This is a genomic window from Dyella sp. AtDHG13 (genome assembly GCF_003201105.1).
GTDB lineage: Bacteria > Pseudomonadota > Gammaproteobacteria > Xanthomonadales > Rhodanobacteraceae > Dyella > Dyella jiangningensis_B.
The window spans coordinates 35,307-92,977 of record NZ_QICJ01000016.1; the positions used below are offsets into that span (position 1 = coordinate 35,307).

Below are 57,671 nucleotides of genomic sequence, written 5' to 3' on the forward strand. Positions count from 1 at the left end.
CAACATCGCCAACAACACCTCGTCCATCAACAGCCTGGATTCCCGCGTCACCAACAACGAAAACAGTATCTCCACGATCAACACCAACGTCAGCAATCTCGACAACCGCGTGACCAACGTCGAAGGCAGCGTCAGCAACATCAGCAATCAGATCAACAACGGCAGCATCGGCCTGGTGCAGCAGGATGCGGCATCCGGCGTCGTCACCGTCGCCAAGTCTTCGGGCGGCACGGTGGTCGATATGACCGGCACGGCCGGCGCCCGCAAGCTGACAGGCGTGGCCGAGGGTGATGTAAGCGCCGCCAGCAAGGATGCCGTCAACGGTAGCCAGCTGTTCGCGACCAATCAGCAGGTGGCGCAGAACTCGGCCGACATCGCCAGCAACACCTCGTCCATCAACAGTCTGGATTCCCGCGTCACCAACAACGAGAACAACATTTCCAATCTCGACAACCGCGTGACCAACGTCGAAGGCAGCGTCAGCAACATCAGCAACCAGATCAACAACGGCAGCATCGGCCTGGTGCAGCAGGATGCGGCGTCCGGCGTCGTCACCGTGGCCAAGTCCTCGGGCGGCACGGTGGTCGATATGACCGGCACGGCCGGCGCCCGCAAGCTGACAGGCTTGGCCGAGGGTGATGTGAGCGTGTCCAGCAAGGACGCCGTCAACGGCAGCCAGCTGTTCGCGACCAACCAGCGGGTAGCGCAGAACTCGGCCGACATCGCCAACAACACCTCGTCCATCAACAGCCTGGATTCCCGCGTCACCAACAACGAAAACAGTATCTCCACGATCAACACCAACGTCAGCAATCTCGACAACCGCGTGACCAACGTCGAAGGCAGCGTCAGCAACATCAGCAATCAGATCAACAACGGCAGCATCGGTTTGGTGCAGCAGGATGCGGCTTCCGGCGTCGTCACCGTCGCCAAGTCCTCAGGCGGCACGGTGGTCGATGTCACGGGCACGGCTGGCGCCCGCAAGGTGACGGGCGTGGCCGAGGGTGAGGTGAGCGCCGCCAGCAAGGACGCCGTCAACGGCAGCCAGCTGTTCGCGACCAATCAGCAGGTGGCGCAGAACACCAGCGACATCAGCACGCTGAACACGCAGGTGGCCGGCAATACGGCGGCGATCGCCAACATCAACCAGTCGATCAGCAACGTGGTGAGCGTGGCCAACCGTCATGTGAAGGTGAACTCTTCGCTGGCCGATGCCTCGGCCACCGGTGCGAATGCCGTGGCGATTGGCGGCAACGCGGTAGCCTCGGCGGACAACGCGGTGGCGCTGGGCAGCAATGCCGTGGCCGACCGCGCCAACGCGGTGTCGGTGGGTTCGGCGGGCAACGAGCGCCAGATCACCCACGTGGCGGCCGGTACGGCCGATACGGATGCGGTGAACGTCGCCCAGCTCAAGGCCGCGGGCGTCGTCAATCAGGACGGCAGCGCCAATGCCGCGGTGACTTATGACCACAACGCCGACGGTTCGACCAACAACGGCAGCGTGACCCTGGGCAACGGCAACGCAGCGGGTGGCACGTCGATCCACAACGTGGCCGCCGGCGTGGCCGACACCGATGCAGTGAACGTGGCGCAGATGAATGCGGCGGTGAAGTCGGCGTCGGGCGCGTCATCGTCCATCGCGTCCAACAGCAGCGACCTGCCGGCGGCGCAGGCCCGCGGCAAGCATGCCACCGCCATCGGCGGCGGCTCCTCCGCCAGCGCGGACAACAGCGTGGCGCTGGGTGCGGGTTCGGTGGCCGACCGCGCCGACTCGGTGTCGGTGGGCAGCGCGGGCAGCGAGCGCCAGATCACCAACGTGAAGGCCGGCTCGACCGACACGGATGCCGTGAACGTTGCCCAGATGCGCGACGCGGCAAGCTCCGCCACCAGCGCCGCCAACAGCTACACCGACAGCCAGGTGGCTGGCGTGCAGGGCCAGGTCAATGGCTTGCAGCAGCAGATGAGCGACCAGTTCCGCAACGTGAACAAGCGCATCAGCGGCGGCAATGCCATGGGTACGGCCATGGGCACGATGGCCGCCAGCCTCAGCAACATCGATGCGGACAACCGTTTCGGCGCCGGCACGGGCTACTCCAATGGCGCCAAGGCCATCTCGGTGGGCTATCAGCGTGCGCTGAGCAAGCGCGCCAACGTCACCTTCGGCGCCTCGGCCTCGGGTCGGGACAGCTCGGTGGGCGTGGGTATGGGCATGGGTTGGTAACGTCCGGGCCACATGGCATGGAAACGGGCACTGCGCTGCGCAGTGCCCGTTTTTTTTGCGCGGCCGTCGCGCAAGTTTTGAGCAGGCGCTAAGCCAGGCCGGAAGAATGGTAGCGGCCGAAAGCATCCGTCCAACCCATGCGATCCATCCGTTGATGGGCTGCATGGCCTGGGCGTGGCGGCAGCTGCCGCCATGCGCGCGTCACGTCACCGAGCGCGATGTGGTCCACGCGCGGCACGTCCGGCAAACCGCCAATGGCGTGCACTGCGCTGCCGGCGGCGCTGCGCGGCATCCACATCGAAGGCCAGCGGTTGCCGAACAGCACGACCAGCGGGCAACCGACGGCGGCCGCCAGGTGCGCCGGCCCGGTGTCGACGGACACCATGCTGTGCGCGATATGCAGCAGGGCGCGCAGATGGCCCAGCGGCAATCCCTCGCGCGGAACCACCACATGCGCATGCGCCGCCGCGTGACCAATGGTGGCGAGATAGCCGGCCTCCGCCGCCGAGCCGCACAGCAGCACGCGCGCATCGGGCATCTCGGCAAGAATGGCCACGCACAGCGCGGCCCAGCGATCCACCGGCCACGACTTGTCGTCGTCCTCGCGTTTGCGCACGCCGTTCCAGCGCATGGTGCGCTTATTCGCCGGCTGCAGCAGCACGAGCGGATGCCCCAGCATGTCGCGATGGGCGAGCCAGCGATGCGCTTCGTCCAGTTCGGCCGTGGTGGGCTGGAGCCTTGGCGCGCATGGCATCGCACGATCCAGGCGCAATGCATCCCGGAACGCGCACGGTGTTTCGTCGGCAAAGCGCATCAGCCAGTCCACCCAGTGCTCGCCTTCGTGCATCGGCGTGTCTTCGATGAACACGCATTGTTCGGATGGAATGCCGGCCAACGCCAGCATGGGACGCACCTTGGTGCGCGTGCGCACGTCAGGCTCGCAGATGTAGAACGGCGACTGGCGCAACTCGCGCAGCGACAGCGCGGTGCGCAGGCGCTGGGGGTTGAACCATAGCGAGCCGTACTGGCTGTCGAAGTGGCGCACTTCGGCAACGTCTTCGTTGCCCTCGTACAGCACGCGCGAACACGCGCCCAGCGACACCAGACGGCAAGCGCCGCCGTAGCGGTGCCTGAGCTTGTGCAACAGCGGTTGCAACAAGATGGTGTCGCCCAAACGCCCAAAGCGGATGACGACGGGATGGTGCCGCGCGCGCTGGTTCATGGAAAACCGGATGAACGTCGGGCAGACCCGATCCATCAGGCGGCCCGCCCCCCGGCGGCACGACCTTCTGGCGGGGCCATCTTTCCTTATCCGCGGCGAAATGAGTTGCGGACGCGGCGCAAGTTGCCACGCCGCATGTTCGCTACCGGTGCACGGAACGTAGCGTCTCCGTGACCATGACACGGTTCAGCGTGTCACGTCCTCGTCATCTGGCGTGGCGTCCGTGGGCTCCTCGCGTTCACGCTTCGCCTCGGGCGAGGCATCGGCCTGGAACAGTTGTTCCAGGTCAGCCAGCGCTTCGCGCGTGGTCTGCACGATGCGCGCATCATCGTCGTAGACGAGGTACTGGCGCTTGAGCAGCTCGGCGTCCTGGCGGCGGAAACGCTCGACCTGATCGGCCGCCGTTTCCGGCGACACGCCCAGTGCCTCCAGCGTCTGCCGCGTCATCTTGAGGCTGGAATACAGCGTCTCGCGCACCGGCATCTCCACGCCCAGATCCATCAGGCGCCACACGTGCTGGCGATTGCGCGCGCGGGCGATGATGCGCAGGCCGGGATACAGGCGGCGCACCACGCGCGCCGTGCGCAGGCTCGCTTCCGGATCGTCCACCGCCAGCACGAACACTTCGGCCTTGTCCGCCTGCGCGGCGCGCAGCAGTTCCGGGCGCGCCGGGTCGCCGTAGAACAGTTCGCTCCACTTGCCGAAACGCTGCACCAGGTCGATCTGCTCCACCGAGTGATCGAGCGCCACGAACGGAATGCCCTGCGCGCGCAGCATGCGCGCCACGATCTGGCCCATGCGTCCATAGCCGGCGATGATCACGCGCGGCGAATCGGTGACGATGGTGTCGAACTCGCGCTTTTCCTTCTTGGTCTCGGAGCGCTTAAGCACGCGCCCGAGGGCCGCCACCATCAGCGGCGTCAACGCCATCGACAGCGTGATGGCCAGCACGTGCAGGCCATGCTGGCGGTCGGTGATCAGGTTCTGCTCGCCCGCGAGCTTGAGCACCACGAAGGCGAATTCGCCGCCGCAGGCGAGCAAGGCGGCGAGCCGCAGCGAATCGCGGCTATTCAGCCCGCCCGCGATGCGTCCCAGCGGCCACAGCAGCAAGCCCTTCACCAACAGCAGGCCCAGCACCAGCAAGAGGATCTTGCCGGGCTCGTGCACCAGCAACAGGATGTCCATCGACATGCCGACGCTGATGAAGAACAGCCCGAGCAACAGGCCCTTGAACGGCTCCAGGTGCGATTCCAGCTCGTGCCGGTATTCCGAATCGGCCAGCAGCACGCCGGCAAGGAAGGCGCCCAGCGTGGACGACACGCCCACCTTCTCCATCAGCCACGCCGTGCCCATCACCACCAGCAGGGCGGTGGCGGTGGACACCTCCACGTTGTCCGCCTTGGCCACGAAACGGAACACCGGGCGCAGCAGATAGCGGCCGCCCACCATCACCGCGACGATGGCGGCGATGGTGCGCAACACCGCATACGGATCAAAACCGTGCTTGGTCGACGCGCTCGCCAAGAGCGGCACCGCGGCGATCAATGGAATGGCGGCAAGATCCTGGAACAGCAGGATGGCGAAGGCCTGGCGGCCATACGCCGTGCCGGCTTCCTTGCGCTCGGCGAGAATCTGCAGGCCGAAGGCCGTGGACGAAAGCGCCAGGCTGCCGCCGACGATGGCCGCCGCGTTCACCGTGAAGCCAAACAGGAAGTAGGCCGCCGCGCCCATCACCAGGCTGGTCGCCAGCACCTGCAGCAAGCCGGTGCCGAACACCTGGCGACGCATCACCCACAACCGCTGCGGCGACAGTTCCAGGCCGATCACGAACAGCATCAGCACCACGCCGAACTCGGAGATAGTCGCCACGCCCGAGGTATCCGATACCAGGCCCAGCTCCTGCGGACCGATCACGATGCCCGCCAGCAGATAGCCCAGCACGGAACCCAGCCGGAAACGCTTGGTCAGCGGTACCGCGATGACCGTCGCCACCAGGAAAACCAGCGCCGTCTCCAGGAAATGGTGGCTATCCACTCGCACGCTCCATTCGGGGGATTCGCATTATTCCACGGCATCGCCACGTAAGCCGACCCCGATCGGGTGAGTCAGCGATGTACGTCGCGAATCATGCGGCCAACGGCAGTTGCTGCCACTGCTGGGTGAGGATGGTGGCCAGCCGCTCCACCGCGGGCGTCGCTTCGGCCTCGGCGCGGTGCAGTCGCAAGCCCAGCTCGCCCAGGGCGGGCAGCGCGGTTTCGTGGGGCAGCAGCGCGCGCACGCTGGTTGGCAGGCCATAGGGCGTGCGCAACGACACGCCCAGTCCCGCCGCCACCGCCGCCCACGTTCCCGCCAGGCTCGCGCTGGTGAAGGCAATGCGCCAAGGAATGTTCGCCCGGTCCAGCGCTGTGGTAGCGGCGCTTCGCATGATGCAGGGTGCCTCCAGCATCACCAGCGGCAGGGGTTCGTCGTCAGGGCGCGGCCACGCGTGCGCGGCGTCCGCGCCGCCGATCCAGCGCAGCGGCACGCTGCCCAGGTGCTGCTCATGCGGCGTGGACACGCCCGCATCCCAGGCCAGCGCCAGGTCGAGGCGGCCGGTGCCGATGCGATCGAGCAATTCGGCATGGCGCGCAATGCGCACCTCCACCTTCACGCGCGGATGCGAGCGCGCGAAGCGGCCCAGCACCTCGGTAAGCAGGCTTTCGCCGAAATCCTCCGGCAGGCCCAGTCGCACCCAGCCTTCCAGATCCGCCCCATGCAGTGCGGCGGCAGCCTCGTCGTTGAGTTCCAGCAAGCGGCGCGCGTAGGCGAGCATGGTCTCGCCCGCCTCGGTGAGCGCCATGCCGCGGCCGGACTTGCGCAGCACCGGCATGCCGGCCTGCTCTTCCAGCTTCTTCAGCTGCGCGCTGACCGCCGAGGTGGAACGGCTCAGCCGCTCCGCCGCCTTGGCGAAGCTGCCCAGCTCCACGCCGGTGACGAAGGTGCGCAGCACATCGAGGTCGAAGTGGACTCGCCGCATGGCCATCATCCCGTTTTAGTGAACCATCAATCCTGCATTTTCCGATTTTCAGGACGATACTCTCCGCCCTAGGCTGTGCCTCGTCAAGCACGAGGAGGCTTCCATGGATAACCCGCAGCATCACGCCTTCGGCGATGTCGCGCTCAGGGCGCGCGCATGATCGCCATGCAATACAGCTTCACCCTGCCGGCGGACTACGACATGGCGATCATCCGCCAGCGCATCGCGGACAAGGGTCACCTGCTCGACCACTTCGACGGCCTGCTGCTGAAGAGCTACCTGCACGCGCAACGCGGCGCGTCCTCGAACGAAAACCTCTACGCGCCGTTTTACGTATGGAAGGACAGCGCCGCGATGCAGCGTTTCCTGGGCAGCGACGGCTTCGCCCGCCTCACCGAAGCATTCGGATGGCCGTCCATTCGGGTGTGGCCCGTATGGGATGCCTACCTGTCGCCCGAGGCACGGCACGCGCGCTTCGCATCGCGCGAGATACAGCCCATCGCGCCGTACAGCGCTCTCGGAGCGTTGCGGGAACAACAGCGCGAGCAACTGCAACGCGACGTCGAGCGCGGCGCCCTCGCCGCGGTCGAGGCCTTTGAACCCACCACGTGGTCGCGCGTGAGCTTCCGCCTGTGGGACGAAGCGCGCCCCGCCACTTCCGCCGGCCAGTGGTACGAAGTCGGCCACGTCTCCCAACCCTGACACATCGCTGGAGATTCCCCATGCCCCTCGTTCGCATCTCGCTTCGCCGCGGCAAGAGCGCGCAGCACATCGCCGCCATCCGCAACAGCATCTACCGCGCCATGATCGAAGCGTTCAACGTGCCGCAGAACGACCGCTTCATCCTCGTGCACCAGCACGACGCGGACGAGTTCGACTACGACCCGAACTACCTGGACATTCCGCGCACCGACGACCTGGTGATCATCCAGATCGCCTGCAACAACACGCGCACCCTCGAACAGAAGAAGGCCTTCTACCAGCGCGCCGCGGAACTGCTGGCCAAGGAACCGGGCCTTCGTCCGCAGGACGTGTTCATCAACCTGCTGGAAACCGGCAAGGAGAACTGGTCGTTCGGCAACGGCGTCGCGCAGTACGCGTAAGCGCGCTACCGTCCCTTCTTCCTCACCAGCAGCCGCTGCGGGCCCGCACCTTCGCCGCCCAGCTTGTCGCCCGGGTTGCGCAGGCGGCAACGGTCGATCGACAGACAGCCGCAACCGATGCAATCGTCCAGGGTGTCGCGCAGCTTCTTCAGCTGCGCGATGCGCTCGTCCAGCTCCTCGCGCCAGGCCGCGGACAGCCGCGCCCAATCCTCCCGCCCCGGCGACGCCGTGGCCGGCAACGCGGCCAGCGCCGCGGCGATATCCGCCAGCGAAATCCCGACGCGCTGCGCCACCCGAACGAACGACACGCGGCGCAGCACCGCACGCGCGTAGCGGCGCTGGTTACCCACCGTGCGCTCGCTGCGGATCAGCCCTTTCGCCTCGTAGAAATGCAGCGTCGACACCGCCACGCCGCTACGCCGCGCCACCTCGCCCACGCTCAGCGTCATCGGCAGGCCATGTTGCGGACCCTGGTTCATCCGACACCTCTTGACCTCAAGTTAAGTTGAGGTCTTAGAGTGCCACGACCTTCACACGGAATGAGCCCCATGAGCCACGCCATCGCCTTCGACCGCCGCCCGGTCTACCGCATCGACCGCTTCAACGTCCCCGCCTCCGCCTGGAACGCCTTCCTCGAACGCGTGCGCCTGACCCAGCGCGCACTCGACCAGCTGCCGGGCTGCCGCCAGAACCTCGTGCTCACCCAGCCGGATCTGGGCGGCGAGTTCAACGTGATGACGGTGGTGGAATGGATCGACGAGTCGCACATGTCCGCGGCCAAGGCGGTGATGCAGGCGCGCTACGCGAAGGAGGGGTTTGATCCGGCGGCGTTCATGCACTCGCTGGGGGTGCAGGCGGATCTTGGGGTTTATCGGAGTGCGTGAGGGGGGTTGTGGTGTGCGTTGGTTTGCGACTGCTTTTTTGGGAGATGAGGGATGGACTCTCCACACGCCGCATCCTTTGGTCGTCGTTCCTGCGCAGGTCAGAGGCGCTTTTCAATAGTCGAAGGGCTGGTCATCCAGTGACTTGCTTTTTGGTTGTCGCGTTGCGGTGATGGCGCCTTCGTGCCTTCCCGCGACCTGGCCGCCTACGCGGCGGGCGTTTCGATCGTCTGCCGACGCTCGAGTCACTTTTCTTTTGCTGGCCCAAAAGAAAAGTAACCCAAAGAAAATGGCCTTCAGAGCCAACGCCCGTAGCATTCCGTAGGGATAAGCCCGAACGGTTGAGGTGCGTTGTGGCTTGGCAACCTTCGCCGCTACACAGCGGGTAGTTCGGGGCGCTTCGCAACGCGCCGTGGCGCAGAGGGCTTAAAGCAGCTCGCGCTACGCTTCCCGACCGCTATGGCTAGGTAAAGGCGACGCTACGCTTCCCGACCCGTGAGGAGAACTCGCCATCTCGCGGCAAGCCATTCCTGTAGCAGAGCACTCCATTTCCGGAAAACGACATTCCGACATAACGCCTCGCTCCGGCTCTTAGCAGCCTGTTCAAATCTCGCGTGAGTCCACATTTCGCCTCACCGTCATCCCCGCGAAAGCGGGGATCCAGTGTCTTTGAGCCTTCTCGCAACGCGTAAAGTCGCTGGATCCCCGCTTTCGCGGGGATGACGGTGAGGGAATGGAGCCGCTTCGGAGATTTTGAACAGCCTCCAAGTCAGGCGCTCCGCGCCTGCCACGACGCGAGGTGCCGCGCAGCGGCACGAGCCGTCGGCTCTCGCTCTTGATCTGCCGGGTCCCCGTATGAGGCGGCGGGCGGGTGGAGATCAGGCCCCGTAGGGGTGCCTGGCATGGATGCCAGGCACTTTTCGTCGGGGCAGGAGCCCCGTCGAAAAGCCCGGAACCCGCCCGCGTACCTATCGGGCTTTGCCCGATAGGCGCCTCATCCGGGGGGCCCTTCTCTTTGGTTACTTTCTCTTGGGCAAGCAAGAGAAAGTGACCCGCCCTCCGGCAGGAGGGCGGAACGCCCGCCGCGTAGGCAGCCGGGTTGCGAAAGCGCCAAAAAAGAACCGATCACCCTTTGCGCGACAACCCAGCGCAAAGTCACTGGATTCCTGCCTTCGCAGGAATGACGGCTAAAGAATGAAACGGTGAGGCGAGCACCCGCCCCTCACCCCAACCCTCTCCCCAAAGGGGAGAGGGAGAAAAAACCGGGCGTCACTCGCCCCTCAACCACCGCGCCGCATCCACCGCAAAATACGTCAGGATCGCATCCGCCCCCGCCCGCTTGAACGCGGTGAGCGATTCAAGCACGACAGCCTTCTCATCCAGCCAGCCATTCTGCGCAGCGGCCTTCAACATCGCGTACTCACCACTCACCTGATAGACGAAGGTGGGCATGCCGAAGGCATCCTTCACGCGGCGCAGCACGTCGAGATACGGCATGCCGGGTTTCACCATCACCGCGTCGGCGCCTTCGTGAATGTCCAGCTCGATCTCGCGTAGTGCTTCGTCGCTGTTGCCCACGTCCATCTGATAGGTGTGCTTGTTGCCCTTGCCCAGGTTGCCGGCGGAACCGACCGCATCGCGGAAGGGGCCGTAGAACGCGGAGGCGTACTTGGCGGAGTAGGCAAGGATGCGCGTGTGGATGTGGCCGGCGGCTTCCAGCGCGTCGCGGATGGCGCCGATGCGGCCGTCCATCATGTCCGAGGGGGCCACGAAATCCATGCCGGCGTCGGCCTGGGCCAGCGACATCTTGATCAGCGCTTCGATGGTCGGCTCGTTCATCACGTAGCCGTGTTCGTCGATCAGGCCGTCCTGGCCGTGCGTGGTGTACGGGTCCAGCGCCACGTCGCCGATCAGGCCCAGCTCCGGATACTTCGCCTTGAGCGCGCGCGTCGCGCGCTGCATCAGGCCATCGGGGTTCCACGCCTCGCGCGCATCCTCGCTCTTCACCGCCGAGCCCGGCGAAGGGAACAGCGCCAGCGCGGGAATGCCCAGGCGCACGCATTCGCCGGCGAGCTTGAGCAATTGATCGATGGACACGCGATCCACGCCGGGCATGGACGGCACCGGCTCGCGCTGCCCTTCGCCTTCGATCACGAAGGCCACCATGATCAGGTCGCTGCAAAGCAAGGTGTTCTCGCGCATCAGGGCGCGGGAGAAGGCATCGCGGCGCATGCGGCGCATGCGGACGGCGGGATAGCTCATGGGTGAACTCTCGGGCGGGACATCGGCGCATTTTAACGCGTTCGCGCCATTGGCCCGCGAAGGCAGGTTGACGCGGACGATGAGACGCCGAAACCGCACCATGCATGAACGCCACGCGCGACAAAACACCCCGCTGCAACATTCGAAAGTGCAGTCTCAGCCCGCCTGTCACCAAGGAGCCCGACCATGAGCACGTCTGCCGCCCGCCGTCATCACTGGCCGCTCGCCAACGAAGCAAAATACGTGGGACCGCATGAAGGTACGGCGCCCCTGGATGTCACCGTCGTCATGCGTCATCGCGGCGGCAAGCATCCCTCGCCCGCGGCGTGGCCGCACCAGCCGCCCTTGCAGCCGGAGGAGTTCGCCACGCAATGGGGCGCGGATCCCGCGGACGCGGACATCATCCGCAAGTTCGCCAGCGAGCATGGCCTCACCGAAACCGCCTGCGCGCTCAATCGCCGCGTGATGCATCTGCGCGGCACGCCGCAGCAGTTGCAGCAGGCGTTCGGCGTGCAGTTCGGTCGCTACCAGATGCCCGATGGCGGCGCGGAGATGATCGGCTGCCATCTTCCGCCGTCCTTGCCGGGAACGATCTCCTCGTCCGTCATCGCCGTGCTCGGCCTCGACCAGCGCCCGATCGCACGGCCGCATTTTCGCCGGCCCGCCGCCAAACCCGCCACGACATACACGCCGCTGCAGCTGGGCTCGCTGTACCAGTTTCCCGCGAGCGTGGACGGCAGCGGACAGACCGTGGCGGTGATCGAACTCGGCGGCGGTTTCACGCAGAGCGATTTCACGAAGTACATGCAATCGCTGGGCGTGAAGGCGCCCACGGTGAGCGTGGTGTCCGTGCAGGGCGGCACCAGCCAGCCCGGCGGCGATGCCGATGGCGAAGTGATGCTGGACGTGGAAGTGATCGGCGCGCTCGCGCCCGGCGCGAACATCGTGGTGTACTTCGCTCCCAATACCGACCAGGGTTTCTACGAAGCAATTTCGCAGGCTGCGCACGACACCACGCATCGTCCCTCGGTGATCTCGATCAGCTGGGGCGGTCCCGAGGATGCCTGGTCGGCCTCGACGCTCAGCGCGATGCAGAGCGCGATGCAGGATGCCGCGGCGCTTGGCGTCACCATCACCGTGGCGTGCGGCGACAGCGGTTTCACCGATGGGGAAAGCGACAACCAGCCGCATGTGGACTTCCCTGCATCCAGCCCCTACGTGCTGGCCTGCGGCGGCACATCGCTGGCCGCCAGCGGCACCAGCATCACCAGCGAGACGGTGTGGAACGACCTGTCCAGCAACGAAGGCGCCACCGGCGGCGGCGTCAGCGCCAGCTTCGCCCTGCCCGCCTGGCAGCAAGCGTCCAACGTGCCCGCGGGCGCCAACGGCTATGCGGGCCGCGGCGTGCCGGATGTGGCGGGCAACGCCGATCCGAACACGGGTTATCAGGTGCTGGTCGATGGACAGAATCAGGTGATCGGTGGCACCAGCGCCGTCGCGCCACTGTGGGCCGCGTTGATCGCGCGCTTCAACCAGCAGCTGGGGCAGAACGTGGGCGATCCGCACCAGGCCTTCTACAGCATCGGCACGTCGGCGTTCCGCGACATCACGCAAGGCAACAACGGCAAGTTCGCCGCCGCGAAAGGCTGGGACGCCTGCACGGGCCTCGGCACGCCGAAAGGCCAGACTTTGCTCGATGCGCTGTCGCAGCTGAAGACCACCGGCGGCGGCACCACGCCTACCGCACCCGCACCGAAGCCGGGCAAGCCGACCAAGAAGCCCAGCAAGCCCACGAAGAAGAAGTGACGACCGTCGGCGGGCGTCCATGCGCCCGCCGTCCCCACGGTTCCTGCGCCACATGCTGCGCAAGGTGGCGACGGGCGCTGCATCACTTCACCGTTGAGGTGCGTTTCCAGCATCACACCCGATGATGCCAAGGCACCGCTATACGGACCAGTGACATCCTTCCTGCTGTCTCATCGCGCGCAAGCCATGCAACATGGCGGCTACTCAACCGCGACAGTCGATGCCGTGGAGCCGGTAGTGCCGATCCACGCCTTAGCTAAGGGAACCTGACAACGGGGAGCACATCGCCCAAGTGCTGGCCGACGCAGGTTTCCGTGCATTGCGGCGCACCTACGCGGCCAAAGGACGCCTGCCCATGCGGGCTGAAAAGTTCCGCCTGCCACCAGCCGCGCTCGTGAAAGGCCCCCGACATGCACATTTGGCGCGAAAAACGGGGCTATGATCCGAAGCCCAGCGGCTGCCGGGCCGCGGCGGGGGTGGCTGCCGTGGGGAGCCTGGCGATCCGCGGAAGCGTTCGTGTCGACCGCATGGCCTTTGGCCGCGCAAGCCTCGCTGCGGGGAGAGACACCACCAAGCGGTCACCGTACTATCACCACCGGGGGGAAAGACGCATGTCGAACATCATCGGGTTTCTGGAAAAACTGGGCGCCTCGCGCATCTGCGCGAGGCGGGCCGGGATGAACTGAGCCTTGCCCTGGCGGACGCCCAGGTGGAGGCCAGGGCCAGCGAGGCGATCCTGGCCAGGAATGTCGAGGAGCTGTACGCGCTGCTGGGCATCGCGCCGCAGTTCTGCGTGCAGACCGTGCCACGCAAGGAGGGCGAGGAAGAGGAAGAGGAAGAACCGGAAGAGGAAGGCGACGGCGCGGAACCGCAGGCGCCGGGCAAGCCAGCCAAGCCTTCCTCCGTCGCGCCCCGCGTCCTCGCACCGGCCTGACCATGTTCCGCCCCGGCGCCCGTGGCCGGCTCATGCTCCTGGCAGCCTGTCTGCTGCTGGGATCGCATACGGGCGCCGCGCGCGCGGATGCGCCAGCGCCCACGGAAGACCCGGCCGTGACGCTGGACCACGCCGACCGCATCAAGACGTCCGACCACGATTTGTTCCTCAAGCTGCTCGGCCAGCTCGACGAGCGCAAGGGCGGGCTGTCGTCGGCCGAGCAATGGCGGCTCCGCTACCTGGATGCCTGGCAGGTGGCCTTTGAAGGCCGCTACGACCAGGCACGGACGCAGCTCACCGAGATCGTCAATCTCTCCGGCGACCCGACGCTGCAGACGCGCGCCACGGCCACGCTGGTCAATATTCTCGGCATCGGCCGGCATTACGAGGACGCCTTCACTCGCCTCAGCATGCTGATCGACCAACTGCCGGCCGTGAAGGATCCGGAGGCCCGCTACCAGGCCCTGGGCGAGGCGGCGCAGTTCCTGGCGCAGGCCGGCCAGTTCGAGCTGGCCTCGGGCTATGCGCAGCAGATCCTGGACGACGCCGCGCTGGCGGGACACGCCTGCCAGGGCCAGTACTTCAAGGTGAACGCGCTTTACCGCAGCGGCAGGATCAAGGGCACCGATCCGGAGCTCGACCGCGCCATCGATGCCTGCCACGACCAGCACCAGGAACTGTTCGCCAATGCGCTGCGCGGCGAGCGCGCGGACTACGCCATCAAGCAAGGCCACGCCGACGACGCCGTCACGCTGCTGCTGGCGCACTACGACGAGGTGAAGTCGTACCGCTATCCCGCGCTGCTGGCGGATTTCGACACCCTGCTCGCCCAGGCGTACTGGGAACAGGGCGACGTGTCGCAGGCGCGCAAGTACGCCAACGCCACGCTCGCCGACGCGGTGCCCAACACCTACGCCGAAACGCTCAGCAAGGCGTACCAGGTGCTCTACAACGTGGAAAGCCGGCTGGGCAACCTGCCGGCCGCGCTGGAATACCACGAGAAGTACATGGAAGCGGACAAGGGCTACCTCAACGACGTGTCGGCCCGCGCCATTGCCTATCAGACGGTCAAGCAGCAATTGCTGGCCAACAAGATGCAGGTCGACGCGCTCAACAAGCAGAACCAGATCCTGCAGCTGCAGCGCAAGCTGGACCGCAAGGACATGGAGACGAGCCGGCTGTACATCGCCCTGCTGCTCACCATCGTCGCCTCCATTGCGTTCTGGCTATGGCGCACCAAGCGCTCGCAGCTGCGCTTCAAGCGGCTGGCCACGCGCGACAGCCTGACCGGCGTGCACAGCCGGCAGCATTTCGTCGACGAGGCCGACCTTGCCCTACACGTGGCCGCCAAGTCCAACCGCGATGCATGCCTGGTGCTGCTGGACCTGGACCGCTTCAAGGAAGTGAACGACGCGCACGGTCACGTCATCGGCGATCTGGTGCTCACGCGCGCCGTCGCGGCCTGCCAGCACCACCTGCGCCGCCACGACCTCTTCGGTCGCCTGGGCGGCGAGGAGTTCGCCATCTACATGCCTGGCTGCAGCGCATCGCAGGCCTGCGAACGCGCCGAACGCGTGCGCCAGGCCATCTCCGCCACGCCGCTGTGGGGCGAAACGCGGCACGTGATCATCACCGCCAGTTTCGGCGTCGCCTCCACCGACCGCAGCGGCCATGAACTGCGCCAGCTGATGATCGACGCGGAGAGCGCGCTGTTCGAGGCCAAGCGCAGCGGCCGCAATCGGGTGGTCTACGGGCAGCTCAGCGATTTCGCTGCGGCGAAGCAACCGGCCGATGCGGCCGATGCATCCACCGAGGCCGGCGACGCGGCGGGCCGCGCCTACGGCGGCCACCGCTCTTAATCGCTGGACGGATCGCCCCAGCGATCGATCGCCTTGGGCCGCTTGATCACTGCCTGCGCCGGCACCAGCGCCGTCCAGCCGTTGGCCAGCTTCGCGCTGGAAATCGCTTCTTCCGGCGCCCTGCCGTGGCCGGAATAAGCCAGCACCACGCCGTCCGGATGCTGTGCGCACCAGGCCACCGGATCGGCATTCTCGGGCAGCGGCGCGGGCAGGTGCGCGAGGAAAGTGAGCAGGCCCGGCTCATTGGTCGTGCGAACGATAGGCACGCCCTTGCCGCGCAACTCGACCACATGCGCCGCCAGCGGACGGACGTCCAGCGCGGAGAGCACCTGCAGGCGCACCAAAGGCAAGATCGCCAACGCGAGGAACAGGCTCACCTGCGCGGCAAGCACAGCGGTGTCGGTGCCGCGACTTCGCCACAACCGCAGCATGGCCATGACCAGCAGCGCCGCCGACAGGACGTACATTCCGATCGCCTCGCCACGCGTCAGCGACTCGCCGCCCAGCGGCGCCGGCCGCAGCACCGCCCACACGAACACCGCGACCACCACGGCAACCAGCAGCCACAACCGCTTCAACGCCAGCAGCGTGGCGTCGTGGCGCAGCCATGCGGCCAGCAGGATCACCGCGCCGGGCATCACCGGCAGCAGGTAGTGCAATTGCTTGCCGCTGACCACGCAGAACGCCACCAGCGCGGGCAAGCTCGCGCTGATGCCGAAGCGCACCGCCTGCGACTCGCGCCATGCGCGCGCCACCGCGCGCACGCGCCGCCACCGCAGCAGCAGCGGCCACGGCAGCAGCAGCACGGGAACCCACGGCAGATACCACCAGAACGGCCGGTTGTGCGCGAAGCTCTGCACCACGCGCCCGGCGGTCTGATGCAGCAGCAACTCCTGCGCATCGGCGGGATTGAGGTGATGCACGGCCGCCCACGCCCAGGCCAGCGCGGGCAGACCGCCCAGCACGGCCACCAACACCATCGCCAGCACGCTGCGCCAGGACACGCGCGGCCGGCGTTCCGACCACCACGGCGACAGCAGGATGGGGCCGGCCAGATGCAGCAGCATCACCGGCCCTTTCGCCAGCACGCCGAGCGCGCTGGCCGCGAACAGCAGCAGCAATGCCTTGCGGTCGCCGTCCCGCACATGCCGGACGATCGCGACGAAACCCAGCAGCACGCACAGGCACAGCAGCACGTCGAACATCACCACGCCGGTGTACAGCACGAAGAACATCAGCCCCAGCATCAACCAGCCGGCAAGGCCAGCACCGCCGGGCGCAAGCTGCCGCTCCACGCGACCGCACAGCGCCACGCAGCCCACGCCGCAAAGCACCAGCAGCGCGCGCGCGGACCACAGCGTGGTCCCCAACGCGCTCCATACCAGGTTCACCAGCCAGAACAGCAGCGGCGGCTTGTCGAAGTACGGCACGCCGTTGAGATGCAGCGTGACCCATTGCCCCGTCTGCCGCATTTCCCACGCAATGCTCAGGTAGCGCGTCTCGTCGATGGGTACGGGCGGCAACACCGCCAGCAACGGCAGCAGACACAGCAACCAGAGCGCGGGAGGAAGCCGCCGCAAGCCATGAGCAAGGGAATCCATGACGGCATCTTGCGCATCGTCGCTTACAGTTTTCTTAGGGACTGTTGACGGTTTTGCTCTCGCCCGTCATTCCGGCGCAGGCCGGAATGACGGGCGAGAGCGAGGCATCACGTCCCTACAAGCGCACCGCCACCACGCTGCCGCCCATGCCCCGTCGCCAAACCGATCAGCGTAGGCATCACCAGCAGCACCAGCGGATACTGCAAGGCCAGTCCGGCGATGATGGCGATGGCCAGCGGTTGCTGGATGCCCGAACCCGCGCCCCAGGCCAGCGCCAGCGGCAGCAAGGTGAGAATGGCCGCCATCGTGGTCATGGTGATCGGGCGCAGGCGGTCGCGGCTGGCCATGCGCAGGGCCTGCAGCGGCGGCATGCCCTGCGCCAGGGTGACGTACTCGGACACGTAGAAGATGGCCATTTCCGTGCCCATGCCGATGATCATGGTCATGCCCATCATGGCGGTGATGTTGAGATCCACGCCGCACAGCCATAGCGCGATGAACACCGCGGTGGCGGAGAACAGCGAGCAGCCCATCACCACCAGCGCCAGGCTGGGTCGGCCGTACAGGAACAGCAGCAGCACGAACTCCGCCACCAGGGCCATCAGGAACACCTTGCCCAGGCCGAGGAAAGCGATCTGCTGCTGCTGATAGAGGCCGCCGAGTTCGTAGCGCGTATCGGCATCGAGCATGCCCGGCCGCGCCAGCAGCTTCTTCACGTCGGCCACCGCCGCGCCCATGCCGCGGCCCTCGATGCGCGCGGTCACCGCCACCATCTGCTGCAGGTTCTCGCGCGAGATCTGCGGCTGGCCGTTCTCGGTGACGATGCTCGCCACGCGGCTCAGCGGAAACACGTGCCCGTCCGGCGCGCGCACCGGCAGCGCCAGCAACTGCGGCAGGCGCCACTGCATGGCATCGGGCATGCGGATGCGCACGCCCACGCTCTTGGTCTCCTGCGGCAGCTGCGTCGCCACCACGCCGGTCAGCGCGTTGTCGATCGCCTGCGTCACCGTGGCCACGGTCATGCCTTCCAGCGTGGCCTTGTCCGGGTCCACCCGCACGTTCAGCGCATCGCCGGCAAGCTGCACGCCGTCCTTGATCTCCACCACGCCGGGAATGTCGGCGATGGCCTTGGCCACGCGCTGCGCCTGCGGCACCAGCGTCTTCGGGTCGGCGGAATACAGCTTGATCTCGATCGGTTGCGGCACGGCGGTGAGGTCGCCGATCAGGTCTTCCATCAGCTGGGCCAGTTCCACTTCCACGCCAGGCACCTCGTGCTCGATGTGCTCGCGCACGTCGCTCATCACGTCCTCGGTGGAACGCTCATGTCCCGGTTTCAGGTGCACGAAAATATCGCCGTGATAGGACTGGCCCAGCTCGCCGCCCAGCCCCGTGCCCAAGCGGCGGGAGAACGTATCCACCTCCGGTGTGGCATGCAGGATGGCCTCCACCTGCGCCACCTGGCGCGCCGTTTCCGGCAGCGACGTGCCGGGCTTGGTGTAGTAGTCCATCACGAAGCCACTTTCGTCCACTGACGGCATGAAACCCGTGGCCACGTGCGTGTACGCCACGCCGCCCAGCGCCAGCAGCGGAATCACCACGGCCAGCAGCCACGCGGGACGGCGTGCGAACGCGTCGTACAGATGCGCGTGCGAGCGGGCCAGCAAGCCCTCGTGCGCCAGGCCCGGATCGTGCCAGCGGCGGAAATCCACCCAGCGCCGCAGCAGCGGCGGCACCACGAAGGCGCTCACCAGCCACGACACCGCCAGCGCGCACGCCATGGTGACCGACAAGGCCTTGGAGAACGCACCGGTGACGCCGCTGAGCAGGCCCAGCGGCACGAACACGATCAGCGTGGCCAGGCTCGAACCCGTCAGCGGCTGCATGAATTCGCGCGCCGCGGGCAACACCGCGGCGTCGCCGTCGTCGGCCGCGCCCGCACGTCGCGCGACGTGCTCGACCATCACGATCACGTCGTCGATCACCAGCCCTACCGCCGCCGCGATGCCGCCCAGCGTCATGATGTTCAGGCTCATGCCGAACACCTGCAGCAGCAACACGGTGACGGCCAGCGTCACCGGCACCACCAGCATGGCGATCAGCGTCACGCGCAGGTTGCGCAGGAACAGCAGCAGCACCGCCGCCGCCAGCAGCAGGCCGATCAGCACGGCGTCGCGCACGCTGTGCGCGGATTCCACCACCAGCTCGCTCTGGTCGTACCACGGCTTGAGCGTCACGCCCTTGGGCAGGCGGAAGCCGGCGAGCTTGTCGCGCACCTGCGCGGCGATCTGCACGGCGTTGCCGTCCGGCTGTTCGTAGACGTTGAACAGCACGGCGGGCTTGCCGTCCTCGCTCACCTTCACCCATTGCGGCACGTAACCGTCGTGCACGGTGGCGACGTCGGACAGGCGCACCCAGCCGTGCGCGTCGTTCTTCACGACGATGTTGCGGATGGCCTCCAGCCGCTGCAGCGAGTGGTCCGCCACCACGAGATAGAGCTGGTTGCGATCCTGCAGGCGCCCCACCGCTTCGAGCTGGTTCGCGCCGCTCACCGCCGTGGCGAGATCGTCCAGGCCCAGGCCGTACTGCGCGAGCTTGCGCGGATCGGCCTCCACCTCCACCTCGGCGGTTTCGCCGCCCTGCACGTCCACGCGAGCGAGCCCCGGCACCGACGCCAGCAGCGGCACGATCTGGTACTGCGCCAGGTCGCGCAGCGCCACCGGCGACAGCGTGTCCGACTGCAACGCATACGAGATGATCGGAAAGACCGTCGGGTCCATGCGGCGCACGTTGTACGTCGCGCCGGCGGGCAGGCTCGGCAGCACGCGCGCGATGGCCGAATCCACCTGCAAGGTGGACGCGATCATGTCGCGGCCCCAGCCGAAGTCCACGGAGATCTGCGCCGAGCCGCGCGTGGTCTCCGAACGCAGGCCGGCGACGCCCGGCACGGTGCGGATGGCTTCCTCCACCGGGCGCGTCAGCAGCAACGCGGTCTGGTCGGCGGGACGATCGCCCGCGTCGAGATCGACCACCACGCGCGGAAACGACACCTGCGGAAACAGCCCCACCGGCAGCGTGAACGAACTGGCCAGCCCCGCAATCGCCAATGCGAAGGCCACGATGACGATGGCACGCGCGTGCCGCGCCAGCAATGTCGGCAAACTCATGGCTTGGCCTGCTCCAAAGGCGCGCGCACGGCCATGCCGTCATCGAGCTGCGTGGCGCCTTCGGTCACCAGCGGCAGCTTCGCATCCAGCGCGCCGCTGGCCACCGTGACATCGCCCGCTTCGCCGAGCACCTTCACCGGCACGCTCTTCGCCTTGCCGTTCTCCACCTGGAAGACGTGGCGATCCTCTTCGTCGCCCTGCACCGCGTCGCGCGGCAACAGCCAGCCTTGCCACTGGCCGACCACGATGTCAGCGCGGAAACCTTCGCCGCCCACCAGCGCGCCCTCGGGCACGATCTCCACGTCGAGCTGATGCGTGTGCGGATTGAGCGCGCGCGCCACGCGGCGCACGGTGCCGTGCATGGCCTCGCCGCCATCGATGGGCACCAGCTCGGCCTTGGCGCCGACCTGCACGCGGCCCATCGCGTCGCGCTCCACGCCCGCCGTGACCACCAGGCCATCGCCACGCTGAAGCGTGAGCAGCGGCGCACCCGGCTGCAGGTTGTCGCCCTGCTGCGCGTCGACGGTGGCCGCGGTGCCGTCGAACGGCGCGGTCACCTCCACCGTCGGGTTGCGGCCCTGCTGCTGCACGAGAGCATCGAGGTTGGATTGCGCGTCGTGCAGCGCCTTCTCCGCCTGATCGAGCTGGTCGCGCGTGGCGAGCTGTTGCGCGAAGAGCTGCGCGGCATGCGCGCGTTGCGCCTCGGCCAGCCGTTGTGCCGTCACCGCCTGCTGGTAGGCCGCCACCGAGGCCGGCGCCAGCGCGAACGTGGCCAGTGACTGGCCGCGCTTGACCGACGCGCCGGCGGTCACGTTCCAGCGCAGCACGCGTCCCGCCGCCTGCACGCTCATCACCTGCGCAGCGTCGGCGGCGGGACCGGCGGTGCCGTAGGCCGGCACGGTGGCGGGCACGCTGCCCTGCCGCACCGGCACGGTGGTCACCGCGGCGCTCACGGCTGTGTTGTCGGGCGCTTCGCCGCCCGAGCAGGCGATCAGCGAACACGTCATCAAAAGGCACGCGGCAATAGCCGCTGCGTTCCATGGCTGTCGGGTGGTCATGGCGCCATCACATCCTGTTCAAGAGCGGTCGGCATGCCGCGGCCCACCAGCAGTTCCAGCGCGGCTTGCTGTTCGAGCATGGCCTGCTCGGTCGCCAATTGCGCCAGCTGCCGGTTGAGCGCGGCAACACGAAGATCGGTCACGTTGCGCACGTCCAGCAGGCCATCGCTCGCAGCCTGCGCGGCGTGCGCCGAGGCCTGCGCGGCATCTTGCGCGGCGGGCATGAGCGCCTGACGTTGCGCGTCCAGTTGTGCGTATTGCGCAAGCAGCGCGTCCACCTCGTCGCGCGAGGTGGCGAGGCGCGTGGTGTATTCCACGTGCAGTTGCTCGCGGGTGGCGCGGGCGATGGCCACGTTGTGCTGGTTGTGCTCGAACAGCGGCAGCGTGAAGGTCACCGCCGGCCCGCCGTTGCGCACCTTGCTGTTGTCCTGCGAGGCGTCATAGCCGATGGCCAGCGGCGGAAACTGCGCGAGCACGGCGGCGCGCAAAGTCGCTTCCTGCGCGCGATAACCCAGTTGCAGCGCCACCAGGTCGGGCCGGCGACGGCTCACGTCGTCGAATTGCCGGCGAATGGACGCGGCATCGACGCTGGCCGGCGGCAGATCCGGCGCCAGCGGCACCACCACGTCGGGCCTGAGGCCGAGCAGCGCGTCGAGCTGCTGGCGAAGATCCAGTTGGCGGCGTTGCAGATCGTGCAGCGCGGTGCGCGCATCGGCGGCAGCGGCGAGATCCGGCGCCACCGCGACACGCTCCATGTTTCCCGCGCTGACCGCACTCACGATGCGCGACTCGCGCTGCGCCAGCGCGTCCAGCGCCTGCTGCTGCAGGGCGATCTGGCGGTCGCCTTCGATCAGGTCGATCACCAGCAGGCGCGCCTTGCCCAGCACCTGCCACTGTTCCCACAGCAGGGTGGCGTCCACCTCGTCGGCCGTGGCCTGCGCCGCCTCGCGGCGCGGGCGCAGGGTAATCAGCGAGGTGATGTCCTGGCTGATCGACGCCGTCCACGCCGTGGCATCGCCCACCCCGGAAAGCAGGTAGCCCACGTTGCCGCCCACCACGGGATTGGGCAGCACGCCGTCCTGCCGGCGCTGCGCCTGCGCCGCCTGGCGACGCGCATGCTGGCTGCGCAGGTCCGGGTTATTCAACAGCACCAGGCGCTCGACCGCGGCCATATCCAGCGGCACCGCGGCCTGGTCATAGCCCTGCAGTTGCGACAGCGACGCGGCGGACGCGGCCTGCTCCGGCAGCGGCTTGGCGTGATAGGTGGCGCAGCCGGCAAGGCACGCGGCCAGCAGCGCGGCCACGACCTTGCCCGGGCGCGGGAACGGTTGCACAGGAGGCTTGGCAAGCGAAGGAAACACCGACGGTCCGTGCAGGGTTGGGGAAGCCCTACCCTACCGAAAGTCTCTTAGCGTTCACTTTGTAAAGGCGGGGGCCCTCGAAAGCTCGGTGGCGCCTGGCCTCCCTCGCGTCATTCCGGCGCAGGCCGGACTAGCGCGTAGCGCGAAGAACGCCCGAAGGGCGGCCCTGGAAGGGCGAGCAAAGCGAGTAATCCAGCGGCGGCAAGGTCAGGTCTTCGCGACTGCGCAGAATGCCTTTCCGTCATGCGCCGCGTCGCGAAAGCCGAATGTCACCGCTACTGGATTCCGGCCTGCGCCGGAATGACGGTGAGGGTGGGCGAAGGCTTCGGGTATCGGGCACGCCTGTCTTCGATCCCTAGTCCGCCCCCTAGCCCATGAGGGAAAAATATCACCCCCTCACGACACCCCCCCCCTGCTCAACGGAATCCGCACCGACACCCGCAGACCCCGCCCATACGGTGAATCCAGCAAGGCGATGGAAGCGTCATGCATCTGCGTGGCGCGCTGGACGATGGAAAGGCCCAGCCCGTAACCGTCGCCCCGGCTGCCGGCTTCGCGATGGAAACGCGCGAACACCGCCGCGCGCCGCTCGGGCGGAATGCCCTCGCCGTTGTCGATCACGTCGATCACGGCCTCGCCCTGCTCGCGCTGCACGATCAGCTTGACCTGGCCGCCGGCGGGCACGTGGCGCAAGGCGTTTTCCAGCAGGTTGCGCAGCAGGGCGGCCAGTGCCACTTCGTGGCCGCGCACGATCAGCGTGCCGTCGGCCAACGCCACGTCCAGTTCCACGTCCGAGTCGCCGATCAGCGGCGCCAGCTCCTCGATCACGGTGCGCGCTATCGCCAGCAGGTCCACGTCCACCAGCTGATCCGAGCGCGAGCTGGCTTCCAGGCGCGCCAGCGACAGCAGTTGCTCGACGCGGCGCGCCAGCGCGGCGAGGCTTTCGCGCGCGCCGGACAGAGCCACGTCGGCCTCGTGCGTATCGCGGCTGGCTTCGGCGTTCTCCAGGTTGATCATGGTGGAGGCGAGCGGCGTGCGCAGTTCGTGCGCCACGTCCGCGCTGAAGCGGCGCTCGCGCTCCAGCGCTTCCTCCAGCAGGGTGAACTGGCCGTTGAGCGCATCGAGCACCGGTTCCAGTTCGCGCGGTGCCTCGGCCACGTCCAGCGTGTCGCGGCTGCCGGGTTTGCGCGCGGAGAGTTTCTCCGCCAGCGCGTCGAGCGGCCGCAAGCCGCGACGCACGGCCCAGCCCACCAGCAGCGCCAGCACCGGCAAGGCAATCAGCGGCGCCAGGGCGTGCTCCACCCACAGCGCCACGGTGATGTCGCGGCGGCTGTCGTAGCGCTCGGCGGCGCGCACCACCATGCCGTCGTGCGTGGGCGGCAGGGTGAACAGCCGCCAGCGATAGCGGCCGAGCCGCACGTTCTGGAAGCCCGGATGCGCGGCGTCCGGCGGCGGCAGCATGGTCAGGTTGCCGGTGGCCATCAGGGCGCGTCCGCTGCGGTCGAACACCTGGAAGCCCACCTCGGACTCGTAGGTGTGGCCGCGCAGCACCACCTCCTGCGTGGACTTGGCGGCGATCGGCACCACCACGCCGTTCTCCGCCGTATGCCGTTGCAGGGCGGGCAGGCCGATCTCGTCGACCAGGGTCTGCAAGGTGCGCGCCGATTGGGCGAGGCGTCCATCGGAGAGCTCGTTCACCTCGTTGATGGTGCGCCGCATGCTGTAGATGCCCAGCGGCACCAGCACCAGCGCGATCACGCCGAGGATCAGCCAGCGCAGCCGCGCGCGCAGACTCGATCGGCTCACTTCGGATCCTGCGGGATCATGTAGCCGAAGCCGCGTACGTTGCGGATGGTCTCGAAGCTCAGCTTGCGGCGCAGCGCGTGCACCAGTACTTCCAGCGCGTTGTTGCCCACCACGTGGTCCAGCCCGTACAGCGAGTTTTCCAGGCTTTCGCGGCGCACCAGCTTGCCGGCGTTCTCCATCAGCGCCTGCAGCAGCGCGAACTCGCGGCGCGTGAGGTCCACCGGCTCGCCGCGAAAGCTCACTTCCGAAGTTCCCACGTCCAGGCTCAGCGCGCCGACCTCGATGCGGTTGACCGACAGCCCGCGCATGCGCCGCGTGAGCGAGCGGATGCGCGCGGCGAGTTCCTCGACGTGGAACGGCTTGGTCAGGTAATCGTCCGCGCCTGCGTCGAGCCCGTCCACGCGGGCGGACAGGTCATCGCGCGCCGTCATCACCAGCACCGGCGTTTCCACGTGCGCGCGGCGCGCCTCGGTCAGCACCTCGATGCCGTCGCGCCCGGGCAGGCCCAGGTCCAGCAACACCAGGTCGGCGGTGCGGTCGCGCATAGCGTTGAGCGCCGAACGGCCGTCGCGCAACCACGACACCGTGTAGCTCAGCCGCTCCAGTGCGCGCTGGATGGCCGATCCCAGCTGCGCGTCGTCTTCGACCAGAAGAATGTGCACCTGACGCTCCCTCGCCCATGCGGCGATGTTCGCCGGGATTATCCGACAGGACACTTAGGAAACACTTAAACGCCTGTCCGGCAAGGGCAAGGGCCGCCCGTCTCAGAAATTGAGACGGCCCGCGGGTGCAATGCCGTCCCCGGATGGAGCGCACGCATGAACGCCTTGCCCAACCCCTTGGCCCAACGCGCGGTGCGCGGCGATGGCGCGCTGGCCGCGCCCGCTTCCGGCGGCGATCAGCTGGCCCGGCGGCTGGCGAAGCGCTATGGCGACCGTATCACTGGCTCGTTCGTGCTGCCGGGGCGCGAGGGACAGTTCGCCGCCCTGCCCGGCGACATGCCGTCCGCGCTGGCGCAGGCGCTGCGTTCGCGCGGCATCGGCCAGCTCTATGCGCACCAGGCGCAGGCGTGGAACGCCACCGCCGCCGGCGAGCACGTGGTGATCGCCACGCCCACGGCCTCGGGCAAGTCGCTGTGCTACACGCTGCCGGTGATCAGCGCGGCGATTCGCCAGCGCGCCAAGGCGCTGTTCCTGTTTCCCACCAAGGCGCTGGCGCAGGACCAGGTGGCGGAGTTGCTGGAGCTCAACCAGGCGGGCGACCTGGGCGTGAAGGCCTTCACTTTCGACGGCGATACGCCGGGCGATGCGCGGCAGGCGATCCGCCTGCACGGTGACATCGTGGTGAGCAACCCGGACATGCTGCACCAGGCCATCCTGCCGCATCACACCAAGTGGGCGCAGTTCTTCGAGAACCTGCGCTACGTGGTGATCGACGAGGTGCATACCTATCGCGGCGTGTTCGGCTCGCACGTCGCCAACGTGCTGCGCCGGCTGCAGCGCGTGTGCGCGTTCTATGGCGTGTCGCCGCAGTTCATCCTGTGCTCGGCCACCATCGGCAACCCGGCGGAACATGCCAGCGCGCTGATCGAGCAGCCCGTCACCGCGATCACCGAGAGCGGCGCGCCGGTGGGCGAGAAGCACGTGCTGCTGTGGAATCCGCCGGTGGTGAACCCGGATCTGGGCCTGCGCGCTTCGGCGCGTTCGCAATCCAACCGCATCGCGCGCACGGCGATCCGCGCGGGCCTGAAGACGCTGGTGTTCGCGCAGTCACGCCTGATGGTGGAAGTGCTCACCAAGTACCTCAAGGACGTGTTCGACAACGACCCGCGCAAGCCGCCGCGCATCCGCGCGTATCGCGGCGGCTACCTGCCGACGGAACGCCGCGCGGCGGAACGCGAGATGCGCGCGGGGCAAGTCGATGGCATCGTCAGCACCTCCGCGCTGGAACTGGGCGTGGATATCGGCGCGCTCGACGTGGTGGTGCTCAACGGCTATCCCGGCAGCGTGGCCGCCACGTGGCAGCGCTTCGGGCGCGCGGGCCGCCGCCAGCAGGCGTCGCTGGGCGTGCTGGTGGCCAGCAGCGATCCGCTGGACCAGTATCTGGTGCGCCATCCGGAGTTCTTCCAGGGCGCGCCGCCGGAGCATGCGCGCATCGCGGCGGACCAGCCGCTGATCCTGCTCGATCACATCCGCTGCGCCGCGTTCGAGCTGCCCTTCAAGGACGGCGAACTGTTCGGCCCGCAGGACGCCACGCCGTGGCTGCAGGTGCTCGCCGAAGAAGGCGTGCTGCACCAGGAGGGCGAACGCTTCGAGTGGATCGCCGACAGCTATCCCGCCAACGCCGTGTCGCTGCGTTCCGTGGCGGATGGCAACTTCGTGGTGGTGGATCGCACCGACGGCCGGCAGACCATCGTGGCCGAGGTGGATTTCAGCGCCGCCTCGCTCACCTTGTACGAGGGCGCGATCCACATGATCCAGTCGGTGCCGTACCAGGTGGAACGGCTGGACTGGAACGGACGCAAGGCCTTCGTTACGCGCACCAATGTGGACTACTACACCGACGCCATCGACTACACCAAGCTGAAAGTGCTGGAAGCGTTCGACGGCTCGCCGGCGGGCGCGGGCAGCGCGCATCACGGCGAGGTGCACGTGGCGCGCCGCGTGGCCGGCTACAAGAAGATCCGCTACTACACGCACGAGAACATCGGCTACGGCCCGGTGAACCTGCCCGACCTGGAACTGCACACCACGGCCGTGTGGTGGCAGCTGCCGCAGCGCGCGCTGGAACAGGCGTTCGATCATCGGCAGGAAGCACTCGACGGTTTTCTCGCGGCCGCGCATGCGCTGCATATCGTGGCGACGGTGGCGGTGATGGCCGAGGCGCGCGACCTGCAGAAGGCCGTGGGCAGCGGCGACGGCGCATGGTTCGCCACGCCCGATGCCAACGGCCGAGCGCAGCTGCGCTCGGCCTTCGGCGAAGAAGGCGCGCCGATGCTGGGCCCGTTCATTCCCACGCTGTATCTCTACGACGCCTTCCCCGGCGGCGTCGGCCTGAGCGCGCCGCTGTTCGAGCGCCGCGAGGACCTGGTGCGCCTGGCGCGCGAACTGGTGCAGCGCTGCGATTGCCGCGCGGGCTGCCCCGCCTGCGTGGGCCCGGTGCTCGCCGTGGACGAGCAGAACGAACGCTCGCTGAAATCGCTCGCCACGCGCGTGCTCGACCTGATCGTCGCACTGTGAGCGCACTGGCCGACAAGCTGCGCGGCCTGCGCCGCCAGGCGGGCGTGCAGCCGCCCGCGCCTGCTCCCGTGCCGCCGCGAGCGCGCCCGGAGCTGCCGGACAACATCCGTCAGTTGCTAGGCATTCGCCAGCGCGCGAAAAGCTCGCCTCCACGCAAGGTCGCCGGCGAGCCCACGGCGGTGCCCGGCGAAACGATCGCGCCGGGCCTGCAGCTGTGCGAAGCGCGCACCGCGTGGCCGCCGATGCCGCCCGCGTTCCATGCCGCGTTCGCGCGCATCGACGCGGTGATCGACCCCGCGCGCCTGGTCCTGTTCGATACCGAAACCACCGGCCTCGCCGGCGGCACGGGCACGCGCGCCTTCATGATCGGCGTGGGCGACTGGCACGAAGGCGCGTTCCGCGAGCGCCAGCTGCTCATCACCACGCTGGCGGGCGAGGCGGCGATGCTCGACCACTTCGCGTCATGGCTGCGGCCGGACGCGGTGCTGGTGAGCTACAACGGCAAGTCGTACGACGCGCCGCTGCTGAAGACGCGCTTCCGCCTGCACCAGCGCGCCTGTCCGCTGGAAGGCCTGATGCATATCGACCTGCTGCATCCCGTGCGGCGGCGCTGGTGCGGCGCGTGGGAAAACTGCCGGCTCGCCACCGCCGAACGCCAGTTGCTGCAGGTGGTGCGCGAAGACGACCTGCCCGGCGCCGAGGCGCCCGCGGCATGGCTGGGCTTCCTGCGCGGCGGCTCGGCCGGGTCGCTGCACCGCGTGGCCCGGCACAACAGCCAGGATCTGCGCAGCCTCGGCGGCATCCTTCACCGGTTTGCGGCAGACGATGACGCATCGGCCTGCGTTTGAGCCGAACCCTCGTGCTAGGGATGCTCTGATCTATTCAACGTGGATGCCACCCGCGTTGAATAGATCAGAGCATCCCTAGCTTGCTTCGGCCCGATGGCCTCTTGTCCGGGCGACCTGTCCATGCTGCGATGTGCGCATGGCGCAACACTGCCGATAGATGCCGGGGAGCGGCGAGCATGCTGAAGGATTTCACCCAGACCGCCCTGCTGCTGATCACGGGCCTGTTTCCCATCATCAATCCCATCGGCTCGGCCTTCATCGTGCTGAGCATGATTCCCGGCACCTCGCCCGCGGAACGCACGGACCTGGCCTGGCGCATCACCATCAACAGCTTCGCCATCCTGCTGGTGTCGCTGGTGCTGGGCGCCTATGTGCTGACCTTCTTCGGCATTTCCATCCCGGTGCTGCGCGTGGCCGGCGGCATGATCATCGCCGTGGCGGGCTGGAACCTGCTGCAGAAGCCGGACGACGACGAGGCCAGCATGAAGGCGCAGGAGGTCAAGGGCCCCAGCCGCAGCGGCTCGCTGGCTTCCAAGGCGTTCTACCCGCTGACCCTGCCGCTGATGGTCGGTCCCGGTTCCATCTCGGTGGCGATCGCGCTGGGCACCAGTTCGCCGCGCGAGGGCCTGTCGGTGGCGCACTACCTTGGCGTGCTGGCGGCGCTGCTCGCGCTCAGCGCCAGCATCTATGCCTGCATGCGCTTCGCCGACACGCTGGAACGATGGCTGGGCGCGGCCGGCACCAAGATCGTGATGCGGCTGTTCGCGCTGGTCACCTTCTGCATCGGCATGCAGCTGTTGTGGCTGGGGCTTTCCGAGCTGCTGGGTTCGGTCAAGCCGAGCTGAGGGCTTGCTTCCTTACAATCCGCCCAACATTTCCTAGCCGTCATTCCGGCGCAGGCCGGAATCCAGTGACGGGAGCGGTCGGTTGTCGCGTGGCTTCAAAGCATTTGGCCCTTCCGCGTAAACCGCGCAACAAGGCCACTGGATTCCGGCCTGCGCCGGAATGACGAGTGGCGGAGTTGAAGGGTTTCGGGATCCAAGCTTTTGAAAAGGCTTTCACAGTGACGTCGTCAGCCGCGTCAGCCACTCCGGACTGACGGACAACACGAGAGCCTCGAAGCGGCGGTCGAGGCCGGTCAGCACCAGCACGCCGATCAGCACGAAGCACGCGCCCAATACCGACTTGGCGACGCCGCCCACCGACAGCAGCGCGCCGCGCATGCGCGTCATCGCCGCGCCGGACACGGTGCTCAGCACCAGCAACGGCAAGCCCGCGCCAAGGCCGAACAGCAGCATCAGCAAGGCGATCTGCGCGAGATTCCGCCCTTGCGCCGCCAGCGTGGTGGCCGCGCCCAGCGTCGGCCCGACGCATGGGCTCCATACCAGCCCCAGCAGCAGGCCGGTCAGGAATTGGCTGAGGCCGCCTTCGCCATGCACCGAACCCAGCGCCTGCTGGCCCGTGTTGCCCAGCCGTGCGGTGACGCGTGCAAACGCACGCTGCAAGGGCGGCACCAGCATCACGGCGCCGAACAGCACCATCATCGATGCGGCGATGCGGCGCAACGTCGCCGCGTCCAGCCCGATGGACGCACCCAGCGTCGCGATCACCGTGCCGGTGAAGGCGAACGACAGGCCCAGGCCCAGCGCCAGCATGGCCCCGCCCCAGCGGTGCCGCGACAGGGCCGACGCGAGCAGGATGGGCAAGATCGGCAACACGCACGGCGAGAGCAGCGTGGCCATGCCGGCGAGAAAGCCGAGCGCATAGGTGCCGACGCCGAAATCCATCAGAGCGCCTGCTCCAGCACCGCACGAATCGCGGCCTCCGAAGTCTGCCCGGTCGAACGCGTCACTTCATGGCCCTGCCTGAACACCACGAAGGTGGATTGCTGCGACACGCCGAGGGATTTCTCCAGCGCGGTTTCCTTGTCGAAGTCCGCGACGAAGATGGTCACGTCCTTGAAGTGGGCATCCTTCGACAGTCGATCCACGATGGGCTGCTGCGCGCGGCAGGTCGGGCACCAGTCCGCATGCAGGTAGACCACCACGGGCTTGCCCGCCGCGACCGCCTCCGTGTATTGCGCCTGGGTGAACGGAACCTCGGCGGCCGCCGCCTGGCCCGCCAGCGCGAGCCACAGCGTGGTGATGGCGAGGCGCAGGGTACTCGTCTTCATGGGAAGTCACTCCTGTACGTAACGATCAGTCGGCGACGGACGCATGCCGATGCGCGGCGCCACGGCGGAACCATCGCCGGAACGGATACCCAGCGCGCGCGCCACCAGCGTGTCCAGGCTGGCCTTGCCGGGGCCGCTGACCAGCAGCCAGAAGAAGATCAGGCTGTAGACGATCTCGTCCGCTTCCACGTAGTCGTCCAGGCTCATGAGGTTGGCCGATACCACCAGCGTCACCGCCACCGCCATGTTGATCAGCATGGGAATGCACACCAGCCGCGTGAACAGGCCGAGCATGATCAGCAGGCCGCCGACCAGTTCCGTCCATGCGGAAAGGCCCGCGCTGAACGCGGGAAACGGAATGCCCCAGCCAACGAAGCGCTGGGTGAAACCGTCCAGGTTGTGCACCTTGGCGATGCCGGTTTCCAGCCAGAAGTAGCCGAACACCACGCGCACCACGAGCGGGCCGATCCACTCGATGCGATGTAGCCATTCGAGCAGGCGCGATGCCTTGTCGGCGATGAACTGACGCATGACGGCATATCCGTGAAAGGAAAGTGCGGTGATGATGCGAAGCGCCACCGCGTGCCGCCATGGCTGTGCGTCCATGCTTTCTTGCCCGCCGTCCGATCCTGCGCGCGGCCTTTCAACGCCGGACGATCGGGCACAAATCGGGGACGCCCGGGGACAGCCGCCGGCCGCGCTCCTGTCGACAATGCCATCGTCGGCTCCCGCCTCGGACACGTGTCCAGCCCGACGTTCCGCTATCCGCGCCGCCACCGGCGGCCATCACCAGACAGGAGTGTTCCATGAAGACCAACAAGCTCAACGGTGCCGCCATGGCGATGATGGTTGCCGGCCTGTTCGCCGCTTCCGCCATGTCCGCCTCCGCCGCCGAGAAGACCACGGGCAGCAACGCCGCCGACACCGCCGCCGTGAAGTGCGTGAACTCGTCGTCCTGCAAGGGCCACGGCGCCTGCAAGCAGGCCACCAACGCCTGCAAGGGCCAGAACGCGTGCAAGGGCCAGGGCTTCACCATGCAGAAGAGCCAGGCCGATTGCGAAGCGGCCCAGGCCGCGGCCAAGCAGGCGTAAGACCTGCAGGCGGGGTTTCCACGCCGCGTGTGGAGGCCCCGCCAACCTTCGCCATGAAGACCATCAAGCAAGCTTCCCGCGAATTGCCGTATCTCGGCTTCGGCCTGGGCCTGCGCGTCGATCACTACGAAGCACTGCTCGACGAACCGGGCCAGGTGGAATGGCTGGAGATCGTCTCCGAAAACTACCTGGTGCCGGGCGGACGCCCGCTGCGCTGGCTGGAACGCTTCCGCGAACGTTTCCCGCTGGTGATGCACGGCGTGTCGATGTCCATCGGCGGCACCGATCCGCTCGACCTCGATTACCTCGATCAACTCGCCGCGCTGGCCCGCCATGTGCAGCCCGCGTGGATCTCCGATCACCTTTGCTGGACCGGTGTGGCCGGCGTGAACCTGCATGACCTGATGCCGCTCCCGTATACGGAGGAGGCGCTGGCCCACGTGGTGGACCGCGTGCGGCGCGTGCAGGACCGGCTGGGCCGGCGCATCCTGCTGGAGAACGTGTCCAGCTACATCAGCTTCGCGCAGTCGCAGCTGACCGAATGGGAATTCCTGGCCGCCGTCGCCGAGCGCGCGGACAGCCTGATCCTGCTGGACATCAACAACGTGCACGTCAGCGCGCACAACCATGGATTCTCCGCGCTGGATTACCTGGACGGCCTGCCGCCCGCTCGTGTGCAGCAGTTCCATCTCGCCGGACACGAACAAGGCGGCGCGCTGCTGATCGACACGCACGATGCGCCGGTGGTGGATGCCGTGTGGGATCTCTACCTGGAAGCCGTACGCCGCTTTGGCCGCGTGTCCACCATGATCGAGCGCGACGACCACATTCCCCCACTCGCCGAGCTACGCGCGGAGCTGGATCACGCACGCATGCTTGCCGATGCGCTGCTGCAGGAGGCTGCGTGAGCGACCTTCGCGGCTTGCAGCTGCAGCTGGCCGATGCGCTGCGCGCCTCTGCCGCGCCGCGCATCGCTTCGCTGCGTGGCGACGGCGTGGCCGACGAGGCGAGCCGGCTGGCGGTGTATCACCACGGCTATCGCCTGCGCTTGCGCGAGGCACTGGCGGTGGAGTTTCCCGGCCTGTCGCTGCTCGCCGGCCGCCGTTTCGCGGAGTTGCTGGACGGCTACGTGGCGGCGCATCCGTCGACGCACTTCAATATCCGCTGGCACGGCGCGGGGCTGGCCGCCTTTCTTGCCGCCACGCCGTCTTGGCGCGACCGCCCCGAACTGGCCGAAGCCGCAGGATTGGACTGGGCGATTTCCATCGCGTTCGACGCGGCGGATCAGGCGCCGATCGATGCCGACGCGCTCGCGCACATGGCCCCCGATGCGTGGGCCGCGATGCGGCTGCACCTGCTGCCGCATGCGCGGCTGCTGCGCGTGACATGCAATGTCGATGCGTTCCGCCGCGCGGCCGACCGTGGCACGCCGCGCCCGACACTGCGCCGCCTTGCGCAGGCCCGCCACCTGCTCGTGTGGCGGCCCGCGCTGGACGTGCGTTACCGGACGGTGGCCGCCGACGAACTCGCGGCCCTGCAAGGCGTGCTGGACGGCGCATGTTTCGGCACGCTGTGCGAACGCGCCGCCGAACGCCATGGCGCCGCGGCCGCCTTGCCCCGCATGGCGGCCCTGCTCGGGCGCTGGCTGGACGATGGCCTGATCGGGCGCATCGACGCGCCCTGACCCGGACGATGTAACCGCGGCCCATCCCACGGCGAAGGACCCAGGGAGACATTCGCCAGAGGGACGCCATGTACATCGAACCGAACCCGTCGCTGCCCCCGGGCCCGCGCCCGCCACTGGTGGAGCCGGCGCTGGAGTCGCTGCTCAACCGGTCGATGCTGCAGGTACAGGTGGTGGCCGAGCTGCATCGCTGCGGCACCTGGTTCGCCGATGCGCCACGGCACGACTGCGGCCTGTTCCATCTGGTCGGCGCCGGCGGGTGTTCGGTGGAATGCGACGAACTGGACGAGCCCATCGCGCTGGAAGCGGGCGACCTGGTGATCTTTCCGCATGGCACGCCGCATCGCCTGGGCGACACGGGCACCGCGGACACACCGGAGACCAGCCTGATCTGCGGCGAGTTCCGCTTCACCGGCGCGTCGCAGCACCCGCTCAGCCTGGCGCTGCCGTCCTGCATGGTGATCCATGCGTCCCGCGCCAGCACCACCTTCCGCCAGCTGGCCACCACCATGGCGGACGTGGTGCATGCCGACTGCGCCGGCCGCCACGTACTGCTCAACAAGCTGGCCGATGCCTTGTTCACGCTGGCCATCTGCGACTACTCGCGGCATACCGGCGAGCGGCAGGGCCTGTTTGCCTCGCTGGCCGATCCGCGCATCGCGCGCGTGCTGCAGGCGGTGCACGACCATCCCGGAAAGGCTTGGACCATGCAGTCCATGGCCGCGCTGGCCTGCATGTCGCGCTCCGCCTTCGCCGAGCGCTTCACCCAGCTGATGAAGCTGCCGCCCATCCAGTACCTCACCCAATGGCGCGTAAGCATGGCCGAGCAGATGCTGCGCGACCGCCAGCAATCCGTGGCGGGCATTGCCCAGCAACTGGGTTACAGCAGCGAGGCCGCCTTCCGCCGACTGTTCAAGCGCGTGAGCGGCGTATGCCCCGGCCGCGTGCGTGGCGAAGGCCTGCGCGCCGCCAGCATCAATTGAACGGCGCGCCCGCGCGGCCAAGCACTGGCGTCACCACGCCACGCGAGTAGACTCCCCCCGATCACCCGTGCCATCGATCTTCGCGCGCCGGGCTATTGGCGCGCGACCGCAGAGCGTCCCCTCGCCGCGAGGTACCTCCATGTTGATGCGTTGCGTAGCGTTTATCGGGTTGTTCGCGTGGACCATCGCGTCGCCGGCTGCGCCCGCAGCGGCAGCGGTGAAGGCGGATACGCCGAAAACGACATCCACCGGCACGCAATTCGTGGTGCCCGCTGAATGGGCCATCCACGTCGCCGGCAACAAGGTCACGCTGGACCCGCCCGAGGAGGGCTCGCAGGCGGTGCTGGTCGACGTGAAGGCGAGCACGCCCGACGAGGCCGTGACGCAAGCCTGGAAAGCCTATGCGCCCGCCAGGACCTGGCCGCTGCAGGTGGCGAGCGATGTCGCGCCGCGCGACGACTGGGACCAGATCCGCATCTACAACTACGAAACCTCGGCCAACGACAAGCGCAGCGTCACCGCCATCGCCTATCGCCATGACAGGCAGTACACGGTGCTGATCTACGACATGGCCAATGCCGTGGGCGAAAAGCGCGCCTCGCAGCTGCGCGCCATCTCCGACCGCCTGCTGCCCAAGGGCTACAAGCGCGAGAGCTTCGCGGGCAAGACGGCCCATCCGCTGGATGACGCGCGCGTCGACACGCTCAAGGCGTTCGTGGACAACGCGCGCAAGGCCTATGACGTGCCGGGCGTGGCGATCGGCCTGATCGACCACGGCAAGGTGGTATTCGCGGGCGGCTTCGGCGTGCGCGAGCTTGGCAAGCCCACGCCCATCGATGCCGACACGCTGTTCATGATCGCCTCCAACACCAAGGCGCTCACCACGCTGATGCTGGCGCGCGAAGTGGACCAGCAGCGGTTCACCTGGAACACACCGGTGGTGAAGGTGATGCCGTCGTTCAAGCTGGGCGATGCGGATACCACGCGGCAGGTACTGATCCGTCACCTGATCTGCGCCTGCACGGGCATGCCGCGGCAGGACATGGAGTGGGTGCTCAACAGCCGCGACGCCACGCCGGAAACGGTGATGAAGGCGCTCTCGGGCATGCAGCCCACCAGCCGGTTCGGCGAGCTGTTCCAGTATTCCAACCTGATGGCCGCCGCCGCGGGCTATATCGGCGGCCACGTGCTGTATCCCCAGCTGGAACTGGGCGCCGCCTACGACCTTGCCATGCAGAAGCAGGTGTTCGACCCGCTGGGCATGAAGATCACCACCTTCGACTACGACCGCGCCCTGCTCGGCAACCACGCCACGCCGCACGGCCTGGATGTGGACGGCCATACCGCCATCGCCGCCATGGGCATCAACGATTCCATCCGCGCGGCGCGACCCGCCGGCGCGGCGTGGAGTTCGGTGAGCGACATGCTGCGCTACGTGCGCATGGAACTGGCCGACGGCCTGCTGCCGGACGGCAGCCGCTACGTATCCAGAGAGGCCCTGCTCGAACGGCGCAAGCCCAACGTGGCGCTGGGCACCACCGCCACCTACGGCATGGGCCTGATGGTGGACCGCACCTGGGGCATCCCCGTGGTGCATCACGGCGGCGACCTTGCCGGTTTCCACTCCGACATGATCTGGCTGCCGGAGCAGGACGTGGGCGCGGTGATCCTGACCAACGCGGACGCCGGCGTATTCATTCGCGGCCCGTTCCAGCGCCGCCTGCTCGAGGTGCTGTTCGACGGCAAGCCGCAGGCGCAGGGCGACGTCGACGCGGGCGTGAAGCGGCTGAAGGCGGAGATCGCCGCCGTGCGCAAGCGCCTGGTGGTGCCGGCCGATCCCGCGGAGGCAGCGAAGCTGGCGGAGAACTACCGCAACCCCGCCGTGGGCAGTATCCAGGTGGACCGCAGCGGCAAGAGCACCGTGTTCAACTTTGGCGCGTGGCGCAGCGAAGTGGCCTCGCGCAAGAACGACGACGGCTCCGTCTCCTTCATCACCATATCGCCGGGCTCGGACGGCTACGAGTTCGTGGTGTCGGGCACGGCGGACAACCGCAAGCTGGTGCTGCGCGACGAGCAGCACGAATACGTCTACGACGAGGTGAGGTAGGCCATGAACGGAACAGGCAGGGCGTGCTTGCGTGTCGCACCTCTCGCCACCGCACTGGCGGGCCCGGCGGCGATGGCCGGCGCGCAGCACCTGCCGCCGCTGCCGGTGGACAGCACGCTGGTGCGCGACTACCGCTGCCAGGGCGGCGCATCGCTGCACGTCACCTACTACAACCGCCAGGGCGGACAGAGCTTCGCGCAGCTGACGGTGAAGGGTCAGCCGATGCTGTTCGTGGATACGCTGGCCGCCTCGGGCGTGCGCTACGTCGCCGGCCCCTACGTGTGGTGGACCAAGGGCGACGGTGGCGATCTCTACGACCAGACCGCCGGCCCGGACGCGGCGCCGATCCTCGCCGGATGCACGTCCGCTTCACGCCAGCGCTGACGTTTTCCTCATCACGCTGAACCGTCCACGCCCGTTCCTTCAGCTACCTGAGCAGCTTGCTGCGTCGCATGATGACGCGGCAAATTCTCTCGCCCATGCTCTCGCCGCACGCAGGAACCTACCGCCCGTCGGCTTGATCGCATGATCCTGCCAACCATGTAAGTCCCTGCGTCGGGCCGTGCTGGGGAGCACGGTTACCTACATACATAACGACATGGGGAAGGGAATGAATTGCCGTCGCTCTCGGGGTTTTGCCGCACGTTCCATCGGGGCCAGGCGCCCGCTCGCCATCGCCTGCATCGCCGCCCTGCTCGCCGCCACCGGTATGCCGGCGCTGGCCCAGCAGACGCAGGACCAGCCGACCGCCACCACGCCGCCGAACGCCAAGGCCGCGCCGACCACGGCGAAACCGGCCAAGCCTGAGGAAAAACCGGCGCCCAAGTCCGAGAACCGGGCGACCAATCTCGACGCCATCGTGGTCACCGGCATCGCCGGCAGTATCGAGAACGCGCTCAAGACCAAGGAAAACGCCAACAACATCGTCGAGGCGATCTCCGCCGAGGACATCGGCAAGCTGCCCGACGCCAGCATCGCCGAGAGCCTGGCGCGCCTGCCCGGCCTGGCTACGCAGCGCGTGGACGGCCGCGCGGACCAGATCTCCATCCGCGGCCTGTCGCCCGACTTCGCCGGCACCACGCTCAATGGCCGCGAGCAGGCGACCATCGGCGAAAACCGCGGCGTGGAGTTCGACCAGTACCCGGCCGAGCTGATCAGCGGCGCGGTGGTCTACAAGACGCCCGACGCCAGCCTGATCGGCCAGGGCCTGTCCGGCACGATGGACCTGCACACGCTGCATCCGCTGGACCTGCCCAACCGCGCCATCGCCGCCAACCTGCGCGGCGAGTACACCACCAACGGCAAGCAGAACCCCGGCACGGACACGGGCAACCTGGGCCATCGCGCCAGCTTCTCGTACGTGGACCAGTTCCTCGACCACACACTGGGCCTGGCCGTGGGCTTCGCGCAGCTCGATTCGCCCATCCAGGAAAAGCAGTACCAGGCCTGGTGGTGGAGCAAGGACAACGGCCCCGGCAGCATCGAGGACGCATGGGGCGGCCCGCACACGCCAGGCATGCCGGACAACGTGATCTCGCAGGAAGGCATGCAGCTGCGCGCGCAATCGGAAAACCAGCTGCGCAACGGCCTGATGGCCGTGCTGGAGTGGGCGCCGAACGACTGGTACCACGGCACGCTGGATACGTACTACTCCACCTTCAACGAGAAGAAGTACACCAACGGCGTGCAGTGGGCGAGCGGCCCTTACGACAATGCGGGTGCCGCCGTGTACAGCAACGTGGGCACGGTGCCCGCGTCGCCGTATCCCATCGTCACCACCGGCAGCATCGCCAACATCCGCCCGATCCTGCAGAACGAGTACACCAAGGAACACGACAAGCTGTTCTCGGTGGGTTGGAACAACCAGTTCACCTTCGGCAACGGCTGGGAGGCGATGGCGGATCTCTCGTATTCCAGCGCCAAGAAGGACCTGCACGACGCCTACCTGTTCGCCGGCATTCCGAACCAGGGCACGACCGGCGTGCAGTTCGCCACGCCGCAGAATTACGGCTTTCCGAACTTCCAGACCGGCGCGAACCTGGCCGACCCGTCGGCGATCCAGTTCACCGACCCGGACGACTACGGCTACAACGGCCGCCAGGAATTCGACCACCAGGACGACCACATCAAGGCGATCCGCCTGCAGGTGTCGCACCCGGTGGGTTGGATCTTCAGCACGGTCGACGTGGGCGTGAACTACTCCGACCGCAAGAAGACCAAGTCGGCCGACGTCGAGTTCGCCTGGCTCAACGGCAACGGCTCCAGCGGCAGCGCCTACGACCCGGCCTATAGCGTGCCCGTGAACCCGGCGTTCCTCTACGGCTCGACCAACATCGACTACGGCGGCATCGGCCGCATCCTCAACTACAACGTGCTGGGCGCGCTGGCCAACCAGTTCTACCTCACCTCGGGCAACAAGCAGAACGACTGGGCGCGCAATTATTCGGTCGAGGAAAAGGTGCCGGTCGGCTACGTGAAGTTCAACATCGACACGATGCTGGGCGACATCCCCTTGCGCGGCAACGCGGGCGTGCAGTTCGTGCATACCGACCAGTCGTCGGTCGCGCTGCAGACCAATGGCGACAACCTGGTGGCGCCGATCAGCGGTGGCACGACATACAACAACGTGCTGCCCAGCCTCAACCTGATCGCGACGATCGGCGACAAGCAGTACCTGCGCTTCGGCCTGGCCAAGACCATGGCGCGCGGCCGCATCGACGACGAGAAGGTGGCGACCTCCGCCAGCCTCAACCAGGTGGAGAGCGGCCCTGCCGCCGGGCAATACCTGTGGTCGGGCAGCGGCGGCAACCCCAACCTCAAGCCGTACGTCGCGGTGGGCACGGACCTGTCCTGGGAAAAATATTTCGGCAAGGCCAGCTATGTGGCGGTCGCGGTGTTCAACAAGAACCTGTTGAACTACATCTACAACCAGACCGTGCTCAACTACGACTTCTCCAAGTACACCAACGACGACCCGACGCACCCGCCCAGCAGCAACATCGGCTCCTTCACCACGCCGGAAAACGGCACCGGCGGCCGCATGGAAGGCCTGGAGCTGTCCGGCTCGCTGGAAGGCGGCCTGGTGTCGCGCTGGCTGGACGGCTTCGGCATGCAGGGCAATTTCTCGCTGACCAACAGCTCCGTGCCGGTGAGTTCGGTGACCTCGATTCCCGGCGCGCCGTCCACCCTGCCCGGCCTGTCGCGCAAGGTCGCCAACCTCACGCTGTACTACGAGAAGTACGGCTGGTCGTTCCGCATCACCGAACGCTATCGTTCCTCGTTCACCGGCGAAGCGGTCGCGCTGTTCGACCAGCTGGGCTACCAGAAGGTGCTGGCGGACAAGCAGACGGATTTCCAGGCGGGCTACGCGTTCACGCAAGGCAGCTGGAACGGCCTGTCGGTGCTGCTGCAGGTCTACAACCTCACCAACTCGCCCTACAAGACGCAACAGATCTCCAGCCTGCCCGACAACGAGCAGATCGCCCGTCCGCTGGACTACAACACCTGGGGCCGCACGGTGATGTTCGGACTCAACTACAAGCTCTGATCCACGACGATCCGAGCATCCCATCAACGCACAAGGACGTGACATGCGCCGTAGCGCAGCCCTGATCGGCACGACGCTGGCCATCGCGAGCGCGATGGCCAGCGCACAGCAACGCACCGAAGTACCCACCGTCTACGAGGCCGGCCACTTCTACGCCACGCCGGTGCTGGCCGACGGCACGCGCCTGCGGCTGCTGGTGGATACCGGCGGAGGCGGCGGTGCCGGCTGGTTCGTGCTGCAGCGATCCACCGTGGCGCGCCTGCATCTGGCGACCGCCGATTGCACGGTGGATGGCGAGGCGCTGCACACCGTGGCCAGCCTCAGCTATCGCGAAGGCCATGCCTTGCCGGCAAGCAACGCCACGCCCTGCCCTGGCCCCGCGCTGATCATCCCGGGCTGGCAACCCGAGGGCGATGATGGGCAGCTTGGCGCGGGCTACCTGCCGCGCCATGTGTGGACGTTCGATTACCCGGCGCAGAAGCTGTGGCTGGAATCCGCAAGCTGGCAGGCCACACCGGACATGCACCGCGTGGAACTCGGCATGCTCCGCACGGAGAAGGGCGAGCCGCAGACCGGTTTCCTGCGCATTTCCGTGCAGGTGGACGGCGAAACGATCGACCTGCTGCTGGATACCGGCGCCACTGCGCATCCCACCGAGGCCGGCAAGATCGCGGGCACGCCCGTCACCGCCAGCGGCATCGGCGTGGCTTCGTACATCACGCGCACACAGCTCGAGCGTTGGCATCGCGCGCATCCCGACTGGCGCGTGGTGGAGAAAGGCGACGATCTGCTGCCCTCGCAAGGCGCCACGCGGCTGATCGAAGTGCCGCGCCTGGTCGTGGCCGGCTGGGAACTCGGCCCGGTCTGGTTCACCGAGCGGCCCGATGCGAACTTCGCGAACAGGCCGGGCCATGTCGGCAGCTTCGTCGACCGGCCCATCCAGGGCGCGCTGGGCGCCAACGTGTTCCGGCATTTCCGCATGACGCTCGACTATCCCAACGCAACGGCATGGTTCGCCTGCGCCTCGGGCTGCCGCGTAGTGCCCACACCCTGACGGTGATGACTGATGGCATAGCCGGCCCGCAACGGTTTTCCGGCGGGATCGGGGTGGCTATGCTTCGGTGATCATCCGACGGAGCGCAGCCATGCGCGAGCTTTATCCAGAGATCGAGCCCTACCGCACCGAACGCCTGCGCGTGGACGATATCCACGAGCTGCATGTGGAGGAGTGCGGCAACCCGAACGGCCTGCCAGTGGTGTTCCTGCACGGCGGGCCGGGCTCGGGCCTGTCGCCGTATCACCGGCGTTTCTTCGATCCCGCGCGCTATCGCATCGTGCTGTTCGACCAGCGCGGCGCAGGCCGCTCGACGCCGCATGCCGAACTGCGCAACAACACCACCGCGCACCTGGTGCAGGACATCGAGACGATCCGCGAACACCTGGGCATCGAGCGCTGGGTGGTGTTCGGCGGCTCGTGGGGCTCCACGCTGGCGCTGGCCTATGCGCAGGCGCATCCGGAACGCGTGCTCGGCCTGGTGCTGCGCGGCATCTTCCTCGGCCGTCCCGCCGAACTGCGCTGGTTCAACGAACTCGACGGCGGCGCGCGCTGGATCTTTCCCGAGCGGTGGGCGCACTACGAGGCGCACATTCCCGAGAACGAGCGCGACCACATGGTGGATGCGTACTGGCGCCGCCTCGACAGCGACGACGAAGCCGTGCGCGTGGCCGCCGCCATGGCGTGGAGCGCGTGGGAAGGCGGCAGCACCACGCTGCTGCACGATCCGGATGAACCAGGCATCTTCGAAGACCCTCATGCCGCCGTCAGCGTGGCGCGCACCGAGGCGTACTACTTCCGCCACCAGGTGTTCCTGGAACCGGACCAGTTGCTGCGCGACGTCGGCCGCATCCGCCACATCCCGGCCACCATCGTGCACGGCCGCTACGACGTGATCTGCCCGGTGAAGAACGCCTACGACCTGGCCACGGCGTGGCCGGAAGCGGCCTTCCATATCGTGCTCGCGGGACACAGCGCGGCCGACCCGGCCATTGTCGACGTGCTGATCAACGCCACCGACGCGCTGGCCGACCGCTACGTGTAGTGCGCGACGCGCCTGTCCGGGTGGCGAGCCGGTCGTCTGGACGGCCATGCCACGCGGCGGAGCGCGACGACGCTGGCCACTTTCACCCCCTTGCGGCCAAACCGCCGCTGCGGTTTGATGCAGCCATGGGCGAGCGCTTCCCCATCATCGCGCCGCCTGCATGCTGCAATACCTTCTGCGTAGCGCCACGCGCCTGCGCATGAGCCGGCCGGGTCCCGCGATCCGGCCGGTAGTGTGTGTATGGCTTTAAAGCAACACAACTGGGAGGGTGACATGGAAAGCAGCAAAGTGCGTTCGTCGCGATGGATCGCCATCGCTGCGTGTCTTCTCTTGAGCGCCTTCGTCGGCGCGATGCCGGCGGCGCATGCCGGCGAGAATGCGGTGAGGCTGGATTTCGAGGCATCGCCCTATGCCGACTTCCTGTTCTACCTGCTGCACCGGGACAACCGTAACTTCCCCGACCTGCGTGCATCCGTGCCCATGGACGACGTGAAGACGCTCAACACCGGCGCCTTCCTTCCCGCCTATGCGATGGCCTCGGATGTGCGCAGCTATGCCGATCTCTATAAGTTGGCCTACACCTACGACGACAGCAAGGTGCTGATCGATACGCTCAAGCAGGGCGAATGGCATTTCCCCGCCTTCATGACGTACTGGCGGCAGCAGATGGAACCCAGGGAGCAGGCCACGATCGCCAGCTGGAAAGCGGAGGAGGCCAAGGGCCGCCACGTGGAGCGGCTGGAAGCGCTGACCCGCATGCGCTTTTCCTATGCCTCGGTGAAGGTGGCGGTGATCGCGCTCGGCCCGCTCGGTACGAACATGCAGAATCCGCCGATCATGTTCGCGACCATGCAGGACGCGAACCTGCCCGCCGTGATCGGCTACGAAGGCACGCACATGATGATGAGCGCGCACAACGCGGACTGGAAACGCCGCAAGAACGCCAGCCAGGCGATTGCGCTGATCTCCGCGCGCGGCGGCACGGCCTACGACATCGAGGAAGCCCTGAGCCTGCTGATGGCGGCGAAGCTGCCCGCGTCCTACGACGAAGCGAGCGACCTACCATCGCACGACGAGGGGGATACGCCGCGCCGCGAACTGCTACGCGCGATGGAACGCGACTGGGATCGCTACCACGCGAACACGTCGATGACCGCGGCGGACTTCGCCATCGACGAAACCCTGCGCACCTTCGGCGCGGGCGGCGTCGCGAAGAACCCGTAGGGCATCGCGCGGAACGGGCGCCCGCCCCATGGCGGAGCCCGTTCCGGACTGATCCGATGGAACGCCCCGCCCGCAACGCCTACCGTGGAGCGCTTTTGCCCACGGTGCGCCGCGTGTCCACTGACTACCTCATCTGCCCCCACTGCACCATCGAGGTCCGCAAGGGCTGCAAGGCGTGCCGTGGCTGCCACGCGCGCATCGGCTACGGGCCGCCGTGGCCGTGGCTGGCGGCGGCGCTGGCGCCGTCGATCTGGGTGGCCATGACGGCGCACCGGTTCTTCTACGACTCCTTCCTCGTGTCGTTCGCCATGGGCGGCGTGCTGTTCGGCGGCCTGTGGGTCGTGCTCGACATGGTGTACGAGGATCGCGTGGTGTTCCGGCGCCAGCCATCCTGAAGGCCGGCGCCGCAGGCTGGAAACTCAGGCCACCGCGTTCTGCCGGCCCGCGCGCTCGCGGTATTCCTGGCACATCCGTTCCACCAGCGCGCGATGGTCGGGCAGATCCTGCAGCGCCTGCGATGCCGCGAGCTGGATGTTGCGAAATTCCTGCCGCGCTTCTTCCATGCGCGGATAGGCGCTGCGCATGGCGCTGATGTCGGTCTTGAACTCCATGCCGTACAGCACGTACTGCCAGCTCGACACCAGGAACATTTCCAGGTCGCTGATGAAATCCAGCCGGTGCGGCGGACGATGCTTCCACTGCGCGAGCTTGTCCTGCAGCGTGGCGGGAATGCTGGCCGCGTCGGTGTTGTCGATCCAGAAGGCCGAGTCGCGGCGCTGGCTCAGGCAGTAGTGCATCTTGATGAAGTCGATGATGCGGTCGTAGCGCGCGATCATCATCTCGTTGAAATGCCGCGCGGCGCGTTCCATCTCGTCGGTGTCGCTGGGCAGCAGGTGGGTCAGCAGATACGTGGCCAGTTCGATCAGCGCGATGCCGGTGGATTCCAGCGGCTCGACGAACCCGCCCGCCAGCCCTACGGCGACGCAGTTCCTGCGCCAGTGCTCCGGCCGGTAGCCCGTCTCGAACTTGATGTGCATGGCCTTGAGGCCCTCGGCGGCGGCGCCAAGGTAGCCACGGAACACCTGCTCCGCGCGCTCGTCGGACGTGTGCCGCGACGAATACACGTAGCCCACGCCACGCCGCTTCTGCAGGCCGATGTCCCAGATCCATCCCGCCTCCTGTGCGGTGGAGATGGTGTAGGAGGGAATGGGCGTATCGGCTTTCTCGTACGGCACCTGCATGGCCACGGCGCGGTCGGCGAACAGCACGTCGGCGCGACTCTTGAACGGCGACTGCATCACGTTGCCGATCAGCAGACCACGCAGGCCGGTGCAATCCACGTACAGATCGGCGGTGAGCTCGCCCAGTTCCCTGGTCACCACGCGCGCGATGGCGCCGTGCTCGTCCAGTTCGGTGCGCTCCACCGTCGCCACATGGCGCTTGACGCCGAGCGCTTCCTGCCCATGCTCGGCGAGCACGCGCGCGAAGCATGCGGCGTCGAAGTGGAAGGCATGGTTCATCGGGCCCTGGTAGTCGGGATCCTTGAAACGCTTGGGGCCACGGCCATGATCGACCAGCGCGGTCTGCATCGACACCGCATCAGCGAACGGCATGCCTTCCGGCGCGGCGCCCAGCAGCCAGTACGGCAGCAGTTCCGGTCCGCCGGGCCGCTGGCTGGGTGCATTGAACGGGTGGAAGAAATGATCCGCGCCCGGCGTGCCGGGCGGCCGCACCCAATGGCGATAGTGGATGCCCTGCTTGTACGTGGCGGTCGCGCCGACCAGGAAACGGCGCTCGTCCAATCCGATGGCCGCCAACGTGCCGCGGATGGAAGGAAAGGTCGCCTCGCCCACGCCGAGCAGGCCGATGTCCGGCGATTCCACCAGATGCACCTGCACGCCCTGCGGATCGCGCGCGTTCACCGCCTTGGCGAGATAGCAGGCGGCGAGCCAGCCGGCCGTGCCGCCACCGACGATCAGCACCTTCTTCAGACGAGCCATGATGTTTCCCTGCCGGCATGCAACGCAGGGGCTTGCATGAAAGAACTGCCGGGCCGCCCCACGCGGACCCGGCAAAGACGCCATTCAAGGGGAGGAACGGCGACGCCCTCCGGAGCATCGCCTGCAGAACGGCAAACCGCGGGCGGCGCGAACGTCATGGGGCGCCGCCCCTTGTTCATCAGAACCACACACCGAGCTGCACGCCGTAGGTGCGTGGCGCGAGGTACTGCGACACGTACTGCAGCGAGCCGTCCGACATCAGGAAGCGGCCGGCGCTGGTGCGGATCTTGTCATCGGACACGTTCTGCACGTACGCGTTGACCCACCACTTGTCGCCCGGCTCGGTATAGCGCAGCGAGATGTCGCCACGCGTGTACGCCTTCTGCTGGTCGCCCGAGCCCAGGTTGAAGTAGCTCAGCCATTGCGTGCTCTGGTACTGCGCGCTCAGGCGCGGCGTGAGGCGTCCGCCATTGGAGAGATGGAAATCGTGCTCGTAAATGGCGGTGAGCGACACGTTGGGCGCATGCGGCAGGTCGTTGCCGGTGACGTTCATGCAGTTGGCGAGATTCGACGCGGGCGGACAGGCCGGCAAGCCCTGGTAGTCGTTGCTGCCCGCATAGATGAGCGTGCCGAGTTCCTTCTTCGGAATGGCGGAGAACACCAGGTCCAGACGGTCGTCCTTCTGCTGGTACGCCAGCTCCGATTCGATACCGAGCACCTTCGTGCTGCCGCCGACATTGGAGAAGCCCAGGCCATGGTTGCCATCGGGATAGACGATGGGCGCCGACAGCTGGAAGTTCTTGAAGTCTTCGTAATAGATGGCCGAGTTCCACGTCATGTGGCCATCGAGGAAGGTGAACTTGCTGCCGATTTCATAGTTGGTCAGCGTTTCGGGCTGGTACAGCGTGCCCGCATCCTGCGTGCCGCCGGACTTGTAGCCGGTGGAGACGCTGGCATACAGCAGGCCGTTGGAGCCCACGTCCGTATCCAGGCGCACCAGCCAGGTCGGCTTGCTCTTGCTGTAGCGCGCGGTGTTCCGCTGCGAAATGGTGAAGCCGTTGGACGGATCCGGATAGACGCCCGGCGAGATCGGCACCTGCGGCACGGTCGGGTCATAGTCCCAGCCCCAGTTGATGCCGCCCTTGTTTTCCTTGGTGTCGTGCGACCAGCGCGCACCGCCGGTGAGGCGCCAATGGTCGCTGATGTGCCAGGTGGCCTGGCCGAACAGCGCATACGACTCCACCGTTTCCTTGGGCTGGATGAAGGAGCCCTGCCAGTTCACCGAACCGTACTGGGTGCCGTTCATGATGGGAATGTCGAAGCGGATGTTGTTGTCTTCGTACCCGTAGTACGCACCCACGATCCAGTCCACCAGCTGCGGGCCGCTGGACTTCAGGTCCACTTCCTGGCTCCAGCTCTTGTAGTTGGAGTAGTTGGTGCGGTCGTCCTGGTACACGCCGCCGGTGGTGAAGCTGGTGGGCACGGCGACGCCGACATCCTGGTCGAAATCGCTCTTGCCCGAGTAGCGGTTGTAGCCGGCGATGTAGCTCAGCTGCATGCCGTCGTTGATCTGCCAGTCCATGCGGCTGCGCAGCGTCTTGGAGGTGCGGTCCAGGTACGGCGCGGTGTCGATCAGCGCGGACCAGAAATCCTGGCCCTGGCGCGGCGTCTGCATCAGGCTCAGGTCCGGCGTGCCGCGATCGAGGAAATATTCGTACGAGAGGTTCCACTTGAACGAATCGCTGGGTTGCCACAGCGCGCTCACGCGCGCGGCGGACTGATCCTGCGAGTTGTACTTCTTGCCGCCCTGCACGTACTGGTCGGCATTGATCGGCTGGAACTTCGCCGGATCGCCGCCGGAAGCGAGATACGCCTGTTGCTGCTGCGCCACGCTCGGCAGCTCGCTCGACGGGTTCTGGTAATCCACATAGCCGTCGTGCTGCTCGTGCACCATCGCCACGCGCATGGCGAAGGTGTCGCTGATGGGCAGGTTCACCGCGGCGCGCGCGCCCATCTGGTTGTAGTTGCCCGCTTCCACCTGCGCATTGCCGTAGAAGCCGGCGCCGATATCCGGTTTGGCCGTCTGAAAGCTGATGGCGCCCGCAGTGGAGTTGCGGCCCCACAGCGTGCCCTGCGGGCCGCGCAGCACTTCCACGCCGTCCATGTCCAGCAGCAGGCCGGAGGCGGCTTCGGCGCGCGGCGCGTACACGCCGTCGACGAAGGTGGCTACTTCCGGGTCCGCGTATTCGGTCTTGGCGCTGTCGTTGCCGATGCCGCGCAGGGTCAGCGTGACCACGCCATGATCGCCCTGGCTCGTGCCCTGCAGGCCCGGCACGAGCTTGGTCAGGTCCTGCACGGTCATCACACGCTCCTTGTCGAGCGTGTCGGGCGTGATGGCGCTCACCGCCACCGGGGTTTTCTGCAGCGGTGTCTCGCGCTTGGTCGCGGTCACCGAAATGGCGTCGAGCTGCTTGACCTTCTTGTCGGCGGGCGGCGCGGGATTCTGCGAAGGCGCGCTCTGCGGCGCGGCATCCTGATCCGCGGCGAGCACCACGCCCGGGGCAAGGACTAGGGACATGGCGATATACAACGCCGAATAGCGCAACTTCATCTGGCTTCCCCTCAATTCAAATCGGATTGTTGTGGGTCACCGCCCTCGACGGCGACTGGCTGATGTCATCCCCCGATGACAGCGCTGTCATTCACAGCCATGACAGCGCTGTCATGGCGATCATAGAACGGTTCTTCGGCAGAAGCTTGACGCGCGGCAGCAAGGCATGTGCTCTCCCTCAACCCCTGCTGCAACTGGCTTTGCCCGACCGCGAACGACATCTTCGCGGCCATTTTTGATGCAAGAGCAAATGGACGTTCAGCCATCCATTGCCCGTAACCACTGACGCACCCTTTCCTTTCGACTACTTCGTGGACGGGAAAAGGCTTACTGCTCGTTCCACTCCCATCCGGCTCGAAACCAAGCCCTTCATCACTTGACGCAATCGACCACACGGTCGACATCGGTGCCCAGCGCGACGCGGGAGATCGCGATGTCCGCGCCCTTGCCGGCACTCCACGCGAACGGCTGATCGATGTGGTGCATGTCCGCGCCCGCGGCGCGGAAACATTTCAGCGGCACGCCTACGCGCACCCATTGCCCGGCCGCCAGCGTCGACAGGGTCTTGCCCAGCGACACGCGTCCCTGGCAAGCCTTGCCGCAGCCCATGGCGATCCATGCATCCTGCGTGGGCAGCGCATCGACGCGCAGCGTCGTCACCAGCAGCACGTCGCCATTGGTTTCGCGATCCAGGTCCAGCGGCGCGCGCGCATGGATGGCGAGCTGCGCGTTGCCTGCGTTCCAGGTGAAACGTCGCGCGTCTTCCTGCGCCTTGTAGTCCAGCGCCGCCATATGCAGGCTGCCGTCCGGCGTGGTGGCCGGCGATACGTCGCCGGTGATGGCCGCGCCCTTCGCATCCACCAGGGTGAAGGCATAGCCATGCACGGCCTTGCCGCGATCGAGATAGTTGCCCACCGGAATCTGCTCGCCGGTGATGCCCGACACTTCCGGCAGCGGGCGCACGGTCGCGTGGTCGGCATAGCTCAGGCCATAACCCAGCGGAAACTGCGGCGCGCCCTGCCCCACCACCGCGGTGCTGGGCCACGCATACGCGAGCTTGCCGTGGAAGTCGTGGGCGATGCCGCCGTCGCGCTTGCGCAGCAGCACGTCCGCCACGCCGCCGCCTTCGCTGCCAGGCAGCCACGCCGCGACGAACGCGTCGGCCGCGTTGATCTCGCGATTCATCCACAGCGGCCGTCCGCTCAGGAATACCGCCACCACGGGAATGCCCTGCCCGCGCAGATGACGGATGAGTTCGAGGTCGTGATCGTCGCCGGGACGGAACAGCAGATTGGGAATATCGCCCTGGAATTCCGCATACGGATCCTCGCCGAATACCACCACGGCGACGTCGGGCTTCGCGGTGAAATGGCCGTCCGTTTCGATCTCGGCCGAACCGCCGGCCGCCTTCACCTGCTCGACGATGCCGGCGCCGATGGACTGCGCGCCGGGGAAATCCGCGTTCTTCAGCCCCGTGCCCTGCCAGTTGAGCGTCCAGCCGCCGCTCTGGCGCGAGATATTGTCCGCGCCCTCGCCCGCGATCAGGATGCGCCTGCGCGGATCGAGCGGCAGCAGGCCGTTGTTGTTCTTCAGCAGCACCAGCGATTCGCGCACCGCGCGACGCGCGATGGCGCGATGCGCCGGGCTGCCGACGATCTCGTTCGCCTTCTGCACGATGGGCTGCGTGGACGGCGCACCCGCCTCGAACAGGCCCGCGCGGAATTTCACGCGCAGGATGCGCGCCACGGCGTCATCCAGCCGCGCCATCGGGATCGCGCCGGACTTCACCTCGGCCAGCGTGTGTTCGTAGAGACCACGCCAGCTGTCGGGCGCCATCAGCATATCGAGCCCGGCGTTGTACGCCGTGGGGCAATCCTCGTTGGTGCAGCCGGGCACCTGGCCGTGCGCGTTCCAGTCGCCCACCACCAGGCCCTGGAAATCCATGCGCTGCTTGAGCACGTCGGTGATGAGGGCCTTGTCGCCGGTGATCTTGCGGCCGTTCCAGCTGGAGAACGAGGCCATGATCACCTGCACGCCGGCATCGATGGCGGGCACGTAGCCCGCCGCGTGGATGTCGCGCAGCGCGGCCTCGGTGATCTGCGCGTCGCCCTGATCCTTGCCGTTGTGCGTGCCGCCGTCCGCGAGGAAATGCTTGGCGGAGGCCAGCACGTGCGCGCCATCCAGGAACTGCGGCGTGCCGACCTTGCCCTGCAGTCCCTCGATCATCGCGGTGGCGTACTGCGCGACGATCTTCGGGTCCTGCGAGTAGCCTTCGTACGAGCGGCCCCAGCGCACGTCCTGCGGCACGGCGAGCGTGGGCGCGAAGCTCCAGTTGATGCCGGTGGCGCGCACTTCGGCCGCGGTCGCCTCGCCGATCTCGCGGATCAGCTCCGGATCGTGCGCGTTGCCGAGCGCGGAGTTCTGCGGAAACAGCGTGGCGCCCACCACGTTGTTGTGGCCATGCACCGCGTCGATGCCGAACAGCAGCGGGATCGGCGGGTGATCACCGTTGGTTTCCATCGCGGCGCGATAGAACGCCTCCGATGCGGCCTTCCACTCGTCCACCGTGGCGGTCACCGTGCCATGCGGCTTGGAGTTGCCGCCGGCGAGGATCGCGCCGAGGTGGTACTTGCGCACGTCGTCCGGCGTCACGCTGAGGATGTCGGCCTGCACCAGCTGGCCGACCTTTTCCTCCACTGTCATCTTCGCCATCAGCGCCGAGACGCGGGTTTCCAGTGCGTTATCCCTGGGGAACGGCCAGGTGGCGCGCGGCCATGTATCGGGGTGCACGGGCGACGCATCGTCCGCCAGCGCGACACCGGCGACGGCGCAGGCGAGCGCGAGGGAAAGAACGGTCGGAACACGGCGCAAACGGCGAACGGAAGCCAGCACGGCTTTCTCCATCAGGCAGGAGCCGGCTCCCCCTTGGAGCCGGACGCCGCCGAGACTGACAGAAATGACAGCGCTGTCAATTTGCGACGCAACACGCCCGAGACGGGCCATTCCAGTGACCAGTTGGACGAATAAATCGCGTTAATTCAATGGATTGCCGCAGAAGATGCACGCGGGCGACGCCCGCTCGCCCTCAAGGCGCCCGTGACGTCGATTCCCGCAACTGCAGCGCGTACGGCACCTGCACCAGCAGGCCGGTCCCACGGCCACGCAGCAGTTCCATCAACTGCAGCGCCGCGAGCTTGCCCATCTCGCGGCTGGGCTGGCGCACGGTGGTGAGCGGGGGCCACAGCTGCGTGGCGAGCGGCGTGTCGTCGAAGCCGCAGACGGAGAGATCGCGCGGCACTTTCAGGCCGCGCTCGTTCGCTGCCCACATCACGCCGGCAGCCATGTCGTCGTTCGCGGCGAAGATCGCCGTGGGCAGCTCGGGCAGCGCGAACAGTTCGCGCGCCGCGATGACGCCGGAGCCGAAGGTGAATTCGCCCTGCACCACGTACTGCGGATCGAACGGCAGGCCCACCGCCGCCAGTGCGTCCTTGTAGCCCGCCATGCGCCAGCGGCTGGCGCCGTGGTTGGCGATGCCCACGATGTGGGCGATGTGCCGGTGCCCCAGTTCCACCAGGTGCGTCACCAGCGCCTTGGCCGCCTGCTGTTCGTCCATGCACACGCCGATGGCGCCGCCGTGCTGCACCGGCGAAATGCTGGAGTACGGCACGCCGTGTTCCTTCAGGCGTTGCAGCAGCGGGGCGAAATCGGTGAGCGGCGGCGTCATGATCACGCCGTCGATGTGGTGGTCGAACACCAGTGCATCGACGCGGCGGATGAAGTCCTGACCGCGCATGCGCAGCGGGCACGCCATCATGCTGTAGCGGTGCGCGTCGCAGGCGTCGAGCACGCCGTCCTGCACTTCGGCCAGGTAGGTGGACGCCGGGTTGTCGTTGTTGTCGTAGAGCATCGCCACCAGGAACGACCGGCTTCCCGCCAGCCCGCGCGCCGCGGGGCTGGGCCGGTAATTCATCGATTCCATCGCCGCCAGCACTTTCTGGCGGGTGGATTCCTTGACCGAGGGCTCTTCGTTGAGAACGCGGGAAACTGTCTTGGGGGACACGCCCGTCGCACGTGCTACGTCTTCGAGGCGGACCCGCATAGTGACTCCCGACTGCAAGCTGCTGCGGGACCAATATGCCTTTTGCCCGAGCCGGTTTACAAGAACCGGCGGCGCGCCGGCCGAAAACCTTGCGGCCGGCGGCCCGACAGCCCCTTGCAAGGGCTGACCGGCCGCCGGCCTGCGCGGCGCTGCTCAGCGGTCGCGAACCACTTCGGCGGGCGCCGCGTCGCCGGCCTTCTGCGCCAGCGGCAGCGCATCCTCGACCAGGTGCACCAGGAAGCGGCCCGGCTGCTCCTGCATCATCATGTGCGCGGAGTCGGCGAAGATCACCAGCCGCTTGGACGGCGCCTGCAGGTCGTCGAACCACTTTTCCGCGGTTTCGTGCGGCGTGGTGTAGTCGTGCGCGCCGACGTAGACGAGCACCGGGCAATCGAAATGCGTGGTGTGGTCGAAGTCCACGTCCAGCAGCGCATCGAGCAGGTGATGCAGCGAGAACAGGCTGCCCTTGTCGATGGCGTCCAGGTCTTCGCGGGTGTAGTCGGGCGAGAGTTCTTCCGCGTCCACGTCGAACTGGTAGTCCTTGCGTCCCCAGGCGAGGCCGCCGTAATACATCTCCCACTGGCCGCGCACGCCGATGCGCTCGGGCGTGAGCTTGGCGGTGCCAGGATACGGGCCGATGCCTTCCAGTGCGGCGATGGCCTTGGTGTTGCCCTCGGCCCTGGCGCGGCCCAGCGCATAGTTGTAGCCGATGGCTTCGTTGCGCCGGCCGTTCACCACCTGGCCCGCCGAGATGTACGCGTAGAACCAGTCCGGATGCTTCTGCGCCAGGTGCACGCCAAGCGCCGTGCCCCACGAATGCCCCAGCAGGAAGATCTTCTGCTTGTGGTAGTGCTCGCGCAGGTATTGGGCGACCTGTGCGGCGTCGTCGGTCATGGTCTCCACGTTCATGCCGGGCGCCATCGCCGCTTCGCTGTTCGCGCGATAGGTCTTGCCCGCGCCGCGCTGGTCCCACTGCACGACGGTGAAGTAGTCCTCCCACGCGCTCTGGAAGGTGTAGCCCTCGGGCATGGCGGGCGCGGCCGGGCCGCCGTGCAGGAACAGCAGGATGGGATTGCGCCGATCCTTGCCGCGCACGGAGATCCACTGGTCGATGCCGTTGATGTGCAGCTTGATCTTCTCGTTGATGCCTTGCGACGGAAGGATCATGCGGTTGCTGTCGAGGATGCGGCGCACTTCGTCGCGCGAGATCATCGACTTGTCCGGCGTGGCCGCCACCGTGGCCGGCTTGGCGGGCGCTTCGTCGGCATGGGCGTGGCCCGCGGCGAAACCGGCGGCAAGAAACAACGAGACGAACGCGGACGTGCGCAAGATATTCAAGACAGCTCTCCTGTGTGTGTCCGTGGAGCCCCTCTGCTCCAGCGGATGTTGTATGCGCGCCTACATTCCGATGCGGCGCCGCTGCGATGGAGAGAGCAAGCGGCGTGCCAGCCCCGCGCTGCAGCGCGGAAGCCCGCCGGATCAGTGACTTGCGCCTGATGGCGTGCAACCGGCCGGGCGTCCGCGGACAAAGGCGCGGACGTCCGCCCTGTCCGCGCGCCCCGCCCCTTCACCCATGAGACATCCATTTTGCCGCACACTGGCCGACCTCTTTGCATGCCCAGGTCGTTCACGTGCGAGTCGCTCATCCCACGCATCGTTCCACTTTTTCGCTACGCCCGGCGCTGTGCGCCTTCGTCATGTTGCTGGGCGGCGCCGCGAGCACGCAGGCCGATGCACAGGGTTCGCCGCGCAACGCCGCGCCAGCGGCGAATGGCGGCCAGCTCGCCGTGCAGGTGAATGACGACCGCATCACGCTGTCCGTGGCCAAGGTGCCGCAGGTGTACCTGTACGGCACTATCGACGCGGACGCGGCGCAGCGCGTGGGCGCGATGATCCAGTCGCGCAAGATCCCGCCCAACAGCGACATCTATCTCAACTCGCCCGGCGGTGACCTCGCGGCGGGCATGGCGTTGGGGCGCCTGTTCCGCGCAGGCAACATGACCACGCACCTGGGCTCGCCGCGACGCACCGCGACGCAGCCGATCTTCCCGAAGGCCTCGCAATGCGTGGATGCCTGCGCCTACGCCTATGCCGGCGGACTGTTCCGCTGGGCGCCCACGGGCAGCGACCGCTTCGGTGCGCAGCCTGTGAGCGGCAACCCTTCCGCGAGTGCGGCCAGCGCGTATCTGAAGGACATGGGCGTGAATCCGCAGGTGTTCGGCAGCGCACCCAGCAGCGAAGTGACCTGGCTGGATGCGGAGCAGATGCGCAAGGATGGCCTGGCCAACAACGGCCGCCTCACGCCCACCGCGGTCTACGGCCCGGCGAACGGCGGCACCTCGCTCACGCTCACGCAGCAGGCGCGCGATGGCGAGCATCGACTGATCCTTCAATGCCGTCCCGATGGCCTGTCCATCACCGCCAATTACGCCATTGGCGCGGACCGCGCGCGGCAAATGGTGGCACGCGCCACGCATTCGTATTTCGAGGTCAACGACAAGCCCGTCGCCGAGGACAACCACGCGAACATCGCCACCGTGGGCCAGTCGGTGGTGTTCACCCAGAGCATTCCGCTTGCGCAACTGAGCCAGCTGCCGTCCGCTTATCTCATGGCCGCGTGGCTGGCCGACCGCGGCGGCAACGTGCGTTACGGCTTCTGGATGGAAATGGAACCGGTACGCAACGAGTTGCGCAGCTTCAGCAACGGCTGCCAGCAGATGGCCAAACAGACCGCCGCCGCCCGGAGCTGAGCGCCTTCGCGCCGACCATGCCGCATGGCATGTGACGACGCATCGCGCGCAGTGGCAACCTCGCTGCCGTGTATTCGGGGCACGGCGCGAGCCGCGCCTCGATCCTCCACTGAACGACGAGGTGCATCATGTGGAAGACGATGGCGGCGGCATCCCTGGCCCTGGCCTGCCTTGCGCTGCCGGCGCACGGCCAGACGCCGGAACGAACGGTGAGCGGCACGACCGTCACCTCGACCCATGACCCGACGCTGCGCATCGACCTGCCCGCCTCGGCGCGGTACGTAGGCGCGGATCGCTGGCTGCTGCTGGGCTTCGACGATTGCGAGATGCACCTGTTCGTGGATGCCGACGCCGACAAACACATCCAGCGCCTGTACTGGGTGCAGTTCGAAGCCTATATCCCCGAACGTCCCGAGCTGCATCACGACTACTCGGCCTCACGCCGCGTCACCATCGACGGACTGGATTTCTACCTCGACACCTGGGTGCAGGACGCCAGCCAGCCCGCCGAGAAGGATTCCGACGGCGACCACCAGCGGCGCCTGCTCGCCGCCAAGGGCTATACGCGACCGGCGAATGGCATGTACGTGCGGCTGGTCCACCTGCCCGATGCGCAGAAGCGCAAGGAGCTGATGGTGATCTACGGCGAAGACCTCGCGCCCACGGGCTACACCGCTGCGCAGCTTGGCGAGCATGGCGAGGCGCATGGGCGCTGGACGGGGATCGAGAAGGGGTTGATCGAGCGGGCGCGGGAGCGGGTGTCGTTTCGGCCCCTGAGTCAACACTGAGACCTCAGTTTGCTCGTCATTCCCGCGAAGGCGGGAATGACGATCCATGAGGCTTGACGCAAGCAACTCGCGCCCGGCTCTTAGAACCGGTTCAAAATCTCGCATGACCACCTATATCCCTCACCGTCATTCCGGCGCAGGCCGGAATCCAGTAACGGGGATGATCGGTCATCGCGTGACATCTAAGTCATTGGTGCTTCCGCGAAAACCGCACATAGAAGTCACTGGATTCCGACCTTCGCCGGAATGACGGTGAGGGGATGGGATACTGACGCGAGATTTTGGAGAGCCTCTTACTGCGCCCTCTCACCACCCGGATGCGACACGAACTTCGGCGGCGTCGCCTCGTTGGCGAACTGCCACGCGCTGAGATACGCCAGCTTGAGGATCTTCGCCATCTTCGGGTAATCGATCTTTTCCGCCGTGTCGCTCGGATGGTGGTAGTCCGGATGGAATCCGGTGAACCACCAGAAGGCCGGCACGTTGTGCAGCACGAATGGGAACTGGTCGGAGCGGAAGAACACGTTCAGCGCGTACTCGTGGTCGAAGCGGTCATCCAGCGTGAGGCCCACGTCCGCATTCGCCTTGGCCACGGTGCGCTGGTAGTCCGGGCTGTACGCCGCGCCGATCAGGTTGAGGCGGTTGCTGGTGTCGGCCGGGATGTCGATCAGTCCGTCAGTCTGCGGGCTGGGCTTCTCGTCGCGGCCGATCATGTCGAAGTTGATCATCGCGCGCGTGGTGTCCAGCGGACGCAGCGGATGCGCGGCCAGGTAGTACGCGCCGAGCAGGCCGCGCTCTTCCGCCGCGAACACGGCGAACAGGATCGAGCGCCTGGGCTTGGCGGGATTGGCCGCGAACGCGCGCGCCAGCGTCACCACGCCCACTGTGCCAGAGGCATTGTCGTCGGCGCCGTGCCAGATCTTGTCGCCGGCCTGGCCGTCATGGTCGTGATGCGCGCTGATGATGATGGTTTCCGGCGCCAGCTTCGGATCGCTGCCTTCGATCAGGCCCACCGCATTCCAGGTGGTCGCCTCGCGGCGCGTGCTGTTCTTCAGGTGCAGGCTGATGGCGGTGTCCGGCAGCGGCTGCGAACGCGGCTTCAGGTCGCTGTCGATGCCCGACTGCAGCGCGAGCGGCGTGCTGCCACTGGTGGCCAGCAAGGCGTTCGCCACGTCGGCGGAGATGATCATGCTGGGGATGTGCAGCGGATTGTCTGCCAGCGCCTGCGCGGGAATCGGGTTGGCCGCGTGCTCGGCATGATGGCCGATGCGCGTGCGCACTTCCTGCGCGGAAGGATGGTTGTGCGAAGGCTCGGGCGCCATCAGCACGGCGACGGCGCCGTGCTCCTGCGCGTTCAACACCTTCACGTAACCGGTGGCATAGCGCGTGTTGCCGGTGCCGTTGAAGATGGACTTGGGGTCCTTCTCCTGCGGCTCGTGGTCGAACACCACCACTACCTTACCCTTCACGTCGAGGCCGGCGTAGTCGTCGTAGCCCAGCTCCGGCGCGGTGATGCCGTAGCCGGCGAACACCACGGGCGCGGAGACATCCTGGTCGGTGGGAAACGCGCCGGACACGTCCGGATCCTTCCACTCGGTGTCCTTGCCCTTGCGCTTGAGCACCAGGCGCGTGGCCTTGGCGTCGGGACGGTACTCGATCAGCGGCACGGCCTGCAGGAAGCTGGGCCTGCCCTCGGCATCCGTCGCGGCGGGCTTGAGCCCGGCCTTGTCGAACTCCGAGGCGATCCACTGCACGGCCGCGTCATCGCCCGGCTGCAGCGAGAGCCGGCCCTGCAGCGCGTCGGAGGCAAGGAAGCTGATGTCGGCATGCAGGTCGCGCTCGCGGATCTGCGCCAGGCCGGGCTGCTCGGTGGCGGGAACCGCCGCGAGCGCGGCGGTGGTGAAGGTCGCGGCGAGCGCGAAGGCAAGGAACCTGCGGGGCATGGACACTCCGTTGGGCGCGGACGGCTGGCCGTCCGTGGGGTTGGGTCGCCCGAGCGTGCCACGCGGGTCTCGATCGTTCAAATCCGACCATCGTCGCGCCGGCTCCCGCAAAGCGGCGATAGCTCGCAAAATTTCACGTAAAACAGCTTGGCAGGGAGCGAGTCGGGCGCTTATAGCCAGTTTGTAGACAA

At 67.2% G+C, this 57,671-nt stretch carries 45 protein-coding genes; 24 read left to right on the forward strand and 21 right to left on the reverse strand.

The genetic code is table 11. From position 1 onward, the window contains the following. Nucleotides 1-2,221, forward strand: a 2,221-nt coding sequence (locus BDW41_RS23440) for a YadA-like family protein (RefSeq protein ID WP_199535405.1), incomplete at its 5' end; no start/stop codon positions are given. 88 nt (nucleotides 2,222-2,309) lie between these two features. On the opposite strand, the gene BDW41_RS20830 is transcribed toward BDW41_RS23440, so the two are convergent. From BDW41_RS20830 to BDW41_RS20840, 3 genes are all read right to left on the reverse strand, one after another. Continuing rightward, the gene (locus BDW41_RS20830; protein WP_083337849.1) at nucleotides 2,310-3,443 is read right to left on the reverse strand and encodes a glycosyltransferase family 9 protein; all 1,134 of its coding nucleotides are present in this window, start codon (nucleotides 3,441-3,443) and stop codon (nucleotides 2,310-2,312) included. A gap of 186 nt (nucleotides 3,444-3,629) precedes the next feature. Next, on the reverse strand, nucleotides 3,630-5,477 hold the full coding sequence (locus BDW41_RS20835; RefSeq protein ID WP_074552318.1) for a monovalent cation:proton antiporter-2 (CPA2) family protein: 1,848 nt from the start codon (nucleotides 5,475-5,477) through the stop codon (nucleotides 3,630-3,632). A 91-nt stretch (nucleotides 5,478-5,568) separates the two neighbouring features. Further along, complete coding sequence (locus BDW41_RS20840) at nucleotides 5,569-6,459, reverse strand: LysR substrate-binding domain-containing protein (RefSeq protein ID WP_074552323.1); 891 nt, start codon at nucleotides 6,457-6,459, stop codon at nucleotides 5,569-5,571. Nucleotides 6,460-6,615: 156 nt separating this feature from the next. Between BDW41_RS20840 and BDW41_RS20845 the strand changes: the two genes are divergently transcribed. Together BDW41_RS20845 and BDW41_RS20850 are read left to right on the forward strand one after the other, a co-directional pair. Continuing rightward, the gene (locus BDW41_RS20845; protein ID WP_074552319.1) at nucleotides 6,616-7,161 is read left to right on the forward strand and encodes a DUF4865 family protein; all 546 of its coding nucleotides are present in this window, start codon (nucleotides 6,616-6,618) and stop codon (nucleotides 7,159-7,161) included. A 20-nt stretch (nucleotides 7,162-7,181) separates the two neighbouring features. Further along, nucleotides 7,182-7,562: a tautomerase family protein gene (locus tag BDW41_RS20850; protein WP_074552320.1), complete on the forward strand. Its 381-nt coding sequence runs from the start codon at nucleotides 7,182-7,184 to the stop codon at nucleotides 7,560-7,562. A 5-nt stretch (nucleotides 7,563-7,567) separates the two neighbouring features. Here BDW41_RS20850 and soxR read toward each other — a convergent pair whose 3' ends face one another. Next, nucleotides 7,568-8,041 carry a redox-sensitive transcriptional activator SoxR gene (gene soxR / locus BDW41_RS20855; protein WP_074552321.1) on the reverse strand — a complete coding sequence of 158 codons (474 nt, stop codon included), beginning with the start codon at nucleotides 8,039-8,041 and terminating at the stop codon, nucleotides 7,568-7,570. Between the two features lie 69 nt (nucleotides 8,042-8,110). On the opposite strand from soxR, the gene BDW41_RS20860 reads away from it, so the two are divergent. Beyond that, entirely contained in the window at nucleotides 8,111-8,446 is a 336-nt protein-coding gene (locus BDW41_RS20860) for a hypothetical protein (protein ID WP_074552322.1), read from the forward strand. A 1,266-nt stretch (nucleotides 8,447-9,712) separates the two neighbouring features. Here BDW41_RS20860 and hemB read toward each other — a convergent pair. Continuing rightward, nucleotides 9,713-10,705 (reverse strand): porphobilinogen synthase, encoded by a 993-nt coding sequence (gene hemB / locus BDW41_RS20865; protein WP_074552110.1) that lies wholly within the window; start codon nucleotides 10,703-10,705, stop codon nucleotides 9,713-9,715. Nucleotides 10,706-10,891: 186 nt separating this feature from the next. On the opposite strand from hemB, the gene BDW41_RS20870 reads away from it, so the two are divergent. The 4 genes from BDW41_RS20870 (at nucleotide 10,892) to BDW41_RS20885 (ending at nucleotide 15,304) form a co-directional block, all read left to right on the forward strand. Next, a complete protein-coding gene (locus tag BDW41_RS20870) occupies nucleotides 10,892-12,511 on the forward strand; it encodes a S53 family serine peptidase (protein WP_074552109.1) in 1,620 nt (539 codons plus the stop codon). A 410-nt stretch (nucleotides 12,512-12,921) separates the two neighbouring features. Next, entirely contained in the window at nucleotides 12,922-13,197 is a 276-nt protein-coding gene (locus BDW41_RS20875; RefSeq protein ID WP_074552108.1) for a hypothetical protein, read from the forward strand. A gap of 23 nt (nucleotides 13,198-13,220) precedes the next feature. Beyond that, nucleotides 13,221-13,445, forward strand: a complete 225-nt coding sequence (locus BDW41_RS20880) for a hypothetical protein (protein ID WP_074552107.1) — start codon at nucleotides 13,221-13,223, stop codon at nucleotides 13,443-13,445. A 32-nt stretch (nucleotides 13,446-13,477) separates the two neighbouring features. Beyond that, nucleotides 13,478-15,304, forward strand: coding sequence for a GGDEF domain-containing protein (locus BDW41_RS20885; protein ID WP_146217398.1), 1,827 nt, complete (start codon nucleotides 13,478-13,480; stop codon nucleotides 15,302-15,304). Here BDW41_RS20885 and BDW41_RS20890 read toward each other — a convergent pair. The 6 genes from BDW41_RS20890 to BDW41_RS20915 form a co-directional block, all read right to left on the reverse strand. Beyond that, the gene (locus BDW41_RS20890) at nucleotides 15,301-16,905 is read right to left on the reverse strand and encodes a glycosyltransferase family 39 protein (RefSeq protein ID WP_083337833.1); all 1,605 of its coding nucleotides are present in this window, start codon (nucleotides 16,903-16,905) and stop codon (nucleotides 15,301-15,303) included. The genes BDW41_RS20885 and BDW41_RS20890 overlap by 4 nt on opposite strands. Nucleotides 16,906-17,012: 107 nt before the next feature. Further along, entirely contained in the window at nucleotides 17,013-20,069 is a 3,057-nt protein-coding gene (locus BDW41_RS20895; protein WP_074552104.1) for an efflux RND transporter permease subunit, read from the reverse strand. Continuing rightward, nucleotides 20,066-21,127 carry an efflux RND transporter periplasmic adaptor subunit gene (locus tag BDW41_RS20900; protein ID WP_074552103.1) on the reverse strand — a complete coding sequence of 354 codons (1,062 nt, stop codon included), beginning with the start codon at nucleotides 21,125-21,127 and terminating at the stop codon, nucleotides 20,066-20,068. Before BDW41_RS20900 ends, BDW41_RS20895 begins: the two co-directional genes overlap by 4 nt. Beyond that, complete coding sequence (locus BDW41_RS20905) at nucleotides 21,124-22,461, reverse strand: TolC family protein (RefSeq protein WP_083337832.1); 1,338 nt, start codon at nucleotides 22,459-22,461, stop codon at nucleotides 21,124-21,126. The genes BDW41_RS20900 and BDW41_RS20905 overlap by 4 nt, the downstream gene beginning before the upstream one ends. 423 nt (nucleotides 22,462-22,884) lie before the next feature. Next, entirely contained in the window at nucleotides 22,885-24,294 is a 1,410-nt protein-coding gene (locus tag BDW41_RS20910; protein WP_074552102.1) for an ATP-binding protein, read from the reverse strand. Beyond that, complete coding sequence (locus BDW41_RS20915) at nucleotides 24,291-24,956, reverse strand: response regulator (protein WP_074552101.1); 666 nt, start codon at nucleotides 24,954-24,956, stop codon at nucleotides 24,291-24,293. Before BDW41_RS20915 ends, BDW41_RS20910 begins: the two co-directional genes overlap by 4 nt. Nucleotides 24,957-25,112: 156 nt before the next feature. On the opposite strand from BDW41_RS20915, the gene BDW41_RS20920 reads away from it, so the two are divergent. From BDW41_RS20920 to BDW41_RS20930, 3 genes are all read left to right on the forward strand, one after another. Further along, nucleotides 25,113-27,533: a DEAD/DEAH box helicase gene (locus BDW41_RS20920; protein ID WP_074552100.1), complete on the forward strand. Its 2,421-nt coding sequence runs from the start codon at nucleotides 25,113-25,115 to the stop codon at nucleotides 27,531-27,533. Further along, nucleotides 27,530-28,381 carry a ribonuclease H-like domain-containing protein gene (locus tag BDW41_RS20925; RefSeq protein WP_074552099.1) on the forward strand — a complete coding sequence of 284 codons (852 nt, stop codon included), beginning with the start codon at nucleotides 27,530-27,532 and terminating at the stop codon, nucleotides 28,379-28,381. Before BDW41_RS20920 ends, BDW41_RS20925 begins: the two co-directional genes overlap by 4 nt. 176 nt (nucleotides 28,382-28,557) lie before the next feature. Further along, nucleotides 28,558-29,226, forward strand: a complete 669-nt coding sequence (locus BDW41_RS20930; protein WP_083337831.1) for a MarC family protein — start codon at nucleotides 28,558-28,560, stop codon at nucleotides 29,224-29,226. A gap of 213 nt (nucleotides 29,227-29,439) precedes the next feature. Here BDW41_RS20930 and BDW41_RS20935 read toward each other — a convergent pair whose 3' ends face one another. The 3 genes from BDW41_RS20935 to BDW41_RS20945 are packed head-to-tail and all read right to left on the reverse strand — an operon-like array spanning nucleotide 29,440 to nucleotide 31,085. Next, nucleotides 29,440-30,168, reverse strand: coding sequence for a cytochrome c biogenesis CcdA family protein (locus BDW41_RS20935; RefSeq protein ID WP_074552097.1), 729 nt, complete (start codon nucleotides 30,166-30,168; stop codon nucleotides 29,440-29,442). Continuing rightward, nucleotides 30,168-30,554, reverse strand: a complete 387-nt coding sequence (locus BDW41_RS20940) for a thioredoxin family protein (protein ID WP_074552096.1) — start codon at nucleotides 30,552-30,554, stop codon at nucleotides 30,168-30,170. The genes BDW41_RS20935 and BDW41_RS20940 overlap by 1 nt, the downstream gene beginning before the upstream one ends. A gap of 6 nt (nucleotides 30,555-30,560) precedes the next feature. Further along, complete coding sequence (locus tag BDW41_RS20945) at nucleotides 30,561-31,085, reverse strand: DoxX family protein (RefSeq protein WP_083337835.1); 525 nt, start codon at nucleotides 31,083-31,085, stop codon at nucleotides 30,561-30,563. Nucleotides 31,086-31,360: 275 nt separating this feature from the next. Here BDW41_RS20945 and BDW41_RS20950 point away from each other — a divergent pair, with 275 nt between their 5' ends. From BDW41_RS20950 to BDW41_RS21000, 11 genes are all read left to right on the forward strand, one after another. Next, complete coding sequence (locus BDW41_RS20950; RefSeq protein ID WP_074552094.1) at nucleotides 31,361-31,645, forward strand: hypothetical protein; 285 nt, start codon at nucleotides 31,361-31,363, stop codon at nucleotides 31,643-31,645. Between the two features lie 53 nt (nucleotides 31,646-31,698). Further along, nucleotides 31,699-32,553 (forward strand): DUF692 domain-containing protein, encoded by an 855-nt coding sequence (locus tag BDW41_RS20955; protein ID WP_074552093.1) that lies wholly within the window; start codon nucleotides 31,699-31,701, stop codon nucleotides 32,551-32,553. Further along, nucleotides 32,550-33,329, forward strand: a complete 780-nt coding sequence (locus BDW41_RS20960; RefSeq protein ID WP_074552092.1) for a DNA-binding domain-containing protein — start codon at nucleotides 32,550-32,552, stop codon at nucleotides 33,327-33,329. Before BDW41_RS20955 ends, BDW41_RS20960 begins: the two co-directional genes overlap by 4 nt. A gap of 68 nt (nucleotides 33,330-33,397) precedes the next feature. Then, complete coding sequence (locus BDW41_RS20965) at nucleotides 33,398-34,312, forward strand: AraC family transcriptional regulator (protein WP_074552091.1); 915 nt, start codon at nucleotides 33,398-33,400, stop codon at nucleotides 34,310-34,312. Nucleotides 34,313-34,451: 139 nt separating this feature from the next. After that, on the forward strand, nucleotides 34,452-36,419 hold the full coding sequence (locus BDW41_RS20970; RefSeq protein ID WP_233496977.1) for a serine hydrolase domain-containing protein: 1,968 nt from the start codon (nucleotides 34,452-34,454) through the stop codon (nucleotides 36,417-36,419). A gap of 27 nt (nucleotides 36,420-36,446) precedes the next feature. After that, nucleotides 36,447-36,803: an MliC family protein gene (locus tag BDW41_RS20975; RefSeq protein WP_158537019.1), complete on the forward strand. Its 357-nt coding sequence runs from the start codon at nucleotides 36,447-36,449 to the stop codon at nucleotides 36,801-36,803. 226 nt (nucleotides 36,804-37,029) lie between these two features. Next, on the forward strand, nucleotides 37,030-39,966 hold the full coding sequence (locus BDW41_RS20980) for a TonB-dependent receptor (protein WP_074552089.1): 2,937 nt from the start codon (nucleotides 37,030-37,032) through the stop codon (nucleotides 39,964-39,966). Between the two features lie 43 nt (nucleotides 39,967-40,009). Beyond that, nucleotides 40,010-41,020 (forward strand): hypothetical protein, encoded by a 1,011-nt coding sequence (locus BDW41_RS20985; RefSeq protein WP_074552088.1) that lies wholly within the window; start codon nucleotides 40,010-40,012, stop codon nucleotides 41,018-41,020. Nucleotides 41,021-41,111: 91 nt separating this feature from the next. Continuing rightward, nucleotides 41,112-42,065 (forward strand): prolyl aminopeptidase, encoded by a 954-nt coding sequence (pip, locus tag BDW41_RS20990; RefSeq protein WP_074552087.1) that lies wholly within the window; start codon nucleotides 41,112-41,114, stop codon nucleotides 42,063-42,065. Between the two features lie 273 nt (nucleotides 42,066-42,338). Continuing rightward, the gene (locus BDW41_RS20995; protein WP_074552086.1) at nucleotides 42,339-43,289 is read left to right on the forward strand and encodes a hypothetical protein; all 951 of its coding nucleotides are present in this window, start codon (nucleotides 42,339-42,341) and stop codon (nucleotides 43,287-43,289) included. Between the two features lie 56 nt (nucleotides 43,290-43,345). Continuing rightward, nucleotides 43,346-43,684: a hypothetical protein gene (locus tag BDW41_RS21000; RefSeq protein ID WP_074552084.1), complete on the forward strand. Its 339-nt coding sequence runs from the start codon at nucleotides 43,346-43,348 to the stop codon at nucleotides 43,682-43,684. A 24-nt stretch (nucleotides 43,685-43,708) separates the two neighbouring features. Here BDW41_RS21000 and BDW41_RS21005 read toward each other — a convergent pair whose 3' ends face one another. From BDW41_RS21005 to BDW41_RS21025, 6 genes are all read right to left on the reverse strand, one after another. After that, nucleotides 43,709-45,289, reverse strand: a complete 1,581-nt coding sequence (locus BDW41_RS21005; RefSeq protein ID WP_074552083.1) for a tryptophan halogenase family protein — start codon at nucleotides 45,287-45,289, stop codon at nucleotides 43,709-43,711. A gap of 178 nt (nucleotides 45,290-45,467) precedes the next feature. Continuing rightward, nucleotides 45,468-47,900, reverse strand: a complete 2,433-nt coding sequence (locus tag BDW41_RS21010) for a TonB-dependent receptor (RefSeq protein WP_074552082.1) — start codon at nucleotides 47,898-47,900, stop codon at nucleotides 45,468-45,470. A gap of 65 nt (nucleotides 47,901-47,965) precedes the next feature. Next, on the reverse strand, nucleotides 47,966-48,166 hold the full coding sequence (locus BDW41_RS23805) for a hypothetical protein (RefSeq protein ID WP_233496980.1): 201 nt from the start codon (nucleotides 48,164-48,166) through the stop codon (nucleotides 47,966-47,968). Between the two features lie 106 nt (nucleotides 48,167-48,272). After that, nucleotides 48,273-50,690: an exo 1,3/1,4-beta-D-glucan glucohydrolase gene (locus tag BDW41_RS21015; RefSeq protein WP_074552114.1), complete on the reverse strand. Its 2,418-nt coding sequence runs from the start codon at nucleotides 50,688-50,690 to the stop codon at nucleotides 48,273-48,275. A 295-nt stretch (nucleotides 50,691-50,985) separates the two neighbouring features. Next, on the reverse strand, nucleotides 50,986-51,999 hold the full coding sequence (locus BDW41_RS21020; RefSeq protein WP_074552081.1) for a LacI family DNA-binding transcriptional regulator: 1,014 nt from the start codon (nucleotides 51,997-51,999) through the stop codon (nucleotides 50,986-50,988). A gap of 153 nt (nucleotides 52,000-52,152) precedes the next feature. Further along, a complete protein-coding gene (locus BDW41_RS21025) occupies nucleotides 52,153-53,337 on the reverse strand; it encodes an alpha/beta hydrolase (RefSeq protein ID WP_233496982.1) in 1,185 nt (394 codons plus the stop codon). A 293-nt stretch (nucleotides 53,338-53,630) separates the two neighbouring features. Between BDW41_RS21025 and BDW41_RS21030 the strand changes: the two genes are divergently transcribed. Then, nucleotides 53,631-54,749, forward strand: a complete 1,119-nt coding sequence (locus tag BDW41_RS21030) for a hypothetical protein (RefSeq protein ID WP_146217400.1) — start codon at nucleotides 53,631-53,633, stop codon at nucleotides 54,747-54,749. Nucleotides 54,750-54,877: 128 nt separating this feature from the next. Further along, nucleotides 54,878-55,537 carry a hypothetical protein gene (locus BDW41_RS21035; RefSeq protein ID WP_074552079.1) on the forward strand — a complete coding sequence of 220 codons (660 nt, stop codon included), beginning with the start codon at nucleotides 54,878-54,880 and terminating at the stop codon, nucleotides 55,535-55,537. A gap of 293 nt (nucleotides 55,538-55,830) precedes the next feature. Here BDW41_RS21035 and BDW41_RS21040 read toward each other — a convergent pair whose 3' ends face one another. Beyond that, nucleotides 55,831-57,480, reverse strand: coding sequence for a M20/M25/M40 family metallo-hydrolase (locus BDW41_RS21040; protein ID WP_074552078.1), 1,650 nt, complete (start codon nucleotides 57,478-57,480; stop codon nucleotides 55,831-55,833). Nucleotides 57,481-57,671: the final 191 nt, after the last annotated feature.

Bases quoted from the DNA above. Each gene is read 5' to 3' on its own strand.
- BDW41_RS20830 (WP_083337849.1), bottom strand. From the start codon at position 3,443: ATGAACCAGCGCGCGCGGCACCATCCCGTCGTCATCCGCTTTGGGCGT.
- BDW41_RS20840 (WP_074552323.1), bottom strand. From the start codon at position 6,459: ATGCGGCGAGTCCACTTCGACCTCGATGTGCTGCGCACCTTCGTCACC.
- BDW41_RS20845 (WP_074552319.1), top strand. From the start codon at position 6,616: ATGATCGCCATGCAATACAGCTTCACCCTGCCGGCGGACTACGACATG.
- BDW41_RS20850 (WP_074552320.1), top strand. From the start codon at position 7,182: ATGCCCCTCGTTCGCATCTCGCTTCGCCGCGGCAAGAGCGCGCAGCAC.
- soxR (WP_074552321.1), bottom strand. From the start codon at position 8,041: ATGAACCAGGGTCCGCAACATGGCCTGCCGATGACGCTGAGCGTGGGC.
- BDW41_RS20860 (WP_074552322.1), top strand. From the start codon at position 8,111: ATGAGCCACGCCATCGCCTTCGACCGCCGCCCGGTCTACCGCATCGAC.
- hemB (WP_074552110.1), bottom strand. From the start codon at position 10,705: ATGAGCTATCCCGCCGTCCGCATGCGCCGCATGCGCCGCGATGCCTTC.
- BDW41_RS20870 (WP_074552109.1), top strand. From the start codon at position 10,892: ATGAGCACGTCTGCCGCCCGCCGTCATCACTGGCCGCTCGCCAACGAA.
- BDW41_RS20875 (WP_074552108.1), top strand. From the start codon at position 12,922: ATGCACATTTGGCGCGAAAAACGGGGCTATGATCCGAAGCCCAGCGGC.
- BDW41_RS20885 (WP_146217398.1), top strand. From the start codon at position 13,478: ATGCTCCTGGCAGCCTGTCTGCTGCTGGGATCGCATACGGGCGCCGCG.
- BDW41_RS20890 (WP_083337833.1), bottom strand. From the start codon at position 16,905: ATGGATTCCCTTGCTCATGGCTTGCGGCGGCTTCCTCCCGCGCTCTGG.
- BDW41_RS20895 (WP_074552104.1), bottom strand. From the start codon at position 20,069: ATGAGTTTGCCGACATTGCTGGCGCGGCACGCGCGTGCCATCGTCATC.
- BDW41_RS20900 (WP_074552103.1), bottom strand. From the start codon at position 21,127: ATGACCACCCGACAGCCATGGAACGCAGCGGCTATTGCCGCGTGCCTT.
- BDW41_RS20920 (WP_074552100.1), top strand. From the start codon at position 25,113: ATGAACGCCTTGCCCAACCCCTTGGCCCAACGCGCGGTGCGCGGCGAT.
- BDW41_RS20930 (WP_083337831.1), top strand. From the start codon at position 28,558: ATGCTGAAGGATTTCACCCAGACCGCCCTGCTGCTGATCACGGGCCTG.
- BDW41_RS20935 (WP_074552097.1), bottom strand. From the start codon at position 30,168: ATGGATTTCGGCGTCGGCACCTATGCGCTCGGCTTTCTCGCCGGCATG.
- BDW41_RS20940 (WP_074552096.1), bottom strand. From the start codon at position 30,554: ATGAAGACGAGTACCCTGCGCCTCGCCATCACCACGCTGTGGCTCGCG.
- BDW41_RS20945 (WP_083337835.1), bottom strand. From the start codon at position 31,085: ATGCGTCAGTTCATCGCCGACAAGGCATCGCGCCTGCTCGAATGGCTA.
- BDW41_RS20950 (WP_074552094.1), top strand. From the start codon at position 31,361: ATGAAGACCAACAAGCTCAACGGTGCCGCCATGGCGATGATGGTTGCC.
- BDW41_RS20955 (WP_074552093.1), top strand. From the start codon at position 31,699: ATGAAGACCATCAAGCAAGCTTCCCGCGAATTGCCGTATCTCGGCTTC.
- BDW41_RS20965 (WP_074552091.1), top strand. From the start codon at position 33,398: ATGTACATCGAACCGAACCCGTCGCTGCCCCCGGGCCCGCGCCCGCCA.
- BDW41_RS20970 (WP_233496977.1), top strand. From the start codon at position 34,452: ATGTTGATGCGTTGCGTAGCGTTTATCGGGTTGTTCGCGTGGACCATC.
- BDW41_RS20980 (WP_074552089.1), top strand. From the start codon at position 37,030: ATGAATTGCCGTCGCTCTCGGGGTTTTGCCGCACGTTCCATCGGGGCC.
- BDW41_RS20985 (WP_074552088.1), top strand. From the start codon at position 40,010: ATGCGCCGTAGCGCAGCCCTGATCGGCACGACGCTGGCCATCGCGAGC.
- pip (WP_074552087.1), top strand. From the start codon at position 41,112: ATGCGCGAGCTTTATCCAGAGATCGAGCCCTACCGCACCGAACGCCTG.
- BDW41_RS20995 (WP_074552086.1), top strand. From the start codon at position 42,339: ATGGAAAGCAGCAAAGTGCGTTCGTCGCGATGGATCGCCATCGCTGCG.
- BDW41_RS21000 (WP_074552084.1), top strand. From the start codon at position 43,346: ATGGAACGCCCCGCCCGCAACGCCTACCGTGGAGCGCTTTTGCCCACG.
- BDW41_RS21005 (WP_074552083.1), bottom strand. From the start codon at position 45,289: ATGGCTCGTCTGAAGAAGGTGCTGATCGTCGGTGGCGGCACGGCCGGC.
- BDW41_RS21010 (WP_074552082.1), bottom strand. From the start codon at position 47,900: ATGAAGTTGCGCTATTCGGCGTTGTATATCGCCATGTCCCTAGTCCTT.
- BDW41_RS23805 (WP_233496980.1), bottom strand. From the start codon at position 48,166: ATGGCTGAACGTCCATTTGCTCTTGCATCAAAAATGGCCGCGAAGATG.
- BDW41_RS21020 (WP_074552081.1), bottom strand. From the start codon at position 51,999: ATGCGGGTCCGCCTCGAAGACGTAGCACGTGCGACGGGCGTGTCCCCC.
- BDW41_RS21035 (WP_074552079.1), top strand. From the start codon at position 54,878: ATGTGGAAGACGATGGCGGCGGCATCCCTGGCCCTGGCCTGCCTTGCG.
- BDW41_RS21040 (WP_074552078.1), bottom strand. From the start codon at position 57,480: ATGCCCCGCAGGTTCCTTGCCTTCGCGCTCGCCGCGACCTTCACCACC.